Annotated in this window: 59 protein-coding genes and 2 tRNA genes (1 of these 61 running past the window's edge); 59 read left to right on the top strand and 2 right to left on the bottom strand. The window is 35.3% G+C overall.

What is annotated here, in order from left to right; genetic code table 11:
- The 27 genes from metG to AC2UOP_RS05890 all read left to right on the top strand — a co-directional run.
- On the top strand, positions 1–614 hold the end of the coding sequence (metG, locus tag AC2UOP_RS06020) for a methionine--tRNA ligase (RefSeq protein ID WP_484833003.1). It extends 1,324 nt beyond the left edge of the window; 614 of the gene's 1,938 nt are visible here — the last part of the coding sequence; its start codon lies beyond the left edge, outside the window; its stop codon occupies positions 612–614.
- Positions 614–1,384 (top strand): TatD family hydrolase, encoded by a 771-nt coding sequence (locus AC2UOP_RS06015; protein ID WP_484833002.1) that lies wholly within the window; start codon positions 614–616, stop codon positions 1,382–1,384. Before metG ends, AC2UOP_RS06015 begins: the two co-directional genes overlap by 1 nt.
- Positions 1,377–1,910 carry a ribonuclease M5 gene (rnmV, locus tag AC2UOP_RS06010; RefSeq protein ID WP_484833001.1) on the top strand — a complete coding sequence of 178 codons (534 nt, stop codon included), beginning with the start codon at positions 1,377–1,379 and terminating at the stop codon, positions 1,908–1,910. The genes AC2UOP_RS06015 and rnmV overlap by 8 nt, the downstream gene beginning before the upstream one ends.
- On the top strand, positions 1,903–2,763 hold the full coding sequence (gene rsmA / locus AC2UOP_RS06005) for a 16S rRNA (adenine(1518)-N(6)/adenine(1519)-N(6))-dimethyltransferase RsmA (RefSeq protein WP_484833000.1): 861 nt from the start codon (positions 1,903–1,905) through the stop codon (positions 2,761–2,763). Before rnmV ends, rsmA begins: the two co-directional genes overlap by 8 nt.
- On the top strand, positions 2,753–3,097 hold the full coding sequence (locus AC2UOP_RS06000) for an ArsR/SmtB family transcription factor (RefSeq protein WP_019214338.1): 345 nt from the start codon (positions 2,753–2,755) through the stop codon (positions 3,095–3,097). The genes rsmA and AC2UOP_RS06000 overlap by 11 nt, the downstream gene beginning before the upstream one ends.
- A 177-nt stretch (positions 3,098–3,274) precedes the next feature.
- The gene (locus AC2UOP_RS05995) at positions 3,275–4,615 is read left to right on the top strand and encodes a stalk domain-containing protein (protein ID WP_484832999.1); all 1,341 of its coding nucleotides are present in this window, start codon (positions 3,275–3,277) and stop codon (positions 4,613–4,615) included.
- A 375-nt stretch (positions 4,616–4,990) separates the two neighbouring features.
- A complete protein-coding gene (locus AC2UOP_RS05990) occupies positions 4,991–5,701 on the top strand; it encodes an energy-coupling factor ABC transporter permease (protein ID WP_085839461.1) in 711 nt (236 codons plus the stop codon).
- Positions 5,688–5,981, top strand: coding sequence for an energy-coupling factor ABC transporter substrate-binding protein (locus tag AC2UOP_RS05985; RefSeq protein ID WP_484832998.1), 294 nt, complete (start codon positions 5,688–5,690; stop codon positions 5,979–5,981). Before AC2UOP_RS05990 ends, AC2UOP_RS05985 begins: the two co-directional genes overlap by 14 nt.
- A gap of 15 nt (positions 5,982–5,996) precedes the next feature.
- Positions 5,997–6,677, top strand: coding sequence for a CbiQ family ECF transporter T component (locus tag AC2UOP_RS05980; RefSeq protein ID WP_484832997.1), 681 nt, complete (start codon positions 5,997–5,999; stop codon positions 6,675–6,677).
- Positions 6,678–6,681: 4 nt separating this feature from the next.
- The gene (locus AC2UOP_RS05975; protein ID WP_484832996.1) at positions 6,682–7,494 is read left to right on the top strand and encodes an energy-coupling factor ABC transporter ATP-binding protein; all 813 of its coding nucleotides are present in this window, start codon (positions 6,682–6,684) and stop codon (positions 7,492–7,494) included.
- Positions 7,475–8,068, top strand: coding sequence for a precorrin-2 dehydrogenase/sirohydrochlorin ferrochelatase family protein (locus AC2UOP_RS05970; protein WP_484832995.1), 594 nt, complete (start codon positions 7,475–7,477; stop codon positions 8,066–8,068). The genes AC2UOP_RS05975 and AC2UOP_RS05970 overlap by 20 nt, the downstream gene beginning before the upstream one ends.
- Complete coding sequence (gene hemC / locus AC2UOP_RS05965; protein WP_484832994.1) at positions 8,037–8,939, top strand: hydroxymethylbilane synthase; 903 nt, start codon at positions 8,037–8,039, stop codon at positions 8,937–8,939. The genes AC2UOP_RS05970 and hemC overlap by 32 nt, the downstream gene beginning before the upstream one ends.
- Positions 8,932–10,410, top strand: coding sequence for a uroporphyrinogen-III C-methyltransferase (gene cobA / locus AC2UOP_RS05960; protein ID WP_484832993.1), 1,479 nt, complete (start codon positions 8,932–8,934; stop codon positions 10,408–10,410). The genes hemC and cobA overlap by 8 nt, the downstream gene beginning before the upstream one ends.
- Complete coding sequence (gene hemB, locus AC2UOP_RS05955; protein WP_484832992.1) at positions 10,400–11,356, top strand: porphobilinogen synthase; 957 nt, start codon at positions 10,400–10,402, stop codon at positions 11,354–11,356. Before cobA ends, hemB begins: the two co-directional genes overlap by 11 nt.
- A complete protein-coding gene (locus AC2UOP_RS05950; RefSeq protein WP_484832991.1) occupies positions 11,356–11,958 on the top strand; it encodes a ribonuclease H1 domain-containing protein in 603 nt (200 codons plus the stop codon). The genes hemB and AC2UOP_RS05950 overlap by 1 nt, the downstream gene beginning before the upstream one ends.
- Positions 11,959–12,028: 70 nt before the next feature.
- Positions 12,029–12,403, top strand: a complete 375-nt coding sequence (locus AC2UOP_RS05945) for a helix-turn-helix domain-containing protein (protein WP_019214348.1) — start codon at positions 12,029–12,031, stop codon at positions 12,401–12,403.
- On the top strand, positions 12,403–12,945 hold the full coding sequence (locus tag AC2UOP_RS05940) for an ImmA/IrrE family metallo-endopeptidase (protein WP_019214349.1): 543 nt from the start codon (positions 12,403–12,405) through the stop codon (positions 12,943–12,945). The genes AC2UOP_RS05945 and AC2UOP_RS05940 overlap by 1 nt, the downstream gene beginning before the upstream one ends.
- An 11-nt stretch (positions 12,946–12,956) precedes the next feature.
- The gene (locus AC2UOP_RS05935; RefSeq protein ID WP_484832990.1) at positions 12,957–14,054 is read left to right on the top strand and encodes a hypothetical protein; all 1,098 of its coding nucleotides are present in this window, start codon (positions 12,957–12,959) and stop codon (positions 14,052–14,054) included.
- A gap of 54 nt (positions 14,055–14,108) precedes the next feature.
- Positions 14,109–15,245 (top strand): D-serine ammonia-lyase, encoded by a 1,137-nt coding sequence (gene dsdA, locus AC2UOP_RS05930; protein WP_484832989.1) that lies wholly within the window; start codon positions 14,109–14,111, stop codon positions 15,243–15,245.
- 59 nt (positions 15,246–15,304) lie between these two features.
- Positions 15,305–15,643 carry a hypothetical protein gene (locus AC2UOP_RS05925; protein ID WP_484832988.1) on the top strand — a complete coding sequence of 113 codons (339 nt, stop codon included), beginning with the start codon at positions 15,305–15,307 and terminating at the stop codon, positions 15,641–15,643.
- Position 15,644: 1 nt separating this feature from the next.
- Positions 15,645–16,829, top strand: coding sequence for a cation:proton antiporter (locus AC2UOP_RS05920; RefSeq protein ID WP_484832987.1), 1,185 nt, complete (start codon positions 15,645–15,647; stop codon positions 16,827–16,829).
- On the top strand, positions 16,829–17,275 hold the full coding sequence (locus AC2UOP_RS05915; RefSeq protein ID WP_484832986.1) for a GNAT family N-acetyltransferase: 447 nt from the start codon (positions 16,829–16,831) through the stop codon (positions 17,273–17,275). The genes AC2UOP_RS05920 and AC2UOP_RS05915 overlap by 1 nt, the downstream gene beginning before the upstream one ends.
- A gap of 1 nt (position 17,276) precedes the next feature.
- A complete protein-coding gene (locus AC2UOP_RS05910) occupies positions 17,277–18,338 on the top strand; it encodes a BMP family ABC transporter substrate-binding protein (protein ID WP_484832985.1) in 1,062 nt (353 codons plus the stop codon).
- On the top strand, positions 18,331–19,401 hold the full coding sequence (locus AC2UOP_RS05905) for an ATP-binding cassette domain-containing protein (protein WP_484832984.1): 1,071 nt from the start codon (positions 18,331–18,333) through the stop codon (positions 19,399–19,401). The genes AC2UOP_RS05910 and AC2UOP_RS05905 overlap by 8 nt, the downstream gene beginning before the upstream one ends.
- A complete protein-coding gene (locus AC2UOP_RS05900) occupies positions 19,379–20,347 on the top strand; it encodes a hypothetical protein (protein ID WP_484832983.1) in 969 nt (322 codons plus the stop codon). Before AC2UOP_RS05905 ends, AC2UOP_RS05900 begins: the two co-directional genes overlap by 23 nt.
- Positions 20,331–21,197: an ABC transporter permease subunit gene (locus AC2UOP_RS05895; protein ID WP_484832982.1), complete on the top strand. Its 867-nt coding sequence runs from the start codon at positions 20,331–20,333 to the stop codon at positions 21,195–21,197. Before AC2UOP_RS05900 ends, AC2UOP_RS05895 begins: the two co-directional genes overlap by 17 nt.
- Positions 21,194–23,251, top strand: a complete 2,058-nt coding sequence (locus tag AC2UOP_RS05890) for a glucosaminidase domain-containing protein (protein ID WP_484832981.1) — start codon at positions 21,194–21,196, stop codon at positions 23,249–23,251. The genes AC2UOP_RS05895 and AC2UOP_RS05890 overlap by 4 nt, the downstream gene beginning before the upstream one ends.
- A gap of 145 nt (positions 23,252–23,396) precedes the next feature.
- Here AC2UOP_RS05890 and AC2UOP_RS05885 read toward each other — a convergent pair whose 3' ends face one another.
- Positions 23,397–24,239 (bottom strand): C40 family peptidase, encoded by an 843-nt coding sequence (locus tag AC2UOP_RS05885; RefSeq protein ID WP_484832980.1) that lies wholly within the window; start codon positions 24,237–24,239, stop codon positions 23,397–23,399.
- A 141-nt stretch (positions 24,240–24,380) separates the two neighbouring features.
- Between AC2UOP_RS05885 and AC2UOP_RS05880 the strand changes: the two genes are divergently transcribed.
- The 19 genes from AC2UOP_RS05880 to AC2UOP_RS05790 all read left to right on the top strand — a co-directional run bounded on the left by AC2UOP_RS05880 (position 24,381) and on the right by AC2UOP_RS05790 (position 36,930).
- Positions 24,381–25,052, top strand: coding sequence for a DUF969 domain-containing protein (locus AC2UOP_RS05880; RefSeq protein WP_019214362.1), 672 nt, complete (start codon positions 24,381–24,383; stop codon positions 25,050–25,052).
- Positions 25,045–26,043, top strand: a complete 999-nt coding sequence (locus tag AC2UOP_RS05875) for a DUF979 domain-containing protein (protein ID WP_019214363.1) — start codon at positions 25,045–25,047, stop codon at positions 26,041–26,043. The genes AC2UOP_RS05880 and AC2UOP_RS05875 overlap by 8 nt, the downstream gene beginning before the upstream one ends.
- A 41-nt stretch (positions 26,044–26,084) precedes the next feature.
- Entirely contained in the window at positions 26,085–26,726 is a 642-nt protein-coding gene (gene pcp, locus AC2UOP_RS05870) for a pyroglutamyl-peptidase I (RefSeq protein WP_070599363.1), read from the top strand.
- 29 nt (positions 26,727–26,755) lie between these two features.
- Positions 26,756–27,196, top strand: a complete 441-nt coding sequence (locus tag AC2UOP_RS05865) for a GNAT family N-acetyltransferase (protein ID WP_484832979.1) — start codon at positions 26,756–26,758, stop codon at positions 27,194–27,196.
- Between the two features lie 105 nt (positions 27,197–27,301).
- Positions 27,302–27,853 carry a TetR/AcrR family transcriptional regulator gene (locus tag AC2UOP_RS05860; RefSeq protein WP_484832978.1) on the top strand — a complete coding sequence of 184 codons (552 nt, stop codon included), beginning with the start codon at positions 27,302–27,304 and terminating at the stop codon, positions 27,851–27,853.
- 46 nt (positions 27,854–27,899) lie between these two features.
- A complete protein-coding gene (locus AC2UOP_RS05855) occupies positions 27,900–28,580 on the top strand; it encodes a hypothetical protein (protein WP_484832977.1) in 681 nt (226 codons plus the stop codon).
- Entirely contained in the window at positions 28,561–28,992 is a 432-nt protein-coding gene (locus AC2UOP_RS05850) for a DUF2871 domain-containing protein (RefSeq protein WP_484832976.1), read from the top strand. The genes AC2UOP_RS05855 and AC2UOP_RS05850 overlap by 20 nt, the downstream gene beginning before the upstream one ends.
- A gap of 198 nt (positions 28,993–29,190) precedes the next feature.
- Positions 29,191–30,000 (top strand): hypothetical protein, encoded by an 810-nt coding sequence (locus AC2UOP_RS05845; protein ID WP_484832975.1) that lies wholly within the window; start codon positions 29,191–29,193, stop codon positions 29,998–30,000.
- Between the two features lie 137 nt (positions 30,001–30,137).
- Positions 30,138–30,214: transfer RNA gene (locus tag AC2UOP_RS05840), tRNA-Ile, on the top strand.
- 4 nt (positions 30,215–30,218) lie between these two features.
- Positions 30,219–30,294, top strand: a tRNA-Phe gene (locus AC2UOP_RS05835).
- Positions 30,295–30,433: 139 nt separating this feature from the next.
- On the top strand, positions 30,434–30,718 hold the full coding sequence (locus AC2UOP_RS05830; RefSeq protein ID WP_070600263.1) for a hypothetical protein: 285 nt from the start codon (positions 30,434–30,436) through the stop codon (positions 30,716–30,718).
- A 1-nt stretch (position 30,719) separates the two neighbouring features.
- Complete coding sequence (locus tag AC2UOP_RS05825) at positions 30,720–31,328, top strand: DUF4230 domain-containing protein (protein WP_019214371.1); 609 nt, start codon at positions 30,720–30,722, stop codon at positions 31,326–31,328.
- A gap of 13 nt (positions 31,329–31,341) precedes the next feature.
- A complete protein-coding gene (locus AC2UOP_RS05820) occupies positions 31,342–31,833 on the top strand; it encodes a ferritin (RefSeq protein ID WP_019214372.1) in 492 nt (163 codons plus the stop codon).
- 81 nt (positions 31,834–31,914) lie between these two features.
- The gene (locus AC2UOP_RS05815) at positions 31,915–32,460 is read left to right on the top strand and encodes a rubrerythrin family protein (protein WP_484832974.1); all 546 of its coding nucleotides are present in this window, start codon (positions 31,915–31,917) and stop codon (positions 32,458–32,460) included.
- Positions 32,461–32,590: 130 nt separating this feature from the next.
- Entirely contained in the window at positions 32,591–33,859 is a 1,269-nt protein-coding gene (murA, locus tag AC2UOP_RS05810) for a UDP-N-acetylglucosamine 1-carboxyvinyltransferase (protein WP_484832973.1), read from the top strand.
- Between the two features lie 11 nt (positions 33,860–33,870).
- The gene (gene mreB / locus AC2UOP_RS05805) at positions 33,871–34,896 is read left to right on the top strand and encodes a rod shape-determining protein (protein ID WP_019214375.1); all 1,026 of its coding nucleotides are present in this window, start codon (positions 33,871–33,873) and stop codon (positions 34,894–34,896) included.
- Between the two features lie 122 nt (positions 34,897–35,018).
- Positions 35,019–35,357 (top strand): arsenosugar biosynthesis-associated peroxidase-like protein, encoded by a 339-nt coding sequence (locus AC2UOP_RS05800; RefSeq protein ID WP_019214376.1) that lies wholly within the window; start codon positions 35,019–35,021, stop codon positions 35,355–35,357.
- Positions 35,358–36,308 carry an arsenosugar biosynthesis radical SAM (seleno)protein ArsS gene (gene arsS, locus AC2UOP_RS05795; RefSeq protein ID WP_484832972.1) on the top strand — a complete coding sequence of 317 codons (951 nt, stop codon included), beginning with the start codon at positions 35,358–35,360 and terminating at the stop codon, positions 36,306–36,308.
- Positions 36,309–36,510: 202 nt separating this feature from the next.
- Entirely contained in the window at positions 36,511–36,930 is a 420-nt protein-coding gene (locus AC2UOP_RS05790; protein ID WP_019214378.1) for a flavodoxin, read from the top strand.
- 94 nt (positions 36,931–37,024) lie between these two features.
- On the opposite strand, the gene AC2UOP_RS05785 is transcribed toward AC2UOP_RS05790, so the two are convergent.
- On the bottom strand, positions 37,025–37,798 hold the full coding sequence (locus tag AC2UOP_RS05785) for a ZIP family metal transporter (protein WP_484832971.1): 774 nt from the start codon (positions 37,796–37,798) through the stop codon (positions 37,025–37,027).
- Between the two features lie 97 nt (positions 37,799–37,895).
- Between AC2UOP_RS05785 and AC2UOP_RS05780 the strand changes: the two genes are divergently transcribed.
- The 13 genes from AC2UOP_RS05780 to AC2UOP_RS05720 all read left to right on the top strand — a co-directional run bounded on the left by AC2UOP_RS05780 (position 37,896) and on the right by AC2UOP_RS05720 (position 56,955).
- Complete coding sequence (locus AC2UOP_RS05780) at positions 37,896–38,429, top strand: hemerythrin domain-containing protein (RefSeq protein WP_484832970.1); 534 nt, start codon at positions 37,896–37,898, stop codon at positions 38,427–38,429.
- A gap of 193 nt (positions 38,430–38,622) precedes the next feature.
- Positions 38,623–46,380, top strand: coding sequence for a Cna B-type domain-containing protein (locus AC2UOP_RS05775; RefSeq protein ID WP_484832969.1), 7,758 nt, complete (start codon positions 38,623–38,625; stop codon positions 46,378–46,380).
- Positions 46,381–46,389: 9 nt separating this feature from the next.
- Positions 46,390–47,139, top strand: a complete 750-nt coding sequence (locus tag AC2UOP_RS05770; RefSeq protein WP_484832967.1) for a sortase domain-containing protein — start codon at positions 46,390–46,392, stop codon at positions 47,137–47,139.
- A gap of 356 nt (positions 47,140–47,495) precedes the next feature.
- Entirely contained in the window at positions 47,496–48,245 is a 750-nt protein-coding gene (locus tag AC2UOP_RS05765; RefSeq protein WP_484832966.1) for a transglutaminase domain-containing protein, read from the top strand.
- 128 nt (positions 48,246–48,373) lie between these two features.
- Entirely contained in the window at positions 48,374–48,910 is a 537-nt protein-coding gene (locus AC2UOP_RS05760; protein WP_484832965.1) for a TIGR01440 family protein, read from the top strand.
- 216 nt (positions 48,911–49,126) lie between these two features.
- Positions 49,127–50,035, top strand: a complete 909-nt coding sequence (locus tag AC2UOP_RS05755; RefSeq protein ID WP_484832964.1) for an NAD(P)/FAD-dependent oxidoreductase — start codon at positions 49,127–49,129, stop codon at positions 50,033–50,035.
- A 24-nt stretch (positions 50,036–50,059) separates the two neighbouring features.
- Positions 50,060–51,523, top strand: coding sequence for an IMP dehydrogenase (gene guaB / locus AC2UOP_RS05750; RefSeq protein WP_085839553.1), 1,464 nt, complete (start codon positions 50,060–50,062; stop codon positions 51,521–51,523).
- 3 nt (positions 51,524–51,526) lie between these two features.
- Complete coding sequence (gene thyX / locus AC2UOP_RS05745) at positions 51,527–52,240, top strand: FAD-dependent thymidylate synthase (RefSeq protein WP_484832963.1); 714 nt, start codon at positions 51,527–51,529, stop codon at positions 52,238–52,240.
- Positions 52,240–52,845, top strand: a complete 606-nt coding sequence (locus tag AC2UOP_RS05740; RefSeq protein ID WP_070600234.1) for a histidine phosphatase family protein — start codon at positions 52,240–52,242, stop codon at positions 52,843–52,845. Before thyX ends, AC2UOP_RS05740 begins: the two co-directional genes overlap by 1 nt.
- Before the next feature lie 8 nt (positions 52,846–52,853).
- Positions 52,854–54,251, top strand: coding sequence for an MATE family efflux transporter (locus AC2UOP_RS05735; RefSeq protein WP_484832962.1), 1,398 nt, complete (start codon positions 52,854–52,856; stop codon positions 54,249–54,251).
- Entirely contained in the window at positions 54,235–55,224 is a 990-nt protein-coding gene (locus AC2UOP_RS05730) for an LCP family protein (protein WP_085839556.1), read from the top strand. Before AC2UOP_RS05735 ends, AC2UOP_RS05730 begins: the two co-directional genes overlap by 17 nt.
- A 14-nt stretch (positions 55,225–55,238) precedes the next feature.
- Positions 55,239–56,393: an iron-containing alcohol dehydrogenase gene (locus AC2UOP_RS05725; protein ID WP_484832961.1), complete on the top strand. Its 1,155-nt coding sequence runs from the start codon at positions 55,239–55,241 to the stop codon at positions 56,391–56,393.
- A 34-nt stretch (positions 56,394–56,427) separates the two neighbouring features.
- Entirely contained in the window at positions 56,428–56,955 is a 528-nt protein-coding gene (locus AC2UOP_RS05720) for a GNAT family N-acetyltransferase (RefSeq protein ID WP_484832960.1), read from the top strand.
- The last annotated feature ends 716 nt before the right edge of the window (positions 56,956–57,671 follow it).

Genomic DNA, 57,671 nt, shown 5'->3' with positions numbered 1-57,671 from the left:
TATATAATTTACTTGAAGCATTAAGAATATCATCTGTTTTACTAAGCCCATTCATCCCTGATACTGCTAAGAAAATTAGGGAAGCACTTGGCTTAAGTGAAGAAATGAAATATGAAGAGTGCGATGAATTTGACTTAGTTGATAAATACACTGTAAAGAAGATAGATACACTATTCCCAAGACTTGACGTTGATAAAGAAGTAGAGAGACTACTTACAGAGAACGAAAATTTAATTAAATCTAGAGAAGAAAAAGATGGCAAGGCAAAGGTAGAGGATGCTGACGCTAAGCCAGCTATAGAATTTGACGATTTTGCAAAACTTGATCTAAGACTAGGCGAAGTAATTGATTCAAAAGAACATCCTGAAGCTGACAAGCTTTTGATCAACACTATTAAAATAGGTGACGAGACAAGAACTATTGTTAGCGGCATTAAAAAATGGTACAAGCCAGAAGACATCATAGGTAAGAAGGTTGTTGTTGTATGTAACTTAAAGCCTAGAAAGATTAGAGGCGTTGAGTCTCAAGGCATGATACTTGCTTGTGAAAACGGCGATGACCTATCACTAGTTACATCGCTTGAAGATATGCCAAGTGGCTCAGTGATTGCGTAATGATATTCGTTGATTCACACGCTCATCTTGACGACGAGGCCTTTGATGAGGACAGAGACCAGGTCATAGCCGATATCTTAGAAGGCGGAAACTATTTTTTTAATATAGCATCTGACCTTAAAACAAGCTACTCGAGCTATGAACTTGCCAAAAAATACGATCACGTCTACGCAGTTGTAGGCGTGCATCCGCATGAGGCAAAGGATTACACAGCAGAGACACGTGAGGCACTTAAAGAGCTATTGAAAAAAGATAAGGTTATGGCGATAGGCGAGATTGGTCTTGATTATCACTATGATTTTTCGCCAAGAGATGTACAAAGAAAAGTTTTTATTGATCAGATAGATCTAGCTAGAGAGATGGATGTTCCTATCGTTATTCACACTCGTGAAGCGATGGAAGAAACTTATGAAATACTTGAAAAATACGCTCAAGATATGAAAGTTCTTATTCATTGTTATACAGGATCCATAGAGATGGCGAGAAAATTTTTAAAATTAGGCTACAAACTAGCTTTAGGCGGAGCACTAACTTTTAAAAATGCAAAAAACACAGTAGACGTCGCAAGGGAAGTTGATTTGAAAGACCTCCTTATCGAGACGGACTCACCATATATGACGCCGGTACCTTTTAGGGGCAAGAGAAATGACCCGAGAAAAGTAATCTTAGTCGCAGAAAAACTTGCCGAGATCAAAGGCATTAGCACAGAAGAAGTCTTAGAAGCGACAAAGAAGAACGCATTTGAATTTTTTGGAGTAGAAAATGATTAAAGAACTCATAGTTGTCGAGGGCATGGACGACATCGCTCAGATAAAAAATGCTATAGATGCCGATATAGTCGCGACACATGGCTATAAAATAAAGAAGACGCTCTTCGATGAGTTGAGAAAGGCTGTTAAAACTAGGGGAGTAATTGTGTTTACTGACCCTGATTACGCTGGCAAGATGATTAGACGCACTATAAATGAAAATGTTAAGGGCTGTAAAAACGCTTATCTAAAGCAGTCAGATGCGATTAAGAAAGATGATATAGGTGTTGAAAATGCTTCAAAGGAAGCAATCATTGATGCGCTGATGAATGCAAGAGCCTCAACAGAGGAGAGAAAAATTTTATACACAACGAAAGATTTGTATGAGACAGGTCTATTAGGAGCAGACGGTTCAAGCGAGAGACGCGAAAAACTTGCGAGCCTACTAAAAATTTCTAATTCAAACGCAAAAAAAATGCTCGACGCACTAAACTATTATCAAATTTCGAGAGAAGATTTCGAGGAGGCTATGAAAAAAATTGACTGAAAAAGGTTTATATAGCATAGCAAGACTCAAGGAGCTGCAAGAGAGCTTTGGCTTTGAATTTAAAAAAGCGCTTGGACAAAATTTTTTGATTGATGGCAATATAATAAGAAAGATAGCTGAAGAGAGCGGAATTACAAAGGATACTACTGTGATGGAGATAGGTCCTGGCATAGGCACTTTGACCGAAGAGCTAGCGAAGCACGCGAAAAAAGTCATTGCCTTTGAACTTGATGAATCACTTAGAGAAATTCACAAGGAGACACTCGGTCCACATGACAATGCCCATGTAATTTATAAAGATTTTATGGATGCGAGCGAGGACGAGATAAAATCCTTGACAGGCGGAGCGTTCAAAGTGTGCGCCAATCTTCCGTATTATGTGACGACACCCATACTAACATTTTTACTTGAATCAAAGCTAGAAATTGATTCAATCACAGTTATGGTGCAAAAGGAAGTCGCTCAAAGGATAGTCGCCGATGAAAAATCAAAAGACTATGGCAGTATATCAGTTTTTACAAGGGCTTATGGCGATGCGCGCATTGCGTTTAATGTGTCAAAGGACTGCTTTTATCCAAAACCAAAAGTTGATTCAGCAGTATTATATATAAAAAAGAAGAAAAAAGATTTAGCAAATGAAGAGCTATTCTTAAAAATAATTAGAGCTTCTTTTATGAAGAGAAGAAAAACACTTGCGAATGCTTTATTTAATAGCGAAGTGGGTATAGATAAAAAAGATACAGTGGATGCACTTAAGGCCATTGGCAAAGGTGAAAATGCAAGGGCGGAGGAGCTAAGCTTCGATGACTTTGTAAATATAACGAAAGACTTGGAGGGAATATATGGAAAATAAAGAATTAACTCAAGAAGAATTAGACGCGATTAAAAATGATACCATAGATTATAAGATAGTTGAGAGACTTGCAGATATCATGAAAGCGCTTAGCGAGCCTTCAAGAATACAAATCATACATGCGCTAAGCCTAAGTGAGATGTGTGTTACAGACCTTTCATACGCGCTAAACATGACACAGCCACTTGTTAGTCACCACCTAAGAATATTAAGAAACCTTGGCCTAGTTAAATACGAAAGAGATGGCAAGGCGCTGATATACTCACTTGATGACGAGCACGTTTTGATGCTGTATAAGCAAGGCTTGGAGCACGCAAAAGAAAAAGTTCAATAAAGTATATATTATCTGTCACTTAGGTGGCAGATTTTTTTGTGTAGAGGTATAATTTTGTCAATAGTAATATAGATATTTATATAGAACAATGGATGCTAAATTGATACAATGTCTTGAATTATTTATCGGCTTGTTGTACAATTAATTTAATAGAATAAATAAAAGGGAGGACTTATTATGAAGAAGAAAATTTCATTACTATTAGCAATGCTCATGCTAATAATATTCATGCCAAGCACATTTGCTAAGCCTAAGACGGTTGATGCGAATAAAAATACTAAAAAAATTATTCTTGATGGTGAAGAAGTTATGGTTGGCTCATATACTGTAGAGCGTTATAACTACTTGAAACTAAGAGATGTAGCGGCTTTATTAAGTGGAAAGAGCTGTCAATTCAGTGTAGGATATGACAAAGAGAAAGAGCTTGTAATGATATATCTTGACAACAGCTACACTAAATTGGAAGGAGATTTAGTAGCTATAAAAAATGCAAAGGCAAAAGCATTTGTAGAGTCAAAGAAAATCCTTGTTAATGGCGAGGAAAAAGAACTTAAAACAGCTGTTATTAATAGGTATAACTACATTCAGCTTAGGGACCTAGCTTCTTTAATAGGGCTTGGCGTCGACTATGATGCTAAAACTGAAGCCATAATTTTAAATAGTAATGGAGAAATAGAAAATAAGGAAGAAAATAAAGATAGTAAAGAAAATAAAGATAGTAAAGATAATAAAGATAGTAAGATTAGCGATGAAGATGAATTGGCTGGAATTATTAAATATCGTGAAGCTCTTATTAAAGATGATGCTAAGCTTTGTGAAGAGGCTATGCAGCTAGCACTTGGCTGGGATAAGATTGGCGACTATGCTAATTATTTCCATGGATTAAGTAGCAAGGCTTGGAAGCACTCTAAAACGCTTGGCTTTGACTTAGCTTCTGATTATAAAGAAATCAAAAAGAGTATAGAAAATACTGGCTCGCATGAGTGTACAAGATATGAGTTTATATACGATCAAGGAGCTAGTCTTGAATTGTCACTATATAGGGAGCTACCTGTAAATGGAGACGACACTTACGCTGGAACCAATCTTGGCGTAGATGTTGAACTTAGCATGTCTTATACAGAAGATTCATATAAAAAATTAGATGCAAAGGCGAGAAATTATTTTGACAGAGCTCTTTCTATAAGCAATGACTTCATTACATGCGATGAGCAAGCTCTATATAATAGGGCGTTTTATGATAAGGCATATAATTTATCAAGTAATCAATATGGCTTAGATGAAGAAACTTGTAAAAATCAAATTAATGAAGAACTTAAGTTTATTAAACAATTTAATTTTAATGCTAATAATGTAAGTAAAAAGATTTTTAAATTAAAATTGACTGACCTTGACGATACAGAATATCAAGTAATATATAGAGACAATGCTTCCAAAGTTTCTTATGTCGGCGTTTGGTCAGTAAGTGATCACGGTGAGTCTTATCACAGTGTAGCCATTACAAAAGAATTTAATTAGTTTATTAAGGGAGGGCAAGCAGCCCTTCTTTTTTTATGTCTTGAACACTATTATCATTTATAAAATTTCACTTACCTAGATTATTTTATATGTGCTTATTGCCTTGCATTTTGCCCTTCATAGTGATATAATTATATTGATAATGTTTAAGGGAAGTTTAAAAGACGCAGTCGCCGCTGCCGTTGGCGCACACTGAGTAAACACTTATGTCACTGTTATTCGTTTAATAATGGGAAGGCGTTTACAAGGGCTTAAAACGCTAGCCGGAAAACCTTACTCTATCAAGAAATACCTTCGGCAAAGAGAGGTTCTTTTCTAAATCAATTTGATTTTTAAAAGGAGTCTTTGCGTAGGAAATAAAAGGAGGAATAATTTATGAGAAAGAAAAATTTCATTCTCATGGGTCTTTCACTAATTTTATTATCCGCAGATGCTTACGCAATGCACATCATGGAAGGTTACCTTCCTAAAGAATGGTGCTTAATCTGGGGATTAATATCACTACCATTTATTATACTTGGTATTAGAAAAATTGCTAAAGACTCTGATTCAAACGAAAAGAAGGTTTTACTTGCACTTGCAGGTGGATTTATCTTCGTTTTATCTGCTATGAAGATCCCTTCAGTAGTAGGTAGTTGTTCACACCCAACAGGTACTGGTCTAGGTGCTATACTATTTGGACCTCTTCAAACATCTGTTTTAGGTTTAATTGTTTTAATTTTCCAAGCTTTGTTATTAGCTCACGGTGGTTTAACTACTTTAGGTGCTAATACATTCTCTATGGCTATAGCTGGACCTTTTGTAGCTTTTGCCATCTATCACTTATTGAAAAAACAAAATAGAAGTTTGGCGGTTTTCTGTGCAGCAACTATAGGTGACTTATTCACTTATGTTGTTACAGCTACTCAACTTGCTATTGTTTACCACGAAGGTGTTGGCTTTGCCGCAGCTTTAGGAAAGTTCTTATCAATCTTTGCTGTTACTCAAATCCCTATCGCTATAGTTGAAGGTTTATTAACAGTAGTTATAGTTAACCTTATGGTTAGATATAAAGGTGAGGGGGTACTTACAAATGAAAGATTATAAGAAAACCAACTTGATCTTAATTATACTTGCGATTTTACTAGTAGTTTTACCACTAGTTTTTGTTCAAGGTGAATACGGCGGATCTGATGACGCTGCAAGTGAAGAGATAGAAGCATTAAAACCAGGCTATGAGCCATGGTTCGAGTCCCTTTGGGAACCACCATCGGGCGAAGTTGAATCCTTATTATTTGGTCTTCAAGCTGCTATCGGTGCTGGAGCTATTGGCTACATCATTGGCAGCTGGAAGGGCGCTGCAAGTAAGAAGGAAAAAGATAAATAAAGGAGCTAATACAAATTGCTACTCATTGATCAGTTCGCATATACGAACGGTTTAAGGCACGTTAAAGCTGGATATAAATTTTTATTTACATTAATTATGCTAGTTTTAGCGCTTGGCCTTGACAATATTTACGTAAATTTATCCATATTTATATTAATAATAATTCTGGAACTCGCATTTGCAAAGTTTAAAGTGAGAAATGTCATATCATTTATCAAAATTCCTATAATTTTCATATTTTTAGGAACAATATTTTTGATAATTGGTTTTTCTAAAGAAAATCATTTTGTCTATTCCATAAATATCTTTGGCATATACTTTGGAGTGATTGAGGGGCAAGAGATGCTATTTCTAAATGTTTTTTTAAGATCTCTTGCGGCGACCTCTTCGGTCATCTTCTTAAGTGTAACGACACCTATGGTCGATATTATCAGAGTTTTTAAGAGCTTGCACTTGCCAAATGTGTTTATTGAGCTGTTTATGCTGATATACCGCTTCATATTTATAATTATAGAAGAAGCTCAGACAAATATAAACTGTCTTGAGATAAAATTCGGTTTTATCAATACGAAGACATCGTTTAAATCAATCAAAATTTTTGTTGAGAATATGATTTTAGGCATATTAAAGAGAAATGAAGAGATGATAAATGCACTAAATATCAAGCTTTACAATGGAGAATTCCCAGTTAGGTGATTATATGTTAGAAGTTAAAAATTTAGAATATACTTATGAGAGTGGAAAAAAAGTTTTGGATGGGATAAGTCTTTCGACTAAAAACGGTGCCATCACCATGGTAATTGGTGAGAACGGCGCGGGAAAGACTACTTTATTCAAAAACATCCTTGGTCTATTAAAAAGAGACAAAGGGGATATAATTGTCGATGGCGAAGAACTTCGCTATGACAAAAAAAGTCTTTTGAATTACAGAAAAAACGTGACTATGGTCTTTCAAGACCCGGATAATCAAATTTTCTACTCGAATGTTTTTGATGACACTGCTTTTACGCTTAGAAATCTTGGCTATGACGAAGAAACTGTCAAGGAAAGGGTTGACAATGCTTTAAGAAGTGCCAATGCATACGAACTAAAGGAAATGCCTGTTCACTTTTTAAGTTATGGACAAAAAAAGAGGGTTGCCATCGCTTCAGCGATCGCTTTGGGTGCTCGCTACATCCTTATGGACGAGCCAACGGCTGGTCTTGACCCTGTTTCTATAGGCATACTTAAAAAGACTATCGCAGGTATTGCCAAAAACAGTTCACTTTTAATATCTACTCATGATATGGAGTTTTGCTATGAAATGGCAGATTACATTTATGTAGTTAAAGACGCTAAGATTATCAAAGAAGGAAGTAAATATGAAATTTTCAAGGATGAAGATGTCATTAAACGCGCCAATCAAGAGCTTCCTCTATGTGTTAGAGTGGCTAATGCATTGGGAGTTGATTTCTTTGATAATAATGATCAAATGATAGAGGAGTTAAAGGCTTATGCTAAGCATAGCTCTTAATATAAAGGATAGACCTGTTACCATAATTGGTGGCGGGTCTGTCGCTTTAAGAAAGTTTAAAACACTTATAAATGAAGGTGCTAAAGTGAAAGTCGTTGCTAAAGACTTTATTGACGGCTTTATGGACCAAGGCGCTGAATTAATTAAGGACGTTTACAAAAAAGAATACATAGAAGGAGCTTTTTTGCTCTTCATCGCAAGTGATGACGAAGAGCTCAATGCTCGGATTGAGGTGGATGCAAAAGCTTTAGGAGTTTTGTATAATAGATGCGATAAAAGTTCTACTAGTGATTTTATCTCCATTAACATGAAAAAGATTGGCGGGATAGACGTGTCTATATCAACTAGTGGAAGGCTTCCTGATTTAAACAAAACTATCATGGATGATTTAAAAAAGTATGACTCTTATGACGATGAATATTTAGATTTAGCGTTTAAACTTAGATCATACTATATCCATTATCAAAAACAAGATATGATAAAAAAGATAAAAAATTATACTAAGGAAGAAATTTTATCTTACATAAAGGAGTTTGAAGACTTTGAAAATAAGAGTGGGAACGAGAACGAGTAGGCTTGCTTTGAAGCAAGTTGAACTTGTTTTTAATAAACTTAAAGATTTTTATGATATTGATTACGAAGTAGTAGGCATAAATACGCTTGGTGACATCGATAAGAAGACGTCAATCAGTCAGATGGGCGGAAAAGGTGTCTTCGTTAGAGCGATTGAGGATGCTCTTAAAGATGGAAGGATAGATATTGCCGTTCACTCCTTAAAGGACATGACTTCTGAGATTGAAGAAGGCCTTGAAATAATTTATTTTGGGGAGAGAGCTAAAAGAAATGATATTATCGTTCTAAATGAAAAGCATAAGGGCAAGAATGAGCTTAGAAATGGGATGAGAATAGCAACTGGCTCGCTCCGTAGGAAGTTTTTACTCGCTATGGATGAAAAAGATTATAGCATTGCCGAAATACGTGGCAATATTGAGTCAAGGATAGCAAAGCTTGACTCAGAAGGCTTTGACGCGATTATATTATCAAGAGCGGCTATTGATAGACTTGATTTAAATGGTGGACTTGAGGGAAGAATCATAGACCTAGAGGAAGATGAATTTTTGCCATCGCCTTGTCAAGGGGTTATTGCTCTTGAAATAAATAAAAATAACCACGAGCTTAAAGAGATGCTTAAATCGATAAGAGATGAAAAAACTGATTTTGAAGTTTCTATTGAAAGAGCATTTTTAAGCGAATCTGGTGCTTCATGCAACAAACCATTAGGCATACATGTAGTTTCAGATGATAATAAGGTGCATGTAAAGGCTTTTATGGCATCGGATGATTTAAAAAGATATAGATTTATAAATTTTGACACGGATAAAGAAAATTATTTAAAAGATGTAAAAAAATACACAGAGAGTATTAAAGGTGATATAGATGTCTAAGGTATACTTAGTAGGAGCAGGCCCTGGTGATGAGGGCCTAATTACTGTCAAGGGACTGAGACTTATACAAAAGGCTGACTACATAATTTATGACAGGCTCATCAATTATAATTTGTTAAACGAAAAAAAGCCAAGCGCAAAAATATTTTACGTGGGCAAAGAGGGGATGAAGTCCTCTTGGAAGCAAGAAGAAATTAATAATTTGCTTCTTAAATGCGCTCACGAAGAAGGAAAGATTACTCTTAGACTTAAAGGCGGCGATCCGCTTGTTTTTGGACGCGGCTCTGAAGAAGCACTTTTCTTGAAAGAGCATGGAATAGCCTCAGAGATAGTCCCTGGCATCTCTTCATCGATCGGCGGACTTATTTATGGGGGTGTGCCAACAACTCACAGAGAAGTCTCCAGAAGCTTTCATGTATTTACTGGTCACACTATGGATGGACCAGCCGAGCTTGATTGGGAGAACTTAGCTAAGATGGAAGGAACACTAATCTTTCTTATGGCTATGAGCAATATTGAGACTATTGCTAATAAATTAATCGCGGCGGGCAAAAATCCAGATACAAAGGCAGCCTTTATATATAAGGCGACTAGATCCGATCAAAGGCGCTTTATTACTACACTTAAGTACGCTTACGAATGCAAATGCAATAATGATATAAAAAATCCATCGGTCTTTGTTATTGGAGACGTTGTTCAATTTGCTGATGATATAGACTTTTTTGCAGGTAGGCCACTTAAGGACAGAACATTTATTTTACTTAGAAAAAAAGAATTTAATCAAGATTTTAAAGATTTTCTTATAGATAATAAGGCAGAATTTTTAGAGTTAGAGACAATTAAGTACACACCAATACATGATGATGCTTTTGATAAGGCACTAAAAAATATCGAAGCTTATAAATATTTGATATTAACAAGCCGAAACGCAGTAGAATTCTTTTTCGAAAGAGCTCTTGAGCTTGGTATAGATTTTAGAAGATTTTATAATATTAAGATAGCTTCCATTGGTCAAAAAACTATGAAAGACATTGAGGCTTATGGCTTTAAGGCGGATTATGTTTCTGAAAAATACACATCAGATGAAATGATTAAAAATATCACATCAAAATTTGAAAAAGGCGCAAAAGTACTTTATCCTCACTCAGATAAGGCAAAGGGCAATATCAGAGCTGCTCTTAGTGATTATGATGTGGATGCATTTGAAATATATAAAAACAGCGATGAAGCTTATGAAAAGATGTATTTAGAAGATAAGGCATATGATATATTTTTCTTCTCGTCATCAGAGGCCATTAGCTTTAATAAATTTTATCCAGAGCTAATGTCAAAGGCAAGGATATATTCAATAGGACCATATACAACAAAAAGTATAGAGGCATTGGGATATAAAGTATATAAGGAAGCAAAGGTACATGACTCAGAAGGAATGATAGATTTAGTGAAAGAGGAGATAAATAATGAAAAATAGAATGAGAAGACTTAGATTAAATAGCAATATTAGAGAAGTTTTCGCCGAAACAGCATTAAGAAAAGAAGATTTAATATATCCGATTTTTGTAAAAGATGGAGTAAATGAAGTAGAAGAGATAAAAAGTTTAAAAGGACAAAAACAATACACAGTCGATAGACTTGATGAAGTTATCAAAGAGCTAAAGGACTTGGGCATACGCTCTGTAATTTTATTTGGCGTGCCAGATCATAAGGATGCATGCGGTTCAGGCGCTTATGCAAAAGACGGTGTAGTTCAAAGAGCGATTAGAAAAATTAAAGAGATAGATAAAGATTTCCTAGTTATAGGCGATGTTTGCATGTGCGAATACACTGATCATGGTCACTGCGGCATACTTCACGGGGATTATGTTGATAACGACGAAACCGTTTCCTATTTACAAAAAATTGCTGTGTCAATGGCAGAAGCAGGAGTTGATATAGTCGCTCCATCTGATATGATGGATGGACGCGTTGCAAAAATCAGAGAAGCACTTGATGAGGCGGGATATATAAACGTATCAATAATGAGCTATGCATCAAAATTCGCTTCAAATTACTACGGTCCTTTTAGAGACGCGGCTGGCAGCGCACCAAGTTTTGGTGACAGAAAACAATATCAAATGGATTATAGAAATAAAAAAGAAGCTCTTAGAGAAATACTTTTAGATGTAGACGAAGGCGCTGACATGCTTATAGTTAAGCCAGCTATGGCTTATGGCGATATAATTAAACTTGCTAGCGAAGAAACTAATTTACCTATAGTTGCTTACTCAGTTAGTGGTGAGTACGCTATGCTCTACGATGCTGTTAAAAACGGCCTTGTTAAAGAAGATATCATTATGGAGACAATGCTTTCATTCAAAAGAGCTGGAGCGAATTTAATCATAACATACTTTGCTAAATATTTGGCGGAAAGATTATAATGGCGAAGAAATATTATGCGGTTAAAGCTGGTCGAAATACAGGCATCTTCGAGACATGGGATGAGGCAAAAGAAGAGGTACATGGCTTTAAGAACGCAATTTATAAATCATTTAAAAGCATGGAAGAAGCAGAAAATTACATGATGGGCGATGATTTTGAGGCAAATCACGACTTAGATGGCAAATTACTCGCTTATGTCGATGGAAGTTTTAGTAATATTTTAAAAAAATATTCTGCGGCGGCTGTTTTTGTAATGGATGGAGAAATTATTCACAAAGAATCAATGGCCTATGATGATAAAGAGCATTTAGCGATTCGAAATGTGGCTGGCGAGATAAAAGCTTCGATGATGGCTATCAATTATGCGATTGAAAATAATTATAAAGAAATAGATATTTTTTATGATTATGAAGGCATTCGTAGCTGGGCGATGGGCTATTGGAAGACTAATAAAGACGAGACAAAGGCATATAAAAAATTTTTTGATGAAAAAAAAGAAAAAATTTTTATTAATTTTCATAAGGTTGAAGCCCACACAGGCGATAAATTCAACGAGATGGTAGATTCGCTTGCGAAGGAAGCACTTATAAAAATGTCTTGACATTTATATGTCCATAGTATATAATAAAGGTACTTGAATGACAAAATAAAATTATAGGAAAGGTGATTTTATGAATTTTGCAAAAAAATTAAGAAGATTAAGAGCAATGGAAGGTATGACTCAATCTGACCTTGCTGAAAAACTTGGCGTATCACTAAAGACAATATCAAGATACGAAGTAGATGGTATGAGACCACGTAGTAGAGATATTTATAACCAATTGGCTAACTTATTTAGAGTGGATGCATCATATTTATTAGTTGATGATGACGACTACAAAGTTCCAGTAGAAGATAGAAATTATGATATGCTTGTTAATGGTGTGATGGGCCTATTTGCAGGTGGCACTCTTAGCGATGAAGACAAAAAGGCTGTAGTTGAAGCCATCACAGATGCTTATTATAAATCAAAATATCAAGGAACAGATAAAAAAGAGCAAAATTAGTGAGTGAAAAATATTTAGATGATGCACTCGCTTTAATTGAAGAACACGGGACTAACGATCCATACGAAATACTAGAAAACCTTGGCGTCGTGGTCATACCTATACACATAGGTGCGGCCTTTTTAGGCATGTTTAGAATTTTGGATGGCGTTAGTTATGTGATATATAACACTCATGCGGATGAGATTGTGATTAGGGAAGTGCTAGCTCATGAGCTAGGACACTTTCTTTATCATAAAGAATACGCAAGTGAGGCAGAGCTTGCAGATTTTGGATTAACTCAAGAGTCTTCCATCATCGAAGCCCAGGCCAATACTTTTGCGGCGCATCTACTTATTGACGAGGAAGAACTTTTAGACACAATGGAAGAAGGAATGAGCTATATGGAGCTTGCTCAAAGGCTCATGGTTGACGAGAATCTTCTTCTTTATAAACTTAAGTCCATGAAAAAGAGAGGGCTTAAGATTAATTTAAGCGAGGCTCCTAGAAGCCAGTTCTTTCAAAATCTTGCAGAGCAAGCTAAAAAATATGATATCAACTAGTGGAGGATACTATGAAAAAGAAAATATTAAGCGTTGTAGCATTATTTATCCTAGCAAGCTTATTCTTATTTGCGTGCAATGGAAAAGATGCTGCTAAATTTACTATAAAAGAACATTACACAACAGCAGGAACAAACGGTGTATTAACATCTTATGATATAGATGGCAAAGAATATGTCATTTTTGACCAATTTTTAGAATTACTTAATCCAACAACACATAGAATTGGTAATACTTATGAAGTAATTGACGGCATTCCTACGCCAAAAAAGTCAGAAGATGGATATTATAATCTTGATGATGGTATGTTATATAGCTCAGAAAAGCCTATAGAAGCATTTAGACTTGACAGCGAAACTTATAATAAGATGGAAGACGTAAAATTCCCTATATATTATAAGGACAAAACTATCGATCTAGAAAGCGGAGCTAAAAAACTTAATGATACAGTTCTTTATCCACTAGAAAAATTAGCAGAGGCATTTAGCTTTAAGATAGAAAATGGCGAATTTGTTTTTGCAGAAAAGGACGATAATGAATTAGAAGTTCTTAATCAAAAGGATTATGATTGGTATATAGACCAAAAAGAAACTGGTAAATACGCTGATAACAACTGCGGCCCAAGCTGCGCTGTAATGAGTTTGTATTTCCAAAAAGGATATGATAAAGCTGTAACAGCTGAAACTGCTAGAAACACTCGTATCAACGATGGTGGTTGGTGGTTTACTAACGATGTTAGTGACTTTTTAAAAGATTCAGGCGTTAAGCATAGAATGAAATTTTACAAAAATCCAGACAGCTTATTAAAACCACTTAGAGAAGGTAAAATTTGCATAATCTGTATTGATTCATCAACACTTCGTTACAATCCAGATGCAAATTCGCATTTTAACAAGTATTATACAGGTGGCGGCGGTCACTTCATCGTTGTTAACGGATATAAAGTTGTTGACGGAAGACTTTATTATATAGTAAACGATCCTAACTCTTGGGGTATGAAGTATGCTGACGGCTCATACATGGGTAAGGACAGATATTACGACGCCATTGACATAGACAAAACAGTTAGACAATGGTCAAAAGAATATTACGTTGTAGATAATAACTAGAGATAGACGGCTTAGGTCGTCTATTTTTTTGACTAAAAAAGGAGTGAGGTAGAAGTGGATATACTTGATAAACTTAAAAATAGAGAAGAAATATATTGCCCCATAAAAAGAAATAAAGATATAAATCTGCGTTTTAATTTATATGATGCATTTCTTGCGAAAAAAAGATTCGAGCGTTTTGCGCCTCTCTTTATGGAAGCTTTTGACGAGATAGATGGTCCTTGCTATTATAAAAGTGATTTATTAAAATCAAAGCTTGGTGATGAGCTTTATTTAAAACTTGATTCAGAGCTAAAAGTTGCTCACAGCGTCAAGGCAAGAGGCGGCTTCAATGAGGTCATGTGCAAGGTAGAGGACGTTCTTAAGAAAAATAATATGCTAGATAAATTTAATGAGCTAAGCCTTGACGATATAAGAAAAATTATGAGTGAGTATACAATTGAAGTAAGCTCGACTGGAAATTTAGGCTTATCCATAGGGCTTTGCGCTAAGGCTTTTGGATTTAAAGCCAAAGTTCACATGAGCCGCGACGCAAAAGATTGGAAGAAAAAATTACTCAGAGAAGCGGGCGCTGAAGTTATTGAGTATGACAATGATTATACTTACGCGGTCAAGATGGGTAGAGCTAGCGCAGAGAAAAATCCTATGAGCTATTTCGTTGATGATGAGATGAGTGAAAAGCTTTTTTTGGGCTATGCTGCATCAATTTTTGAAACTACTGAAGAGGTAGAAGCGAGTGGAATGATTATAAATAGTGACGAGCCACTTCATGTGTTTTTGCCATGCGGTGTAGGAGGCGCGCCTGGCGGCATTGCTTTTGCCTTGAGAAGCTTTTTTAGAGAAAATGTCCGCATTTATTTTATTGAGCCGACTGAGTACCCATGTATGCTATATAGCTACACAATTGGCGAGGCGGCATCCGTTAATGATATTGGTCTTGGCGGGAAAACCATTGCAGATGGACTTGCGTGCAGCGCGCCATCAAAACTTGTTTTTCCTATGCTAGAATATCTTGTAGATGGATTTTTCACTTTTAATGATGAGAGCATTCTGAGAGCAAAAAAAGCTATAGAAGAGAGTGACAAAAAAATTGTCGAAGCATCAAGCGCATCAGCTTTATTAGCTTATGAAAAATTAGGAAGACCAAAAAATTCTGTGCTTTGGATTACTGGATCAAATGTTGATAAATAGTACTTAAACACTTGAATAAAACGAATATTAGTGATATAATTAAAATTTGGAGGGATATTATGAATTTATTAGTTGTTATTTTAAATGAAATGGATAAGCTTGATGAATTATTACTTGAGCTTTCTAACAAATCAATCACAGGAGGAACTATACTTGACAGTCAAGGTATGGCCTCAACACTAGCTGATTGGCACAAAGAAATCGGCGCTTTCGGAGGACTTAGACAAATACTTAACGGTCAAAGACCATTCAACAAAACTTTACTTATGGTGCTTGACGATGAAAAACTTGTCGTTGCTAAAGAAGTTGTTAAGAGCGTTATGGGCGATATCAATAACGAAAACACAGGAATTATGTTTACTCTTGATGTAAAGAGCGTGGAAGGATTGACTAAATAGTATGAATTTCGAAATTTTATTACATCTTGGAACAATTTTACTAGTAGGCTTTATTGTAGCTAAAATACTAGGTTTATTCAAATTTCCAGAAGTTACTGGCTATTTGATAGCAGGTATACTTATAGGTCCATCGGTTTTGGGACTAATACCAGAAGAAGCAGTTAAGAGCTTCGATATAATCAGTGAAGTTGCTTTAGCTTTCATTGCCTTTTCTATAGGCGCTGAGCTAAAATTTGACGATTTGAAAAAAGTGGGTACAGCAATCTTTGTAATAACAGTGCTAGAAGCATTAGTTGCATTTTTCTTAGTAACAGTAGTTATGCTTTTACTTGGACAATCATTCCCATTCTCACTTGCAATAGGCTCAATCGCATGCGCAACAGCGCCAGCCGCAACACTTATGGTTATCAAGCAATATAAGGCCGAAGGACCACTAGTTAGAACACTTATACCAGTCGTTGCACTTGATGACGGTGTTTGTATCATCGCCTTTGGTGTTGCTTCAACACTTGCTCAAAACATGATACAAGGCGGAGCTTTTTCAATGATGAACATGGTTGGAAAACCTATAATACAAATACTGGCAGCACTTGCACTTGGTGTTGTAGCAGGCATCATCATGGTTAAGTCCATGAGATTCATGAAAAATCAAGGACAAATACAAGTTGCTTTTATAGGCGTTATATTTTTACTTGCAGCTATATCACTACGCTTTGACCTATCAAGCCTTCTTACTATGATGGCTTTTGGTACAACAATCTGTAACACATCAAGAGAAGAAGTTAAAGTATTTAAAGCAATCGAAGTTATCACGCCAGCCATCTTTCTATGCTTCTTCGTACTATCAGGCGCAGACCTTGATTTAGCAAGCTTAACAAAGGTAGGCCTTTTAGGAGGAGCCTATGTTATAGCTAGAGTTATAGGTAAAGCTTTAGGCGCAGGAATTGGCGCAAAGATCGGCAAATTACCAAAAACAGTACAAGGAAACCTTGGTTTTTGTCTTGTTCCACAAGCCGGCGTTGCCATAGGTCTTTCACTTATAGCAAAAAGAATTATACCTGCACCACACGGAGCAGTAATCAGAGACATAATACTTTCAGCTACAGTTATCTATGAACTAGTAGGACCACTATTAACAAAGATGGCACTACTTAGAGCTGGAGAAATCAAAAAGGAGAACTTATAATGAACATAAAAATTAAGTATTTTGAAGAACTAAACACAACCGAGCTATATGAAATACTTAAGCTAAGACAAGCTGTCTTTGTAGTTGAGCAAAACTGCCCATATCACGATATAGACGAGTACGATCCAGTCTCAGTTCATCTTATGATGATAGAGGGAGACGAACTTATTGGATATGCAAGAATAACTGAGAAGGGCACTCGCTACCCAGAAGTTTCTATCGGCCGCTTCTTAGTGAAGAAGGACTTTAGAAAAGATGGCTACGGAGACAAATTATTTACAAGAGCGATTGATTTCATCAAAGACGACATGAAAGAGGATACTATCAAGATACAAGCGCAAACATATATGAAAAATTATTATGTGAAGAAAGGTTTTAAAGAGATATCCGAGCCTTATCTTGAAGATGATATAGAGCACGTGGATATGCTTTATAAAAAAGATTAGTATGTATAAAAAAATATTGGCCATGCTTATGGTTTTATGCCTCGCTTTAACAGGATGTGCTAGAGATGGAAAAATTAGTAAAGATGATAAAAAAGATTTAAGCATACTTTTACTTATCAATGGCACACTTGGCGATAAAAGTTTTTTCGATAGCGCTGAAGCTGGCATGAACTTAATCAAGGAAAAGTATCCGGAAATTACTACTAAAACTATAGAGATGGGTACAGACGAGACAAAGTACAATGCGATAATCGAAGAAAACGTCAGCTCAAAGTCTTATGACATCATTGTAGTGGGCACTTGGCAGCTTAAGGATAAGGTGCAAAAAATTTCTGAAAAATATCCAGAGCAAAATTTTATACTTTTTGATGACAATGCCAACGACGGCGAGAAAAAGTATGATAATATCTACTCGATTCTTTATAAGCAAAATGAAGGCGGCTTCTTAGCTGGAGCACTTGCAGGACTTGTAGAGAATGGCGAGGGATATGACTTTGCTAAAAAAAGCAAAAATATCGGCCTAATTGGCGGCATGGATAATAAGATAGTTAAGGACTTTTTACTTGGCTTTGAAGATGGGGCGAAATACATCGACAATGACATCAAAGTCCTTACAAGCTACGTTGGTAATTTTACTGATGCGATTAAGGCGAAAGATTTGGCTAATATATTATACAAGGAGAAAGATGTTGACATTATTTTCAATGCCGCATCCATAGCTGGTCTTGGCATAATTGATTCGGCGGCTGAGACAGAGCACTACGTCATAGGCGTTGACTCAGATCAAGCAGCTTTACTTGGCGAAGAAAAAGCAAAATACATCTTGACATCAATATTAAAAAGAGTTGATACATCATTATTAAGAGCAATTGACAAGTATAAAGCGGGTGAAAAAATATTCGGCAAAACAGAATTTTTAGGCATAAAAGATGACGCCATCGGCATAGCTGACAATGATTTTTATAAAAACACCGTCAGCGAGGCAGATAGAGCTAAGATAAATGAGATTATTGAAGAGTTAAAAGCTGATAAAATTACTATCAGGAGCGAATTTAATGCTTAAGATAAAAGATTTGAGCTTTGCTTATGGCGAAAATAAAATTTTTAATAATTTTAGCCTAGAGATTAATGAAAGACTTGCCTTTCTTGTGGGTAAGAACGGCGCAGGCAAAACTACTCTTCTAAAGCTCATTCATGGCGATTTAAAAAATTACACTGGCGAGATAATTTCTGACGATGCTTTCGTGGTGAGTCAAAGCTTTATGCTCTTCGATGAACTTAATGGCTATGACAATATCGCCATCGCCGTAGGCCTAGCGGAAAAAGAAGTAAAAAATTTAGTGAAGACATCGCCTTTTTATATAAATGGTCTTGAGCGCAAATTAAAATTTATGACGACTATAGAAAAACAAACGCTTGAGCTAATTGCGATGAGCCTAAGCGAAAAAAAGCTGATACTTCTTGATGAGGTGAGTGCGGCTCTTGATTATATGACGAGTAAAAAACTAATTGATTACATCAAGTTATCGAATAAGAGCTTTTTAATGGTTTCGCATGATGAGGATTTTATTCAAAATTTTGATGCGAGAGAAATTTTCTTAGATAAGCAAAAAAATATACTTGATCAAAAAAATGAGGTTCTAGAAAATAATCCAAACAAAAAAATTATTGGCATATATATAAAAGATGATGCTAAAATAAACGAAGTACTTAAAAAATTCAAGCAATTTGCTTACGTTCCAAAGGATGTTAGAATGGCGCTCCTTATGGACGAAGCAGCATATAAGAACATCTTTATATATGATATATTAAAAAATATTAAGACTGATTATATAAAAAAAGCCGAGGATTTTATTGCAAAATACAAATTAAAGTTTAAGGCAAATGATATCACCAATACTCTCTCTGGAGGCAATTTACAAAAACTTGTCTTCTTTAGAGAGCTTGAGCGTGATGAGGACGTATACATTTTATATAATTACAAAAAGGGCATGGACTTCGAAGCGAAGGCCCTTGCTCAAGAGGCGATAATTAAGAGACGAGACGAGGGCAAAGGGATTTACATCATTTCGGACGATTACGAAGAATTAAAGGAGGATATAGTTGATGAAATCAAGATCATTTAAGAGATATTTCATTTTGCTATATCCTTTTTTGATGCTTCTAACACTTTTTTTGGTGGCAATAGTCTCTCATATATCAATAAGCGAAATATTTATAGCGGCTGCAAAGCCATTCACTTCGCCTTTTTACAGAATAAGTTTTATCAAAGAATTTCTTATAGTCGGACTTTTGTCTCTTGCGATGAACCTTTCCTTGTCAATGGGCGAGATGAATTTTTCGCTTGAAGGCATTTTTCACATGGGTGTATTTTTATCAGCACTAGCTGCGATTTATTTAGGAAAAGCTTTTGCGGCTATAATTTTTCTGCCACTAATTTTATTTTTAATTTGGCAAGTGCCTAAAAAAGTTTCAAGAGGCGATGCGAATAAACTTATAATCTCATCACTTATATTTAACTATCTAATTTTGGGCCTTGTAAATTATTTGGTCTATACATTTTTCTCAGACGAAAATATTTCTTCAGCTGTTACTAAAAAATTTGATTTTAATCTTGATTTAAGATTAGGCATTCTTATAGCTGTAGCTGCTCTTGCGATTTTTATATTTTTTGCAATTAAATTCTCTCTAATAAATAAATTAAAAATAATTAAGGGCGCGCCAAGCATTTTAATCTCAACTGGAACTGATATAAATAAAGAAAAGAGGGCAATTGACATAGGTTTAGCGTTTCTTACATCTGTGGCAGCATTTTTATATTTATTTTTAAACTACGAGCGCTTTTCGCTTCAAGGCTTTACAGGCCATGGTTTTGACGCGATAACTGTGTCTTTAATTGCTCGCGGCGACTTTAAAAAACTTGCCTATCCAGCAATTTTAATTACATACATAAGACTTTTAAGCCTTGTCATGCAGACCGAATTTTCATTTGTTTCGTCTGTGATGTACTTAATGCAAGGCGTTCTCATCTTTATATCGATATTGGAGGCGCGCGATGACAGAAATTCTTAGAGCATTTATACGCATATTTTTATTGTGCCTAGCCATCAATGCGATGCGAAACATTGGTCTTTGCCTTTTACACGCGGACGGCCTTGTCAATATCTCGGCAATAACAGCGCTTATAGTCTTTAGCGAAACGCAGTCCTTTGCCGTGAGCGTTTTTGCCGGGGCACTCGTAACGCTTGCGATAAATACAAGTTTTATTTATTTAACAAAAAAGAAAGGCGCTTCAGATATTGTTTATGGCATAGCGATGAACCTTATTCTTCGCGGCGTATCTGGACTTATGCTTTATCTATACGCAGGAGATCTCGCCATGTCAAGCTCTGTAAAGATTGATTTTAGCGTAAATATTTTTGGCGTAGACATATTTATAGTTTTGGGATTATTACTAAGCCTTATCTATTATATATATTTATATAAAACAAAATCAGGGCTTGAGCTAAGAGCTGTGGGTCTTGACGAAAAAAAGGCTTTATTTAGAAAAATAGATATTGGAAGGGCAAATTTTACTGCCAATCTCTTTGCTTCAGTTTTTGCGGCACTCGTGGGAAGCTTTTTATCGCTATCATATTTTTCATACTTTACAGAAAATATTTCTCAAAATATGGGCTACGTATGCTTGGCGCTTGAAGGTTTCTCCACTATACATCCAGTATTAACGCCAATCGCAAGCCTTGTATACGCTGTATTTAATTATCTCGCGGGCTCTTTACAAAGTTTAGGTTTTATCAATTACAAGCTTTTAGATTTAATTCCATATTTCGTGATACTTATGCTTTTATACTTTTTAAAGGGCAAGGGCAAATTGCAAGGCAAGAATTTTTATGATATAATAAAAAAAGAGGTGAAAGAATGAAAAAGCTAATTAGAAATTTATTTATACTATCGATACTGCTTTTAGGCTTTATGAATACAAGCTCAAAAGCGGCATCACTTAATTTAATTATAGACGGAAATAACGTGACAAAAAGCGCGAGCCCCATTGTCAAGGACAGAAGGACCTTAGTTCCACTACGTTTCATCGGGGAAGCTTTAGGCAAGGAAGTTCAGTGGAACAACGACGAAAAGAGCGTTACAGTTAGTGATAGTAGCAATAGTTTTAAGCTATATATCGATTCAAAGATTATTGATAATAGTGATGGCTCGCTTAAGTTTACTGACGCCAGTCCTTGCATTGTTAATCGCAAAACTTATTTACCATTAAGAGCCATAGCTGAGCTTATGAACATAGCTGTCGGCTACGATAAAGCTACAAGCACTGTTACTATTGATTCTAATAATTTTGATACAGTTTCGCCAAGTACTACAATAGTTGGCCTTGTGCCAAATCAAACAATATCTACTAAGATGAATTTTAATTTTATTACAAGTAAAAATTTTGCAAAGGCAAAGCTATTGTTATTAAATGACAAAAACGAAGGCTATATACAAGACGTAAAGACAAGTGCAGCTGAAGCACTTGAGTTTATACCAAGCCTTAAGGACGAGGGAAGCAAAAAATTAGTTCTTGCTCTTTATGATGAAAAGGGCAAAGTAATTGACGCGGCAGGAGCAAAAATCAATTTAAATATTTTGCCAAGAGTAACTTACTCAGGTGTTGAAAACGGCGGCTTTGTTCAAGATGAATTAAAGATTACACCAGATATAAACTTTATCGCATCAAAGATGAAGGCGACTGTAACTAATCTAACTACAGGCAAGACTGAAACAAAGGACAATCTTGATCCAGAGGGGGAATTTTTATTCAAGCCAAGTTATCTAGACGCCGGCAGCTACTCTATCATGTTATCTGCCTTCGATGAACTAGGCAATGAACACTTTGGCGAGACAAAAACATTCACCATGAGCATAAATCCATACTTAAATATAACAGGCGTACCTAAAGATGGCATCATCGCAGGACAAGTAACGCTTAATGCGCAAAGAAATTTTGACGTAATGAGAACTGATTATGTTTTAAAAGACCCAGTGACAGGTGCTGAAGAAGTGATTGAATCAAAATCCTATGGCGCTTGCAAGTTTTTCCCAAATATTAAAAATGCAGGTCAAAAGGAAGTTTTTGTAAGATGCATTGACGCGAGCGGAAAGACTATGGAGAGTGAACACAAACTTGTGATGATTAAGGGCGATTCAAAGCTTTTATTACAAGGTGTTGCTCCAGGCAGCATAATTCATAAGTATATAGACTTAAATGCTGTGGCAAATGTTGGTGTGAACAGCGTTAACTACTACATCAAAAATCTTAGAACAGGAAAATCTAAGACCATAGCAGAAAATGTGACTTATGGTGAAAAATATAGATACAATGTTAGCGCAGAAGATGAGGGCGAGAACGAAATTTATGCTACAGGTAATCAAATTGACGCCTTTATCAAGGGCGAGAGCATAAAATTTAGGATATACACAGGAAAAATTTATACAAAGCAGCCACTCATGGCAAAAGATAAATTCCTTGACTATACTAAAAAAGTGGCTAGACGCGAATTTTTAAGAACTGACCTAAGCGGTGCAATCACTACAGCGCAAGCTATACTTGAGTCAGGTTGGGGTCAATCAGTACCAGTTGATAAATACACAGGAAAATTCTCAAACAATCTATTCGGTATAAAAGGATCATCTTCAAACGGTTCTGTAACCATCACTACATCGGAAGTTTATAACAATGTCAAGGTGACTATTGATGACAAGTTTAGAGCTTATAAATCTGCGGACGAGTCCTTCACTGATCACACAGAATTATTCTTCGCAAAGAAATGGTACACACCATTTAGAAAAGTTATGTTCAACGATCAAAGAGGCGTATACGCAATCAAGAGATGCGGTTATGCAACTGACCCTAAATATCCAGCAAAGCTTAAGGCCATCATCGATAAATATAATTTAAAAGAGCTAGATAAAGTTAATTTATAAAATATAGAGCAGGGCATAAGCCTTGCTCTTTTTTGCTGCAGCATAAGGGATCCAGCACTCCTGACCATCTGGTTCGTAGCCAGACACTTTATATAAGTTATTGACATAAAAAATCCTCCGGATTACACCAGAGGATTTATTTTATTTATTCAGTAATTCTATAAGCTTTATAGCCTTTTGTTCTTAGCTTTGTTATTCTTACACCAGTTGTTTCAATTGATTCAGCGACCATACCATTACCAATATAGAGCATCATGTGCTGACCAGCATTATTAAGAATATCTCCCTTTTGTAATTGATCCATAGGTATTTCGACAAAAGACTCTGGATACCAATCAAGTGTCCACGAATAAAGTCCATCAGCTGGCACATCAAAGCCCGCTACTTGTATAGCTGACGACACAAGACCTGAGCAGTCGACAGCCGAATACGGTGCTCCTAAAACTGAGTATACATAATCAATCATAGTCTCAACCTTTTCAGCCCTTGGTGGACTTTGATAAACAAATTCATTTGCGCTATCTATGATTATAGTTTTGCTTGGCACATCATAGCCGATTGAAAAATTCGCAGCACAAGCAATATCTCTAAGGCTCATGTAATTATAGTTATTAATATTATATGATTTAACTATCAAAGACGTATAGCTTGGTCTCATACCTAAGTATTTAAATTTTGGGCTAACTTTAATTTTTTTGGCACCAAGTTTAGCAAGCTCGCTGCCATTCTCTTGATAAGTGCCTTCTCTTACCACAACAGGAGTGCCTTCATCAATCTCAACTGCAAAACCCTTTTGAGTACCCATCATAAGTTTAGCCACGTCCCTTAATTTGAAATAGTTATATCCCTTGATATTGTAGCAGCTAACGCTTTGAACATTGCCATCAACACTTATATTTACATCTTTAACAGTGGATATGTTACGCGCACTAGCCTTGCTTGTTAGTAAAAATATGCCTATAAGCAAAATAAAAATCTTTTTTCTCATAATAACCTCCTATAACTATTTTCTTATTACTATTATATATGTAAATAGTTTTTATAGCAAGTGCGAAATTTGTAAAAAAATAATTAAATTTAGTGTATTAATAGTTTAAATATGGTATAATTTAAAAAAGGAGGTATATATATGAATTACTTAGTTTTAATAGGCGTACTGCTAATAGTTGTCGGCTTTGCACTAAAGCTTGATGTTGTAGCAGTTGTTTTGATATCTGGCCTAGTAACTGGCTTGGTATCAGGTATGTCATTAGTAGAAGTTTTAGACTTGATTGGAAAGGGCTTTGTAACAAACAGATACATGTCACTATTCTTCTTAAGTCTACCGCTAATCGCTATTATGGAAAGGTACGGACTTAAAGACAGAGCGGCTGATGCCATTAGGAAGATTAAATCAGCAAGCGCAGGTGGCGTTGTTGGCTTATACATCTTAATTAGATGGGTGGCAGCTATATTATCTTTAAGATTAGGTGGACACATTCAATTCGTTAGACCACTTATACTACCTATGGCTGAAGGTGCTGCAGCAAAAACTGTTAATCTTTCAGAAAAGAAATTAGAAGAGCTTAAGGGACTTGCAGGTGCCGCAGAAAACTACGGAAACTTCTTCGGACAAAACATATTCCCAGTTGCGAGCGGTGTTTTATTAATACAAGGTACACTAGCAGGAGCTGGCTACCAAGTAACAAACGCAGAAATCGCTCAAGGCTCAATACTAGCCGGCGTTGCAATGGTGATTTTATCACTAGTTCAATGCTACCTATTTGAAAGAAGTTTAAGAAAGGAGCTAAAGAATGTTTAAATTTATATATGCTAATTCAGCTATAATTGATGAAGTCATCTACATTTTATGTGGTATCGTCTGCATTATGACTGGAATTAGAGGATTAAAGAATAAAAAAGCTCCTATCGGTACATTTCTTTTCTGGACAATTTTAGGTATACTTTTTGGAGCAGGTAAGTTTATTATCGATAGCAATGAACATGGCGGAGCCATCATAGGCGGCTGCTTAATGCTATTAGGCGCACTAACACTTACAAAACAAGTGCAAATAGGCGAGTTCAAGGCACAAGATGAAGAACAAAAAGTAGCTTATGGTAAGAAAGTTGGAAACAAGATATTTATTCCAGCACTTGCAATAGGAGCCATCGCCATGATTATGGCGCAATTCAAGAGCTTTAAATTAGCTGTTGACGTAAAAGATGGCGCAGATGTATTCTTCGGATTCACATCAGCTCAAACACTTGGCATTTCATCAGTACTTGCCATCATCATCGCACTTATCATAACAAAAGCAAAATACTCTGAAACAAAGGAAGATACAAGTAAGATGCTTATGCAAATAGGCAGTTCATCATTACTTCCTCAACTACTTGGAGCACTAGGAACAGTATTCGCAGCAGCAGGCGTTGGCGAAATCATTGGCTCAGGCGTTTCAGCTGTAGTTCCAGCTGAAGCAAAAGTTTTAGGCGTAATCGCTTATTGCGTTGGTATGGTAGTCTTTACTATGATTATGGGTAATGCCTTCGCGGCGTTTACAGTTATTACACTAGGCGTTGGCGTTCCATTTGTTATTGCCAATGGCGGTAATCCTGCCATCATAGGTGCACTTGGTATGACTTGCGGCTACTGTGGTACACTACTAACACCGATGGCTGCAAACTTCAATATAGTTCCAGGAGCAATACTTGAAACAAAAGATAAATACACTATAATAAAGGCACAAGCACCAGTTGCTATACCTTTAATCGTAGTACACATTATATTAATGTTATTAATAGGATTTAGATAAAATTTAGAAAAAAGAGAAAGAACTTGAAAGGAGACGATATTTTGAAGATATTAGTAACAGGCTTTGACCCCTTTGGCGGAGAAAAGATCAACCCAGCGATTGAATCGGTAAAGAAACTTCCTGATACAATTGCCGGAGCTGAAATAATTAAGTTAGAGATACCTACTGTAATAGGTAAATCAGTAGATAAAATTAGAGAGAAGATTGAAGAAGTGCATCCAGATGTTGTTTTATCAATTGGACAAGCAGGCGGCAGACCTGACATCACTGTTGAAAGAGTCGGCATCAACTGCGACGACTGCAGAATAAAGGACAACGAAGGCAATCAACCTATAGATGAAAAAGTTGCTGAAGATGGACCAGCGGCATATTTTTCGACACTTCCAATCAAGGCCATGGTGAAAAATATACAAGATGGCGGAGTGCCAGCGAGCGTTTCAAACACAGCAGGCACCTTTATCTGCAACCACGTACTATACGGCGTAGCACATATACAAGCTACTAAGCACAATGAAATGAGAACAGGCTTTATACACATTCCATTCCTACCAGAACAAGTTGTAGATAAGAAGAACATGCCATCGATGGCGCTTGATACTATTGTCAAAGGCTTGACACTAGCTATAGAAGCGATTGTAAATAATAAGGATGACATAAAAATAACAGGCGGAAAAACTCATTAAATATAAAATTTTATTATAAGGAGAAACTTATGATAATTAGAAAAATCGAAGAAAAAGATATTCAAAAACTAGCTAAGCTTTTGAAGTCAGTCTATAACGAAGCGCCTTGGAACGACGAGTGGACAGAAGAGAGTGCTGAAGAAGCAATAAAGTGCCTTTTAGCCTTTCCAAACTTTTTTGGCCTTATCGCTTGTGATGGTGGTGATGCGCTCGGAGCTATCTTGGGAAATATTAGACCATATTCAAAGCAAAGGACTTATTATATAGATGAACTCTTTGTTTCAAACGCCCATAGAAGACAAGGCATAGCAAAAAAATTATATGAGGGAGCAAGGGATGAATTAAAAAATATTGGTGTGAGCGGTTCTTTCTTCACCACACTAAAAAATTCTGAGGCATATAAATTTTATATAAAGGAAGGCGCTTTTGATTTAGATGATTCAGCAGTTTTCTATCATCCATTTAATTAAAGACAAAGACTAGATGAACTCTAGTCTTTTTTTAACGCAAAACTATTGACAAAAAAATTAATCAATGCTATAATAATATTGAACATGGTTCAGTTAGGAGGACGTATGAACAATTCTCATACAACAAAGGATGCTATCTTAGCAAAAATTAGAGAAATAGTCGCAAGAGACGGTCTTAATGCACTTAGCATTAGAGGTCTTGCAAAAGAGCTTGATTCATCAGTTGGAATTATTTATTATTATTTTCCTTCTAAGGATGAGCTTATCGTTGAAGCAATAAAAAGTGTTTGGGAAGATATATTTCAGGCAGATGATAGAGAAGTATTATCTTTTTCAGAGTTTTTGAAAAGTCTTTTTGATCATATAGATTCAGGAGTTAAAAAGTATCCAAACTTTTTCACTCTTCATACTCTTATGCTTCAAACAAATGATAAGTCAAAGGCAAAGTCATCAATGCAATTATATATCGCTAGACTTAAGTCAAGGCTCTTAGAAGTTTTGTACATGGATAAATCTCTTAAAGAAGATGCATTCTCAGATGATTTCAAAGCTGAGGGATTTATAAATTTAATTGTTTTAAATATAATGAGTCTTATACTTGATAAGAATTTCGATAAAGAGTTTTTTATAAAAGCAGTTGAAAAATTGATATATTAGTAGCCCTTGAAATATCGGCAAGGCACTTATAAAAGGAGTGGTGTAAATGCGAGCAATTTTTGAAAGTCTTTTCGATGCTATTTATTTAATCACAGTTATTAGTATCGGAACAATCATGTTGAGAGAGGCAAAGGGCAGAAAAGAGTATCATCTCTTTGGGCTTATGGCATTAGTACTAGGCTTTGGAGACGCTTTTCACCTGATACCGAGGATGATAGCTTTATTAACAACAGGTGAAGAGAATTATGTGGCGCTTCTTGGCCTTGGTAAGCTCATCACATCCATCACCATGACAGTTTTTTACGTAATTCTTTATTATGTTTGGCGTCTTCGCTACAAAATTAGTGACAGACGCGAATTAACTATGACAATATATGGCTTAGCTTTGCTTAGAGTGCTTCTTTGCCTTTGCCCGATAAATGATTTTTTATCGCTTAATCCACCATTGTCCTGGGCAATATATAGAAATTTGCCATTTTTATTGATAGGAATTATAATTATGTTGATTTTTTATAAATCACAAAAAGAGCATAGGGACAAAAATTTTAAATATATGTGGTTTACTATATTTTTAAGTTTTGCTTTTTATGCACCAGTTGTTTTATACTCACAAAAGTATCCAAATATTGGTTTACTTATGATACCAAAGACTTGCGCTTATGTATGGACAGTTTTGATTGGGTATTTTGACATGAAAGGAGAAAGGTATGAAAAAGAAAGAAATTAGCAAGAGAAAATTAATTGACACAGCATTTATTTATGCCATTGCTGGATTATTGGCTGGAGTTTTTCACAGAGAATTTACAAAGTACATGGCGTTTACAGGAGTTACAAGACTTGGAAAGGTTCACACACATCTTTTTGCTTTAGGAATGATAATATTTTTAATCGTTACAGCATTTGCTTTAATCACAGATCTTACTAAGAGTGAATATTTTAAACGTTTCTATGATTATTATAATTTTGGACTTATTATAACAGCTTCAATGCTATTTGCAAGAGGAGTATATGAAGTTTTAGCCATAAGCAATAATTTAGTAGACGCAATTATATCTTGGACAGCTGGAGCAGGACACGTGTCAATCACTATAGGGATCGCATTTTTATTCTTATCGCTAAAACAAGTAATAAAAGATTAATTTATAATAACAAAACTCATAATTTTATTTTGCAATAAATTAATTAAAATTCATAAATACAGAATATACTTTATTCTACCCCTCATTTCTTTTTTTGAGCCTCGTCAAATGATGAGGCTTTCCTTTTGATTAAATTTGTGTTACATGATGAAATTATCATCTAAATGGTGGTATAATTATATCAAAGGAAGTGAGAACATGAATAAAAAACAATTTATGATACTTATAATATGTGTACTGCTTATTGCTTTAGCTGTAGTTTCTTTCGTATATATAAGACAGACAAACTTGCTTATAGAAAAAGAAAGGCGCATTAGATATCTTGAAGATCAATTAAGAGAAACAGAGAGAGAAAAAAATGAGCTAGAAGAAGCTAAAAGAAAAGACGAAAAAGACGATGAAGAGAGTAAAAAATATTCTGATTTATATGTGGCTATGGCAGAAAAATTAGGCATTAGTCTTAAGAATGATACGAAAAAAGCTATGGTAGTCCCTTTGGGCAGCGCTTATGACGAAGAGACTTTAAAAGAAGTTTTGTCAAAGCTAAAACTATGGAGCTCAGAGTACTACGATGTCAATGACATAAATAAGTTATTAGTTCTTGCCAAGGACGAAGAGGCTAATAATACTTATCTTATGGCTAAAGAGTTTTATATAGTGATTCCAAAGTACAGAGCAGCAAAAGTTTCGCTCAAAGAGCTAGAACTTATGGAAACAGGAAAACTTTCACCAGTTAAAAATGATTTTTTAGATGGAAAATCCTTTACTGGTCCTGTTCTTATCTGTCAAAATATTTCAGATATAGCGCCAAATGGAGAAATTAGCATTACTGGCGAAGACAGAGAACTTAAGTTTAGTCCCTTTGTAAGCTTAAAGGACGGCGAACTAATACTTCCCGATGAAGTCTACAACGTATATGGAGCGCTTGATATGAAAAAATACGATAAAAATAATTATGATAAAGATTTATTTAATGAGATCAGTTCTTATTTTTATAGTTACGATTAAGAATAATTATTTTTATGAAATATAATATTTAAAGTTTATAGGCGGCTAGAAAAGGTCGTCTATAAACTTTTTTATCTCAATAAAATTTAAAAAATTCTTGACATTTTCTTTTCATTATTGTATAATATTCGTTGTTGGGACCTTTAGCTCAGTTGGTTAGAGCGTCCGGCTCATAACCGGCAGGTCCGGGGTTCGAGTCCCTGAAGGTCCACCAATTTGCCCAGATAGCTCAGTCGGTAGAGCAGTAGACTGAAAATCTACGTGTGGCTGGTTCGATCCCGGCTCTGGGCACCAAGCTTAAGTTTTTACTTAAGCTTATTTTTTTGTCTAAATTTTCCATAGCTATTATAATAAGAAAATAAATGTTTATTTTAAATCTTTAGTGGGTATATTTATAACAGACGATACTTAGTGTAAAGAAAGGATGAATATTATGAATGACGTTCTTCTTATTAATAGGATAGATGTGCAGAAAGAATTCGACAAGAAAAAGAAGATCTTTTTTATTGTCGATTACAAGAGTGAAGATTATTCAGAATATAATATAGTCAAGCTATTATCTAGTTTAGAGAACATTAAATCTGAAGATATAGTCTTTAGATACAACGGTTTTCAAATACAAACTGAGATAAGGAACATACCAGCCATATTAAAGGCACTTATGGATGAAAAAGTTCCTGTATATAGCGTTTTTGAAATGTATACACCGGTGGTTTAGTATGACAAGGATGAATCAAAGGCAGAGAAGACTGCGTTTTTATAGAATTTTAGTATTTTTACTTATAGCTTTGATTGCGGTATATTTTTTCTTTTTTAGAAAGAAATTTATAGGTCTAAATAAAGAAGAAAGAGTTGACAATCTAAAGGCTTCCATCGAAGACATAGGAGACTTAGTAACGGTCGAGTACAATTATACAGACATATTAACATACAAAGACAGTTTAACTCTTATGGACATGAAGATACCTTTCACTGATAAAAGCTACATCATAAAGTACAATGGCTACATCAAAGCAGGCGTTGACCTTAGCAAAGCTGTTGTTAAGGACATAAAAGAGACAAGCGTTGAGCTTGATGTGCCAGTTGCAACAATCACAGACAGCGTTTTAGATGAAAAATCCATGGTCATACTTGATCAAAAGAACAATATATTTAATCCTTTAGACTTGGGTGATTACCAAGACACACTTAAAAAAGAATTGAACGCTCGAGAGCTAAAGGCTAAGAAAGATGGTTTACTTGAGAGAGCACAAGATAATGCTGATAAAATCTTAAGAAAATTGCTTCAAGGCCTTGGTTTTAAAGATATAAAAATTAATTACATTTAGGAGGTATTTTGATATGAAAATTAGTAAGAAAGTTGTAGATGCTCTAGTAGAACAATACAATTTTGAATTGGAAAGTGGCTATATTTACTTAGCTATGGTACATGATTTAAAGGACAAAGCTTGGGATGGCTTCTCTCACTTCATGGATAAACAAGCTGTAGAAGAGTACGAGCATGCTACAAAATTTAAAAACTTCATTGAAGAAATTGGTGAAAGAGTTGAATTAAAAGCTATTCCTGAACCAAAAAAGGAATACAAATCAGTTCTTGAAATCTTTAAAACAGCTTACGCTCATGAACAAGAAGTTACAAAGAGAATCGAAAACATCTATGACTTAGCACTTAAAGAAAAGAACTATGTAGTTGTTGAATTCTTAAACTGGTTCTTAAAAGAACAAGCTGAAGAAGAAGACAACATGAGAACTATAGTTGAAGTATTAGAAAACTTAAAAGATGGCTACACAGGCTTATATCTATATGATAAGGAACTAGGTAGAAGAGAATAATTATAAGTATTTGAGGGTGCTTAAGTGCACCCTTTAAATATATATAGCAATGCTATAAAATTAATTTTAGGGGGAAAAATTATGAGAGCAATGACACAAACAAACCTTCAATCAGCATTTGGAGGAGAATCACAAGCGCACATGCGTTATCTTTATTGGGCATGTGCAGCAGAAAAAGAAGGCTATAAGAACGTAGCTAGACTTTTTGAAGCAACAGCAGAAGCAGAAAGAGTTCACGCTCATCTACATTTTAGAGCAATGAAAGATCTTTCAGGAGACTTCTCAGTAACATCAGGCGCAGGATTTGGTGACCACGGTACATCCAAAAACCTAGAAGCAGCCGCAGGTGGAGAACATTTTGAACATACAGAAATGTATCCAAGCTACATATTAGTCGCTGAAGAGCAAGGCGAAAAAGCCGCTGTATCAGCAATGAAATTCGCGATCGAAGCAGAAAAAGTTCATGAAAAACTATTCTTAAAAGCAAAAGAAGCAGTTGACGCAGGAAAAGACCTAGATGTAGAAAAGATTTATCTATGTCCAGTATGCGGATTCATCTCATTAACAGGCGAAGAAGAAAAGTGCCCAATCTGTAGTGCACCAGCATCAAAATTCGTTGAATATTAATAAAAAAATTAAAAAAATATTTAAAAAGTTCCTATACCATAAGCGTATAGGAATTTTTTTATAAAAATAGTAGAAATATTTGTTCATATGTGATAAAATAGTACTGATTAAATTAGAAAGAGGTATTTAATTGGCAAAATTACTTATAAAAGAATCGAGCCCTTTATTAGGAAAAGTTAGAGTCAGCGGCGCGAAAAATGCTGCACTACCAATACTTGCTGCGACTATACTTAGCACTGAAGACATCATCTTAGAAGATTTACCTAAGCTAAAAGATGTTGAGGTCATGTGTGAAGTACTTGAGTCACTTGGGGCAACGGTTGAGAAATTAGATGAACATAGAGTAAAAATAAATTCAAATACTATAAATAAATACGAAGTTGATTATCAATTGATGCATAAGATGAGAGCATCATTCATAGTTATGGGCGCTCTTATCGGCAGGATGGGTAAGGCAAGGTCATCAATGCCGGGCGGATGCGCTATCGGAGCAAGACCAGTTGATTTGCACTTAAAAGGTTTTAGATCACTTGGCGTAAACGTTGACGTTGAAGAAGCTGATGAGTACACAGATATATTTGCTCATGCAGATAATTTAGCTGGTAACAAGATTTATCTTGACTTTCCATCGGTTGGCGCAACACAAAACATTATCTTAGCGGCAGTTCTTGCTCAAGGCGAGACAGTTATCGATAACGCGGCTATGGAGCCAGAAATCGTTGACATGGTAAACTTTTTAAACAAGATGGGCGCAAAGATATATGGCGCAGGCACTTCAACTATCCGTATAAGAGGCGTTGAAAAACTTTTAGGAGCGACTCATCAAATCATGCCAGACAGGATAGAGGCAGGCACCTTTATGGTCGCTGCAGCTGCAACACATGGTGATATTATACTAAATAACGTTATCGTTAGTCACATGAGACCGGTTATAGCTAAGCTTCGTGAAGCAGGCTGCGAAATATATGAAGAGGCTGACTCATTAAGAATCATAGCGACTAAAAAACTTAAGCCAATCAAGGTAAAAACGCTACCATATCCAGGATTTCCAACAGATATGCAAGCTCAATTCATGGCGCTTGAAACACTTATCGAAGGAAAATCAGAAGTAATCGAAACTGTTTTTGAAAACAGATTTATGCATGTCGACGAGCTTAGAAAGCTAGGTGCAGACATCGAAGTAGAGGATAGGACGGCAACGATTAGAGGCGTAGAAAAGCTTCACGCGGCAGAAGTTAAGGCGACAGACCTTAGAGCAGGAGCTGCACTTGTCATAGCAGCATTATGTGCTGAGGGCGAGACAACACTTTCGGATATATATCATATCGACAGAGGATATGAAGATTTTGAAGAGAAATTTAGATCATTAGGCGCAAAAGTCTATAGAGTAGAGGAATAAGGAGGATACGCATGGGATTAAGATCTGATGTAGGCATAGACTTAGGTACAGCGAGTGTACTTGTTTATGTAAAAGGCAAAGGTATAGTACTTAAAGAACCGTCTGTCGTAGCGATAGACCAATATACAAATAAATTCTTAGCAGTTGGCGAAGAAGCAAGAAAGATGCTTGGTAGAACACCAGGCAACATCGTTGCGATTAGACCACTTAGAGAAGGAGTTATCTCAGACTACAGCGTTACACAAAGAATGCTTAAGTATTTTATACAAAAGGCACTTGGCAGAATGCTTTTCAAGCCAAGACTTATTGTTTGCGTTCCAAGCGGCTGTACAGAAGTTGAGAAGAGAGCAGTTATTGAGGCTGCGAACGAAGCAGGCGCAATAAAAACTTATCTTATCGAAGAACCAATCGCGGCAGCTATCGGCGCTGGACTAGATATCACTCAGCCTAATGGCAATATGATTATAGATATAGGCGGAGGAACAACAGACATCGCAGTTATTTCACTTGGAGGCATCGTTGTAAGTAAGTCAATCAAAGTAGCTGGTGACAATTGTGACGAAGCAATAACTAAGTTTATTAGAAAGAAATTCAAGATGATGATAGGCGAAAGATCATCCGAGGAGCTAAAAGTAACTATAGGATGTGCTTATCCACTTGAAGAAGAACAATACATGGAAGTAAAGGGCAGAAATCTTATGAGCGGTCTACCAATGAACGTGGTAGTATCTTCATCAGATATGCTTGAAGCACTTAAAGAGCCAGTTCAAGAGATTATCGAAGCAGTTCACACAGTACTTGAAAGAACACCGCCTGAACTAGCAGCCGACATCTCTGGTAGAGGCATTATACTTACAGGTGGAGGAGCCTTACTAAAAGGCCTTGATACACTTGTTACAGAAAAAACAGGCATACCATGTAGAGTCGCTGAAGACCCTGTTGAATGCGTTGCCATCGGTACAGGAAAGTCACTTGATTGGGTAGAGATACTTGAAAAATCAAACAATAAGAGCGGAGCAAGCGTAAGATTTAGATAAATTTTTCTATAATTACAGCATAAACTATAAAAAATATTTATAATAGAGCGGTTATGATATATCCGCTCTTTTTTTGGGTAAATAGCTTCAAAGACCATAATAATATTTAAGGAGGAATAAAAATGAGTCAATATTTTGAAAGAAAAGATTTACAAGAATTTGGTAGAGGCGCTTTAGGTGAAATAAATAAGGAGCTATGGGATAATTTCATGGCTTATTACGGAAGCGTTTACCAAGATGGCAAGCTAAGCGGAAGAGAAAAATCACTTATCGCACTAGCAGTTGCACACGCAATTCATTGTCCATACTGCATAGAAGCTTACACAACAGCTTGTTTGGACCAAGGATACACTAAAGAAGAAATGATGGAAGCAGTTCACGTAGCTAGCTCTATAACTGGCGGAGCAGTACTTGCTTACTCAACTCAAATGAAAAAACTTGCTGATGATATGGAGATGTAATTGTCTTATCTAAAGAGTTTACAAGAAGCGGTTCAGCCATTTGCAAAGACTGTAGGCTATGATATACTTGCGAAGAACCCGAAGACACTTCAGTTAAATATAACGAGGAAGTGCAATTTGGCGTGCAAGCATTGTCACGTTGAGTGCTCACCTGCAAGAGATGAGGATATGCAGATGCGTACAGCCGAAAGAGCTATGGAGCTTCTTAGGGAGTGGGACTTTACTACGCTTGATATAACAGGCGGAGCGCCAGAGATGAGCGGGGTTTATAAATATCTTATCGATACAGCCTCATCCATGGGCAAAAAAATTATGACTAGATCAAATTTAACTATTTTTAATGATGATGAGTATAAAGATATACCAGAATTTTTAAAAGAGAGAAAAGTAGAGATAGTTGCTTCACTTCCGTTCTATGAAGAAGTAAAGACAGATAAGGTAAGAGGCATAGGTGTTTTTCACGACTCAATCGATGTACTTCAAAGGCTTTGCACACTTGGTTATGGAAGAGATGAGGAGCTTCAGCTAAATCTTGTATATAACCCCAGCGGTGCGATGATACCATCAAGTCAAGAAGAACTCGAGGCAATATACAGAACAAAGCTTAAGGACGAGTACGATATAGACTTTAATAATTTATTCAGCATGACCAATTCACCTATAGGTCGCTTTGGCGAGTGGCTAGAGAGGTCAAACAACATGCAAAGGTATTTAACAAGGCTTTGTACAGCTTTTAATCCAGCTACAGTTGATGAGCTTATGTGCCTTGACACGCTATCGGTTGATTACGACGGCACTCTTTACGATTGCGATTTTAATTTAGCGCTCGGCATGAGCATAGCTGGTCCGCACAAAACAATCTTCGATATAGAAAAAAATGATATAATTGGACGAAAAATCAGAACTATGAACCACTGCTACACATGTACAGCCGGTAGCGGCTCATCATGAGGCGGAGCATTGGAGTAGTTACTCACACGGGACTTCCTGTCATTGACGGGAAGTTTTTTAATAATTATATTTACTCAAATAAAAATATGCTCATAAATATAGTTTACACTTTATAAAAATATTTATAAAATACTCTTGCTTTTTATAAAAATATATTGTATAATGGATTCAGTTAGCAATGACTAACAAAAGGAGGTTTTTTATGAAAGCAAGCGTAATATACTGGTCAGGCACAGGTAACACAGAAGCCATGGCAAATGAAATTGCTGCAAAGCTAAAAGAGCTTGGAGCAGATACAAAGCTTGTATCAGTAGAAGAAGCAAGCCTTGATGATGCGAAAGAGGCAGAACTTCTAGCACTTGGATGCCCAGCTATGGGAGCAGAAGAACTTGAAGAGGACTATTTCAGACCGTACTTTGATAGCATTAAAGACATAATCAAAGACAAAAAGGTTGCCATCTTCGGTTCATACGAGTGGAACAGTGGAGAGTGGATGGATCTTTGGAAAAACGAATGCGCTGATAGCGGCATATCAGTTGTAGACGCACTTATCGCATACGACCATCCAGATGCAGAAGCACTAGCAAAGTGTAGAGAGCTAGCAGAAAAATTAATGAATTAATTATCAAGGAGTGCTAAGCCCCCTTGGCGCCCCTTGTACATATATAAAAAACTGCCCACCAAGGCAGTTTTAATATTTAATGAGTTTTAAAATATTATCCTAATAAAATATCAAGAACCATCATTATAACAAAACCAAAGATGACACCATAAGTCGCTTCCCTCTCATATCCCTTCGAGTGCGTTTCAGGAATTATTTCATCACAGATAACGAAAAGCATAGCGCCTGCAGCCGAAGCAAGCACAACCGGTAGAACAGGCTTAAAAATATTAACAAGTCCAAAGCCAAGCACAGCGCCCACAGGCTCAACCAGTCCAGTTAGAGCTGCCACGATGAAAGCGTATCTCACAGAGTACTTTTCACGCATAAGACTTAAGGCAACAGCTAAACCCTCAGGCATATTTTGAATGCCGATACCAAGAGCAAGTGCAAGACCATCGCCAATGTTTTCAGTACCAAAGCCAACGCCAGTAGCCATACCTTCAGGGAAATTGTGAATAGTGATAGCTATGATAAATAGCCAGATTTGGCTAAGAGATGACGATACACCCTCACGCCTTTTGTCAATAAGATGCTCATGCGGAGAAAACTTATCAATCATATCAATGATAAAAGCCCCCAAAACAATTCCAGCCGAAGTGATCATAACCGCCTTGAAGTCACCGCCGCCATACTCAATCGATGGCATAACAAGCGAGAAGCAAGTCGCCGACAGCATTATACCAGCTGCAAAGCCTAGCATAACGTCAAGAAGCTTTTGCGAAACATTTTTCGTAAAAAACACAGGGACAGCGCCTAAAGCAGTCATTAGACCCGGAAAAACGAGTCCGATAGCTATGATGGTCTCCCTAGTAAAATATTTATCCATTACATATCTCCTTTTCAATAATTATAAAAAGATTATATTATATAGGCATTTAAAAGTCAAGAAAAGGGTATAATGTAAAAGTGAAGGAGTTGATCAAATGTATTATATAGATACACTTATGAGAGAGCACGAGTACATAATTAAGCTCACAGACCATATATTAGCCGTTTCAAAAGAAATTTTACATGGTAATGTCAATGCAAGTGCCATAAAAACCATAACAGATGTGATTAAAAATTATGCCGATGGGTATCATCATAAAAAGGAAGAGGATTTAGTTTTTAGAGCCATGCTTGACAATCTTGGCGAGCTAGCAGAAAAACTTGTTACAAGCGGCATGTTAGTTGAGCATGACCTAGCTCGTTACGAACGAATGATGATAGAATTAAATTTAGAAAATTATGAAAAAGATCACACGGACGAGGCACGCCTTGAATTAATCGGTCATCTCATGAGTTATCGCTCACTTTTAATTCGTCATGCAGATAAAGAAAATAAAGTCGTTTATCCATTCGCCATGAAAAATCTTCCAGAAGAAATTCAAAGAGAATTAGATGAAAAAACAAAAGACTTTGAGGAAGAAAATAAAGAACAAAGAGACAAGTACCTAGAAATAATAAATAATTTCTAAATATGACGAAATTGTTAAAATTTTAATACATTAAATCAAAGACGCTACTTAATGAGCACATAGCTCCAAAGTAGCGTTTTCTTTTTACTGATATCACCATAAAGCGTCTTGCAATTTATTTTTAATAGTGATATAATGTCTACTATTATAATAGGGATATTATAAAATCTAAAAAAGGAAGGAGGGGAGAAAAATGAACAGAAAAATAAGAGTAATGATACTCACAATGGTTCTAACTGTTCTTATGTTTGGAGGCACACGTTTGATGGCGCAAGATTTAAACAATAAACCTAGTGAGACACTTCAAACAACTCCCAAAGATGAAGGAAATTTAGAATCAAATAACGAAGGTGAAAAAGGGGCATCTTTAGTTGAAGAAGGTAAAAATACTGATATAGATAGTAATGAAGCAGAAGCTAAAGAAGTTACAGAAAAAACTGAAACTACAGAAGCAGAAGCTAATAAAAATGCAAATACTGAAGTAAATGAAACTAAATCAAAAGAAGATGCACCTAAGGCAAAGCAAGAGGAAAAAACCGAAGCTAATCCAGTTGCTAAGCTAGCTGCTAAAGAAGCTGAAAAAACAGCAGTAGGCAATGGACCTGAAGATGGCGCAAAATTACAAGCAGCACCAGCAAAGGCACCAGAAGCACAAGGCGCACCAGCAAAGGCACCAGAAACAACACCAGCAGAGGGCGAAGACAAAAAAGATAAACAAGAAGTTAATCCAGATAAGGACAAAGATTTAAGTGAATTAAAAGCTAAAATCAAAGCTGCAAAAGAAGCCAAAGACGATAAAACAGAAGCTGAGCTTCAAAAACAATACAATGAAAAGTATTTGGAAAAAGTTGAAGCTGCTGGAGCTGAAAAAACTAATCCTAATATCCAAGAGCGTTTAACCAAAGATGAAGATATAAAAAAATATAACATCATCAAGGCTAAACAAGAAGAACTTAAGCAAAAAAAGGAAGCTCTTGAGAAAAAGATTGCTGAAGGCAAAGCTTCTAAAGAGGATATTGAAGCTTTCAAAAATTCTATAGAAGAATATAATAAGCTTTTAGGAGGTTTCAAACCACCAAGGGCATTGACTCCAGAAGAAGAAGGCGCAGCCAAAGCAATTGGTAAAGAGCCTTATTATCCAGGATTTGATGAAGACGGCTATAAAAAGGCTCTTGAAAAAGCAGAACAAGATTTAGCAAATAACCCAAATGATGAGTCTAAAAAAGCCGACTTAGAAAAAATAAAAAATGGAAAAAAGGCATGGGATGATTATCAAAAGGCTAGAAAAGCATTAGAAGATAAGATTTATGCTAAAGAACCAAGTAGTGATGCGGAGGTTCAAAAGCTATTAGCAGAATTTAAAGAAACTATTGGCCCGCTTAGAAAAGCAATAACAGAAGGGGATCTTAAATTAAAGTTTGCCAAAGAAGACGGCAAACCAGAAGTTTGGATATTTCCATTAGATCACTATGGAATAGTAGATAAAAGATTTGGCTATGATGAAAAAGATCCAAAAGACTGGCAAAGTAAAGACACTTACTATATTGCAGATAACACGGATGTTAATCTAATAGTTCAAATTAACAGAAACGATGCTGATAAAAATCAAGAATTTAAATTTACTATAACTCCAGATCAAATTGGGAACTATGAACCAAATGCCAAAATAGATTTTAAAGAGGATATTGCATATATCAATGGAAAACCAATAAAATTGGTGGATAATAAAGATGGATCATATTCATTTACAGTTAAAGCTGGCGAAACTAACTTTGGTATTGCTCAATTAACCTTAAAGGTCAATGGATTTACTGCACCATTCCACAATGGATTTGAACTGAAAATGGAAAACAAAGTTGGCGATGAGGTTGTTGAGTCTAAGACCAAAAAATTCTTAATCACCAAAAAAGGTTATGAAGACAATGCCGATCTTAATGGACCAGGACTTAAAAAGCCTGGAAATAATGATTTAACTGAAGATGAGAAAAAAGAAGTTCCAACTATTAGCGCAGGTCCAACTGAAAATGGTATTGTTGTAGAAAATACTGAAGAATTAGTAAAGTTCTTTACAGAATTAGAAAAAGCCAATGGATATATTAACAAAGATATATTAGTCAACTCAGCAAATGGAAAATCTTTACCACTATCATCAGTTGACATTACAATAACTTTGCCAAAATACAATAAGAGATTTGCCGAATATATTTACAAGTCCGGACTTAAATATGAAAAGCTAGAAGGAGAAGGACAAGAAGGCAAATATAGGCTAAAATTAAAGGTAAAAGAAATTGGTGGCAAATTTGAAAAAGCTGAAAATGCTTCAAAGGCTGAACTAAAAAATATTATCCTGGTAAATGAAAAAGGCGAAAAAGTTTATATTGATGAAAACTCAAATATTATTAAAATTGCTGAAAGAGAAGTTCTTAAAGGAAAAATAAATGTTGATAAAAAAGAAACTGATTATAAAATATATAAAGATAAAGACGATGTAGTATTAGAGATAGGCGGAAAAACTCTTACGAGCAAAAATAATACTTGGAAAGATTCAAACACAACTTATAAACTTGAGGGCGACAAATTAATTTCATACACAGATGTTAAAGATGTATATGAAGGTAATGTTTCCAATGACATAGATGGCGCTGGAAATAAAGAAGCCAACAGAGAAGTAACGCCGACATTTAAGGGAACACAAGTTATAGTTACAAAGGATGGAAAAGAATCTCATGGTGGAACTATTATTGAAAATGGTATCTTTAAAGTAATTAAAGATAGTGATGGCAAGCCTTTAGAGATAAAATACATTGGTCAAATAGCAAAAGATGGTACTATTCCAGAAGGCTTTATTAAAGAGAAAATAGCTTTAATAGATAAATTTGGTTTATTGATGGATACTGAAGTTAAAAAAGAAGGAGGCCAATACAAATTTACTAAAAAAGTAAATGGAGCTAAAGAAGAAAGAGAAACTGGCCAAACTTATGATGGTTTAACAATATCATTAAGTATTAAGGATCAAGTTTTTGTCGATAAGAAAAATATGCTTAAAGATAATAATAATAATAATAGAGAAGCTATTGTTGGAAAATATTATTATGATGGTAAAAAATTTATGCCAGCTGACCCTAAAGCAATTGTAGATGATAAAGTTTATATAGGCTACAATGAATCTACTGCTAAAAGGTCTACAGAATTTTTAAATACTGAAGATGGTAAAGTTTTAGATTCAGTAAGTGAAAAGTCAAAGAGAATTTATGGTAGCCACAATCCTGAAGATTATTTCACTATTGATGACAAAACTTATTATAGGGAAAACATTGGCACTGATAAAGAGCTAAAATACAGATATATATTAGCAAGTGTAAAGAACAGTGCAGATGTTATATCTGAAGAAAAATCCTATAAAATAGTTCAAATAATTAATGGCAATGAAGTAATTACAAAGGAAACTGACATTTTTGATGCAGTTAATAATGCTAAATTCCAATTGAAATTCCCAGGATTCTTTGCAAGTGATAATCAAATCTACCATATAAAAACTGATATTCAAGCCAATTATTTAGCACCAAAAGAAAACAATCCAAACGAATTTGATGAAAAATCTATATTCAATGCTAAAGATTTAAATAAAGAAGGATATTATTCATTTAATAAATACTTTAAATTTAAATCTAATGAAAAAGGACTTGGATTCTTCTTTAAAAATAAACCTGAAGAATTTAAAAGCTTGCCAGATTATAATCTATTTAATATCATTTACCGCGATAGTAATGATAGGCAAAGAGATGAATTTATCAAAGCTTTAGTTGATTTAAGAGATGATTACAATAAGGCACAACAAAATAATACTGAAGAAACTGAAACAACTGAAGATGAAAAAACTAAAAACACTAAAAAACAAATTGAATTCTTAGAAAAGCTAGAAGCAAGTCTGGGCAAATTATACAAAAAAACTGTTAAATTTGCTAAAGATGGAGATAAATTAGTCGTTAAAGATTCAGAAGATAAAATAGTTGATATCAAGCGCTCTTTATTATGGGAAGTTGGATTTAATAATACAGATGGTAGCTTATTCCCAACTGATGCTGACACTCAAATTACCATTGATGATTATAATATGGATAATCGTTTAGTATATGATGAGATTATTATCAACAATACTAGGAAAGAATGGGAAAAAGCAGCGAAGAAAGATGATACAAAACAATATTTCTTCTTAGACCAATTATCTAAAATTATCCTAGGAGTTAATCCTAAATCAGGATCAGAGCCTAAGGGTGAATACGATAAAGTAGAAGACGTCTACATGGTTGGCAAAGATTTTGTAATCACAAAAGAAGATATTGAGAATGCTATTAATAATAATCAAACAGAAATTGTAAAGACTTTTAAATATACTGAGAATAATGAAGAAAAAGAATATAAATTCACTTACAAGATCACAGTAGATGATGAAAAAGGTCAAATCAGAATTAAAGTTTTAAATGCATTCTATAATCCAAAATTTAGAGATGACAATTTCAAATCACCAGTGCAAAAGGCCTATGACGGCACAGTTGATAAATTAACTAAAGCGGTTGAAAATATTAATTTTAAAAATGACGATGAAAGCCTTAAATCAGATGAAGATCTTAAAAAAGAATTTGCTAAATTAATAGAAAATGTATTTCCAAAAGAATCTGCTTGCTATAAAACTCTTAGTGAAAAATTCTCTGAGCTATTAAAAGCTAAAGAAGATGAAAAGCAAAAATTCTTAGAAGATATCGTTAAGGAAATTAAAGAAGCCAAAGATAAGGATACTAAATTAAATAATGATGGTTCATATAAGTATGATGACATGAAATACAATGGCATTAGATTTATAATGGAGCCTAATATCCAAATAGGTGGACCATTTGATGTATCTAAAATCAAACAGATTGGTATTACATCAGTTATAGTTCCAGAAGTGGATATTCCATTCACAGATGAATTTGGAAGGGCTTTAACTAATAAGGCTGTGGCAGATCAAAATGGCGAAAAACCTCAAATACTTGTAAAAGTTAAAGACAAAGATGGAAAAGATATAGCTGAAAAGGATATTGAAGGCAAAATAATAAAAACTGCTGATAAAAAATTCCAATTCTTCTATAAAGATAAAGATGGTATTCCATTCTATATCTACTCAGCAAAATTAGGTAAAGAATTAAAATTCATCGACCTAGCTATTAAGGGCAAAGATGAAAATGGTAATGAAATTTACAAGGCCCTATTAGATAGAAATGGCGACCAAATTAACAAGTATTTTGCTAAAATTGGCAAAAAAGGCTCTGAAGCTAGAATTAATATGGAAGAAATCGATAAACAAATCAAAGCAGGAAAATTAAAAGCTGAAGTTAAGGCTATACTAGATGAGATTATCAATTCTCCAATAGATCTTTATTCATACTATGTTAATAAAGATGGAGCTAATAGAGAATTCTATGAAAACAAAGCTAGCTATGAATTATTCAAAGCTGGTCAAGGTCCAAGAATCTTTGGTTATGAAGACAACTGGAAATACAGAATATGTCCTGAAGGAATTTTAGGTCATTGTCTTGAAAAATCAGGAGCCGACAAAAAAGAAGAAAAGCAAAAAGGCAATGCCTTAGCTGGAGTGGGTGGTAATGCTGGTGATAAAATATCACTTGATTACTCAACTCCTAAAGCAGGTCCTGATGATGAAAATCCTAAATTTGATAAAACTAGCCCAGATGATAAGAAGCACATCACTATAAAAGAAGATGAAGATATTACTGTTGATTTCACAATTAAAACAAGTGTTGACAAAATTAAACAAGCAGAACAAGAAGCTAAAAATATTTTAATTGAAGATGCTAAAAAGAAAGAAGAAGCTGATAAGAAATTAGCAGCAGATATTAAAAATGGATATTATAAAGATGGTTTCTTTGTCTATAAAAATTCATTTATAATCGATGTTTTACCAGATATCTTTAAAATCATTGAAGCTAAAGATGGTAAAAAGGGAACAAAAATTGATTTAGAATTAAACCAAAAGGCTTTAATGGCAAATGGTGCCAATGCTAAATTTAAAGACGATAAAGAATTTAAAAAATTCAAAGAAGGAATAAAATATCTTTATGTAGAAGATGTTTATGATTATTTATCACAAATAAAAGATCCTAAACAAAAAGAAGCATTTAAAAAACAAATTAAAGAAAAAGGCATCGAAGAAGGCCAAAGGGCAATAATTGTTAAATTACCAGAATTCCAAGCACCTCACGGATCATCGGATTCACAATTTACTGTGACTATTAAAAACCTATTAGTAGATAAGAAAAAATATCAAGAGGCTGAGAAAAATAATAATCAAGGCCAAATTTATACAAACCACGCTTTATTTAGTGGCGAAGGCACTATTCTTTATGATAAAGAAGATACTAATATAACAGATGGTCATGAAGGTAATGTGAATAAGTATCTAAGAATTTATGATAAAGATGGCAAGATTATAAATGTAGGCACTGATAAAGAATGGTTTAAAGGTAATGTAGAGCTTAAATTTGGCGATATATTTGATTATAAAATCAAAGTCAGAGAGACAACTAATATTGTTGATACTGGTATTGGAAACACTTTAAACAAAACAGTTTGGGAAATGGATGATAATCTACCAACTAATGAATTTGGTTTAAAACCAGTTATAAGAGACTTTGTTAAAGTGCCAGATAATCTAGAAGTTATTTACTATATAGGTGAAAAACATTATAAAGAGTCTGACATCAAAAAGCAAAATCTAAAATTATCAGATGTAAGTAGAATAAAAGTCCAAGTCAAAGATGGCAAAACATTTAAAATCAATGAAGATGTATCGTTTGAAATTCCAATGAAAATTTTAGATATGGATGCTAAAATTGAAAATGGAAAAATAAAATACATTGGAACTGATGGCAAAGAAATTGTAAGAGATGCTGAAGAGTTTTTCAATTTAGCTGGATTTAAAGAAAAGGATACAGATTTATTAGCTAAAAACTCTGTTGAAAAATCTAATACAGTTAAAGTTTATTTGGAAAAGCAAAAGTTTGTTAAAATCTTTAAAGAATTCTTTGATAGAGAAGGCAAGAGAATAACTGAAGGTTTACCTGATGAGCTTGAATTTATCATTACAGATGAAAATGGCAAGTCAGAGACAATTATTCTTAAAAAAGAAAATAACTTTGAAGGAAAATCAGGATATCTTCCTTGGTACAAGAAGACTGTAACATTTGATAAAGATGGTAAGGCTAAAGTATCAGAAGAAGAAATAAAATATAATTTTACTGTTAAAGAAAAAGACAGTAAGGGATATATTTTTGAAGTTGAAAAAGTTGAAGAAGATGAATACAAGATTGCTATAGTTTTTAAAGCTAAAAACACTGAAAAACCTGAATATCCTGGAGATCATCCAAAGGACAATCCAAAGGATGTAACTGTTACTATCAGAGTTAACAAAGTATGGCAAGTTCTTAACAATGGAGCAACTCCAAGCATTAAGGTTCAATTATATGCTAACGGAGAGCCTACTGATAAGTTCTTAACTTTAGGTGATGGCAACTGGAGTGCTGTATTTAAAGATCTTCCAGCTAAGGACAAAGATGGTAAGGACATTGTCTACACTGTAGTTGAAGTTGGTGAAACTAATCACGTTACTGAGATTGGCGAAAGAAAATTCGAAGTAAGCTACAGTATAGGCGAAGATGGCAGCATCACTATTACCAACAAAGAAATACCACCTGAAGAACCTAAGGATGAAAAACCAAAGGATAAGAAAGAGCCTAAGAAGCATAAGCCTAATGACGAAGAAGAAAGAGATCGTACTCCTAAGAAAAACAGAATACCAAAGACTGGCGTTAATGAAGATTTAGGCGCTATATACTTTGCCTTCGTATTATTACTCGGCTTAGTATTTATCAAAAAGAGATATCTTGTTAAATAAGGAGATTTTATGAAAAGATCAAAGATATTAATTAATATACTGATTATAATAACAAGTTTATTTTTAATATACAAGGTCTACTCATACATTGACTTAAAAAGGCAAGAGAAAGAGTCCGTGGATATTTATAAAGAGATTGAAGAAAAAGTTTCTAAAAAGGATAATAAAGATGAGGATCATGCTAATGGCGAGGCTGATGAAGCTAAAGAAGAGGCAAAGAAGGTCGACTTTGATGCGCTAGAAGCCATTAACAAAGATATCGTTTGCTGGCTAGAATCAGACGAGGGAAGTATTGACTACCCTGTCGTTAAGGGCAAGGACAATTACTACTATCTTTATCGAGCTGCCAATGGCAAGAGGAATCTAGTCGGATCCATCTTTATGGATTATAGAAATGAATCTATTGATGACCCCATGGTCATGATATATGGACACATGATTAAAAATGGAACGATGTTTGCATCGCTTCATAAGTTTAAAGATAATCCAAGTGAGACAGGCTTTACAATTTACACGAGAGAGCAAGATTTTAGAACCACTTGCACTCTTGCAGCCAGAATCTCAGGAGAAACTTATATCAATCCGAAAGATTACAAGACTTTTAAACAAAGAAAAAAATTCTACAATTTTCTCAAGAAGCACGCAGTTTATGATACTAACTACGAGCTAAAAGAGGACGACAAGATAATTAATTTTGTTACTTGCACTTATGAGGCCAACAATCAAAGGCTCATAGTATTAAGTATTGTGGATAAATAAGAGGTACCCCTATGTAGCGATGCATAGGGGCATTTTTATGTCTTGCTTATAGTTTTGTTTTAGTTTCATAATCTAGATAAATTTGCTCTTAACTAATACTATGTATATAGTTTTGTGAAAATTATTTTTTGTGCATAAAAATATTTTAAGAGCGAAACTATTCAAAAAAACCTAAAAAACAATGGCTAAGTATAAAATTTTAAAATATTTTCGACTTCCGCACGATTTCACTTTACAAAAACAAAGCTTTGTGCTATAATATAGTTGTAGATAAGATAGGACTAGTAAAATCAGCATAGTATTTACTAATCACAGTATTTACTATGTGAAAGCATCATAGAAATCGGGGTGATGATATGCTACTGATTGAAACTTTATTTATAGTACAAATTTTTATATTCGTATTCTTTCCAAGTGTTATTGAACAAGATAAATTAGTGGAAGGAATCAATAACTGCGACAGTGAGATAAAGTTTGAGAATGTAGTTATAGAAAACGACTCTGAATGGGACGCTGCTTTACAAGAAGTTTATGACATAATTAGAACAAGGAGCGACTGCAAATTTGAAGCTATTGACTTTGAGAAAATTTCGTCGAGCTACAGCAAGTCGAGGAAGACGCTCACCATTAAGCCTAAGTTTAAGCAAGATCTTAGCACATTAAATGCTAAGAAAGCTAAAACTGATGGCTATGCAAAGGAATTAAAAAATGTTGTTGATTCTTGGCCAAAGAATCTTAGTGATGTACAAAAACTTGAAAAGATCAACGACTATATACTAGGTAAGTCAGATTACTACTATGAAGTGCTTAACAGCGCTCAAGGTGATAATATGACTACAAAGAATGGTTTTTATTACTATTCTTGGCAAGCCATCATGGATGAAGGCAAAGGAGTATGCGAAGCGTACTCGAATCTTTTCAACCGTATGTGCGAGCTATGCGGCATCGAATCTCAAACTGTTTCGAATGCTGATCACGCTTGGAACAAAGCAAAGATCAATGGCGAGTGGAAATACTTCGATGTTACCTGGAATGACACTACAAATAAGAAGAGAAAATATTTTAACCTAAGCTATCAAGCAATGGCAGCTGATGGTCAACACTAATACAATAAGATTATTTAATTATCCGCATCAAACGATGCGGATTTTTTATGCCGATTGACAATAAAATTTATTTGATATAAAATATATTATAGAAATAAAATTATAGATAATAATAAGGAGTGATATACATGGGAGAATATAAAGAGACGCTTAAAATGGTGCTTGATGAATTTCAAGCCGAGGCGAATTTAAAGGAAGGCGAGATACTTGTAGTTGGCTGCTCGACTAGTGAGGTTGTTGGCGGACGCATAGGCAAGGCATCGTCGATGGATGTCGCTAAAGAATTTATAGATATTTTTATGGATTTTGCAAAAGAACATAAGATTTATCTTGCTTTTCAATGCTGTGAGCACTTAAACAGAGCCATCGTCACTACAAGAGAGTGCATGGAAAAATATTTTCTTGAAGAGGTAAGTGTTGTGCCTAAGATGCATGCAGGCGGATCTATGGCGACTATCGCTTATAAAAAATTAGCTGATCCTGTTGTGGTTGAAGCTATTCAAGCACACGCGGGTCTTGACATCGGAGACACTTTTATTGGTATGCACATAAAACCGGTTGCTGTTCCAGTTAGAGTCAGCGTGAAAGAGATTGGAGACGCGCACTTAACTCTTGTTAGAAGAAGACCAAAACTTATAGGCGGCGAAAGAGCACAATATAAATAAATGACGAGGAGCGTTGTGCTCCTCTATTTTATATGATAAATTAATAAAATTTATTTAGATAATATTTTTATAGTTTATTTACATAGAAAAATATTTTCTCAAGGTCATTATCACAGTTAAAATTATTAAAATAATCATGCTCATTGCTTTACAAATAGCTAAATTTGTGATAAAATAATAGGAGAATAGTTTTAATTATTATCAAAGGAGGATAAAATGTACGATATAATTGTAGTGGGCGCCGGCCCTGCAGGTGTTTCTGCTGCTCTATATGCAAAGAGCCGCGGCTTCAATGTGCTTTTGTTAGAGAAGGACGAAGTTGGAGGCCTTATTAAAAGTGTTTCACATGTAACTCATTATGTGGGTTTATCTGAGGGCGAATCAGGTGAAACTTTCAGGGAAAAGTTAGAAAATCAAATCGCAGAAGCTGATATTGAGCTAAAATATGAAGAGGTCATCGAACTTGACTTAAAATATGAGTTAAAAAAGGTAAAAACTAGACAAAACTCATACAATGCAAAGGCAGTAATCATCGCTATGGGCTCTACTCCAAAGGATTTAGGCCTTGAGAATGAAAAAGAAATTGGAGTTGAACACTCAGCTTTAGGTCTTGATGATGAGATTGAAGACAGAATCATCTTCGTTGCGGGCGGTTCGGACGGAGCTGCTAAGGAAGCTTTATATCTATCAAAGCTTGCCAAGAAGGTTTATTTAATCGAAGAAAAGGATGAGCTTGGCATGATTGACGAGTTCAAGGAAAAGATTGAAAATTCTGACAATATCGAGGCGATGACATCATCTAAGATTGTTAGCGCAAGCGGAACAAGAGATAAGATAACTGAAGTTTGTGTATATGACTCAACTGAGAAGGAAGAAAAGATTTTTGAGAATGGCGAGGACGAATTCCTTATATTTGCCTATATTGGTCAAGCGCCAAACACTGAGCTAGTTAAGGACAGCCTTGAAATGTCAGGAGCATATATAAAGACCGATGGAGTTAAGACATCAATCCCAGGTGTATTCGCTTGTGGAGATATTATTGACAAAAAGATTAGACAGATAGCAACTGCTGTAGCTGAGGGCTGCACTTGCGCTATCGAAGCACAAAAATATTTAGGATATTAAAAAATACAAAGAAGGGGTGTAAAGATGGAGTTTATTGGAAATGCATTAACATTTGACGATATACTGCTAGTACCAAATTTTTCGGAAATTTTGCCAAAAGAAACTAATACTGAAACTAGATTAACTAAAAAAATTAAGCTAAATATACCGATGATGAGTGCTGGCATGGATACTGTAACTGAATCAAAGATGGCTATCGCGATGGCGAGAGAAGGCGGTATTGGTATAATTCATAAGAATATGTCAATTGAGGACCAAGCTATCGAAGTTGACAGAGTTAAGAGAAGTGAACACGGTGTAATCACTGATCCGTTCTATCTATCTGCTGAACATAAGATTGCTGACGCTGAAGCTATTATGAAAAAGTACAAAATTTCTGGTGTGCCTATAACTGATGAAGACGGCAAACTTGTTGGTATCATCACTAACAGAGACATGAGATTTGAAACTAACATGGAAAAGAAAATTGCTGAGGTTATGACTAAGGATAATCTTGTAACTGGCAGAGAAGGTGTTTCCATGGATGAAGCTTTGGACGTTATGAAGGTTCATAAGATTGAAAAGCTTCCAATTGTTGACGAAAACTTCCATCTAAGAGGACTTATAACTATTAAGGATATAGAAAAGTCTATCGAATTCCCTAATTCTGCTAAAGATGATCAAGGAAGACTTCTTTGCGGAGCAGCTGTTGGTATAACTGAGGACATGCTTGTAAGAGTTAAGGCTCTATATGATGCAAAAGTTGACGTTATCGTTCTAGATACTGCTCACGGTCATTCAAAGGGAGTACTTGACGCTGTTAGAAGCATTAAAAAGGAATTCCCTGATTTACAAGTGATAGCAGGTAACGTAGCAACTTACGAAGGTACTAAGGCTCTTATGGATGCTGGTGCTGACTGCGTTAAAGTTGGTATAGGACCTGGATCTATCTGTACAACAAGAGTTGTAACAGGTATTGGCGTTCCTCAAGTAAGCGCTATCATGGAAGCATATAGAGCATCTCAAGAAACTGGCATACCTATAATTGCTGACGGTGGTATAAAATATTCTGGAGACGTTACTAAGGCGATAGCTGCTGGTGCTGACGTTGTTATGATGGGTTCATTATTCGCAGGTACTGACGAATCACCAGGAGAAGAAGTTATTTTCGAAGGCAGAAGATATAAAGAATACAGAGGCATGGGCTCACTAGCAGCGATGAAGGCTGGTTCATCTGACAGATATTTCCAATCAAAGGCTAAGAAGTATGTACCAGAAGGTGTTGAAGGAAGAGTTCATTATAAAGGAAAAGTTGGCGAAGTTATTTATCAATTACTTGGCGGATTAAAATCAGGTATGGGCTACCTTGGATGCAAGGACATTCCTACACTTAAGACAAATTCAAGATACGTTCAAATTACAAGCGCATCACTAATTGAAAACCATCCACATGATATCACTATAACTAAGGAAACTCCTAACTATTCACCAAAGAATAACAGGGACTAAGCCATGGATAAAATGAAAAAAGTTTTAGACAAAGGTTATGTAAGGCTTGTAAACCATTTAGGTAGCGACCTTACTGTAGTTAATGCGGCAAGAGTTTCTTATCAAAAAGAATCTTTTGAATTGGATCAAAATGACGAGAAATTAATTAGCTTTTTAGCTAAACATGATCACACATCGCCATTTAGACACGCTATGCTACAATTTGAAGTGTATGCACCGCTTATGGTAGCTAGACAATGGTGGAAATACATTGTTGGTTCATCTCACATGGAAGGCATTGGCGATACTATGAACGGCTGGAATGAATCTTCTAGACGCTATGTTACTGAAGAGCCAGTATTTTATGTGCCAAATGAAAATGAATGGAGAAGCATGCCTGACAATAAAAAGCAAGGCAGCGGCGAACCAGTTGCTACTGAATTAGGCAAAGAATATACAAAAGATTTACTTGAACTTATTGAAAAAGGTCAAGGATTATATGAAAAAGCTATGGAAGATGGCATTTGCTCTGAACAAGCAAGACTTTTCTTGCCAGCTTATAGTTTATATGTAAGATGGTACTGGACAGCGTCACTTCAATCAGTTGCTCACTTTATTAAGCAAAGGATGGATGGACACGCTCAAAAAGAAATCAGAGATTACGCAAAAGTTGTATATGACTTAAGCTTAGAGGATTTCCCAGTAGCAATGAAGGCTCTTATCGAGCACATGAATTAATGAAAATATATTTTACAAGACACGGTTTAACAGAATACAATAAGGAGAGGAGAATTCAAGGCTTACTTGATTCTCCTCTTACACTTGAAGGCAAAGAGAAAGCGAAGGAACTTGGTGCTAGATTAAAGGATGAAGGTATTGAAATCATATACTCATCAGATCAAAAGAGAGCTATGGATAGCGCTAAAATCATTAACGAGGCATTAAAGCTAGACATCATTCCAGATAGAAAACTTAGAGAGGTGTCTATGCTTAGCCACGAGGGCATGACTTGGGCAGAAAGTGTTGCAACTGATCCAGATAGAGAAGATTTAATCATGCAAAGGCCAGACCTTTTTAACGAAGGCGGCATATATCCATACAGAGATGCACTTGAAGACGCCATTGCTTTTATTTTTGAGCTCATAAAAACTAATTATGAGAAAGTTCTTGTTATGACTCACGGAAGCAAGCTAAGAGTGATAACAACTGTCTTAGAAGGACTTGATTTAAAAGATACTAACAAGGTAGAGCTTATTAAAGGCTTGAGCCTTAAGATATATGATTATAATGAAGGAAAATTTAAGCTCCTTCATGATGATGAAGATTATGACAACTTTGTATAGGAGGCAAAATGACAGAAGATAGATATAACAATCCCTTAGTAAGAAAACCAATTTATCAATTATTAATAAAATATGCTGTGCCATCGATATTAGCATTTTTAGTTAGTGCTCTATACAATATTGTCGATCAAATTTTTATAGGCAACATTGTAGGTCACTTAGGTAACGCAGCTACAACAGTTAGCTTCCCCATATCTACAATATCCACAGCGATAGCTTTACTTTTAGGCATAGGAACAGCATCAAACTACAGTATATACAAGGGTAGAGGCGATGATGAAAGAGCCGAAAGGACAGTTGCAACAGGAATTACAGGATTGCTTTTCTTTGCTGGGCTTGAACTCGCTTTAGTTATGACGTTCATAAATCCGCTTTTAAAGTTATTTGGAGCGAGTGAGAACATATTTCAATACGCTTATGATTACACATCGATCACATCCATGGCAATAGTATTTATAGTGTTTTCAATAGCTCTCTCCCATATAATAAGAGCTGATGGATCACCAAAATACGCTATGATGCTGAATGTAGTAGGAGCAATACTTAACATTGTTTTAGACTACATATTCATGGTCAACTTAAATATGGGCATCAAAGGCGCTGCATGGGCGACATTCATAGGACAAGCGGTGAGCTTTTTATTAGCACTATACTATATATTCTTCTTGAAAGATAATCCAATCCGTAAAAAAGATTTCAAGATACATAAAGAAGAATTGGCTGCCATACTTAAACTTGGCTCAGCAGCCTGCATTAATCAATTGGCAATGGTTGTTGTGCAGATAGTTATGAATAATGTCATGACTCATTACGGAGCGATGAGTAAGTATGGACCAGATATACCGCTAGCTGCAGTCGGCATCGCGTCAAAGCTCTACATCGTGCTTATAGGCTTTAACATAGGTCTTGCTCAAGGCGGACAGCCAATCATCGGATACAATTATGGCGCCAAAATTTATAGACGTGTTAAGGACACATATCTAACAACAATTAAGATTTCAGTCATCTATAGTACAATATTTTTCTTGATTGTTGAGATATGGCCACAAATTTTTGTAAATATCTTTGGTAAAGGCAATGATCTTTATATGGAATTTACTACTATATTACTACGTATAACACTGATAATGACAGCCTTAAACGGTCTTCAACCAATTACAGCAAACTTTTACACATCCATCGGCAAGGCGCGTTTAGGAATATTTGTCTCATTAACAAGACAAGTATTATTCTATCTACCACTGATTATAGTTTTGCCACAATTCTTTGGCATATTAGGAGCGCTTTACGCAACACCAATCGCAGACTTCATAGCTTTTGTGCTAGCAATGTATTTTGTTGTTAGAGAGTTCAAAGCCATGAGCAAGGCGGGAGATGAGGTAATTTTAGATGCAGAAATTCATTAAGTATTTTAAAATAATATTAATATCGCTACTAGTTTTAATTTTATTCTTTGGGCTTTATTATTACAATAAGCTTTCTAAAAAGGATAATAAATTAGTTATAGTCGATGAAACAAAGATAAATCAAAAGACAGAGGAAAAGCTTGAGGGCGAACTAGTCTTTGCCTTTTTTGGTATAGACGGGGAGAATGGTCTTGGATATATCAAGAAAAAACTTGCGAAGCTTGAAGGCAAAACTGGCGAAGATAGGTATTTTACTACAGGTAACCCATCTGACACCATGATGCTTGTTAAGATTGATAAAAAAACTGGTAAAGTTAATGTAGTTAGCGTACCGAGAGATACGAGAGTTAAGATAGTGGGCCACGAAGGTATGAGAAAGATTAATGCATCATTTGCAAAAGATGGTCCTTATGCAGCCATTGACACACTTAGAGAATTTTCTAACGTTGATGTAACAAATTATATCGCAGTTGACTACAAAGGCGTTAAGGCCATAGTCGATATTATCGGCGGAATCGAGATAGATGTGCCATTTGATATGGACTACGATGACCCGACAGACTCGCCTCCTCTACACATTCACTTAAAGAAAGGCAAGCAAAAACTAGATGGCAAGGGAGCTATGGAGTTTCTTAGATTTAGAAAATCAAATCATGGCCAAGGCGATAAATTCTTAGGAGACGTCGGAAGAGTCACTCATCAACAGTATTTCATCAAAGAACTTATGAAACAAACACTTAGCGCAAATAACGTGACAAAGCTTCCACGTATGATACAAGCAGGACTTGAACACGTATTAACAAACATTAGCATAGATGAAATGCTTGAGCTAGCAAAAGTATTTACATCATATTCACAAGATAAGCTTACGATTGAGACAATACCAGGCACAGATAAATACGAGGGCGGCGCTTCTTATTTCATCGCAGATGAGGAAGAGACTGCTAAACTATTCACAAAGATATTTAAATAAGGGGAGGAAGAAAGATGGACGCATTTTATTTTTATAATCCAGTAAAAATTCATTTTGGAGAAGGATCAATTAGAGCACTAAAGGACGAGATGAAGCCATATAAGAAGGTTTTACTTACTTATGGTAAAGGCAGCATCAAGAAAAATGGCATTTACGATAAAGTTATGGAAGCACTTGAAGGCAAAGAAGTTTATGAACTTTCAGAAATAATGCCAAACCCAAGAGTTGAGAAAGTTTATGAAGGCATCAAAATTGTTAAGGAACATGATATTGATTTCATCCTAGCAGTTGGAGGCGGCTCAACTATAGACTGCTCTAAGGCAATAGCTGCTGGCGCAAAAACTGACGAAGATTTTTGGAAGAAATATTTTATCAACAAAGACGAAGTTTTAGACGCAACACCATTAGGAAGTGTATTGACAATGGCTGGAACAGGCAGTGAAATGGATAACGGCGGCGTTATCACTAACTGGGAAGAACAATTGAAGCTAAGCTTCGGAGGTGATCCATGCTATCCAAAATTCTCAATCCTTGACCCAACATACACATACTCATTACCAAAGCATCACTTAATCAGCGGTACAGTAGATATGTTCAGCCATGTTATGGAAGAATATTTCTCAATGCCAGACGAAGAGAATACTACAGACGAAATAAGCGAAGCACTTATGAGAACCATAATTGAAAATATTTATATAGCCTTAGATGACCCAAGAAATTATAGAGCAAGAGCAAATCTTATGTGGGCATCAACACTTGCAATCAACGGACTTACATCACTTGGCAAACGTTCAGACTGGTTAAGCCACAGACTTGAACATACAGTATCAGCCTTCTATGACGTTTCGCATGGCATGGGACTTGCAGTAATGCATCCAAATTATTTAAAATACGTATACAAAGGACATGAAAAGAAATTTAGAAGATGGGCAGAAAACGTTTGGAAGATGGATACATCAAAGATGACAGACGACGAAGCCGCAATCAAGTCCATAGAAAGATTACAAGAGTTCTTCAAATCCATCGGCGCGCCAACAACACTTAAAGAATTAGGAGTGCAAAGAGATAAAATTGAAGACATGGCAAAGAAGACGGGCGTTTACAAGACAAGCTATTCAGATTTAAAATTACAAGACGTAATTAATATTTACGAACAAGCATACGAATAAAATTTATTTATATATATAAGGAAGAAAGTTTTTAATGAAAGACATACAGACAGAAAGACTAATCTTAAGAGACGCAAGCGTAAGCGATGCAGAAGATATGTTTGAATACGCAAAGCTTGAAGAAGTGACAAAACATCTTTCTTGGAAGCCGCATCAAACAGTCAAAGACTCAGAAAAAATCCTTGATGCACTAAGCAAAGAAGCAAGGGAAAAAGACTCCTACGTATTAAAAGCCATAGTCCTAAAAGAAAATAATAAAATGATAGGAACCATAGACGCGAGAATCTTTGGCGAGGGACAAAAAGACTCCGAGTTCGGTTACTGCCTAAATCCAAAGTATTGGAACAAAGGCTACATGAGCGAAGCACTTAAAGCATTCATGGAAGCACTTCACAAAGAATGCAGCATTGAAAATATATTCGGCTCATTTGAAAGAGAAAATATAGCTTCAAAGAGAGTAATGCAAAAGAATGAAATGTATTATTACGAAACAGTGAAGAGGAACTTTAAAAACAAGGGAGAAGTGGAGCTAATACGCTATAAAGAGTTAAGGATTTCTTAACTATATAATATATTAATGGCAGTGGATATATGTCCACTGCTTTTTTATGTGTAAAGGCATATGGCATATGACGAGTAAATAATTTAATATTTAATGTAAAAATAATTTAAAATTAAAAACTAAAAACTAATTTCTTAGATAGAATGAGATGATTGGGCGAAGTGGACCGACGAGGCAAGCGCAGTGTATAATTAAATACTCGAGCATTGCCGAGGAAGGATCCGTAAGATCAACCAAAATTGTCTTCGCTTCACTCGACACTTTTGTGATCTCTGGAATAAATCATACATAGCCAATCGAACATCGCTAACGCTTGTTCTCTTGGTGTATGAAATTAACAATCTCAAGGGCGCTAGTGCGAAGCACCAAGGTTCTCGGGCCCCATTCAAAGCGAAGCTTTGTAAATGGGTGAGGTTCTTCTTTTATTAAGAAATATACAACAGATAGTATTAGGCGAAGCATCTACATACAATTTTAAAATTTTTTTAAAAAATTTTAAAAAAAAGCAAAAAAAGACTTGACAAACATAACAAATAAATGGTAGAATGGATAAGTCATCTGGAAAGACTCCAGAAGGCAAGCAAAACTGAATAAAAGTGAAAAGAACGATTTAAACCAATCAATTTTTTTATTGATAAATAATTTCGAATTTAAGAGCCAAGGTTAACTTGGGATTAAATAAACCATTTAATCGAGAGTTTGATCCTGGCTCAGGA

The organism is Fenollaria sp. (assembly GCF_057222035.1).
This window is presented reverse-complemented; position numbering and strand designations above follow the sequence as displayed.

Bases quoted from the DNA above. Each gene is read 5' to 3' on its own strand.
- AC2UOP_RS06015 (WP_484833002.1), top strand. From the start codon at position 614: ATGATATTCGTTGATTCACACGCTCATCTTGACGACGAGGCCTTTGAT.
- rnmV (WP_484833001.1), top strand. From the start codon at position 1,377: ATGATTAAAGAACTCATAGTTGTCGAGGGCATGGACGACATCGCTCAG.
- AC2UOP_RS06000 (WP_019214338.1), top strand. From the start codon at position 2,753: ATGGAAAATAAAGAATTAACTCAAGAAGAATTAGACGCGATTAAAAAT.
- AC2UOP_RS05995 (WP_484832999.1), top strand. From the start codon at position 3,275: ATGAAGAAGAAAATTTCATTACTATTAGCAATGCTCATGCTAATAATA.
- AC2UOP_RS05990 (WP_085839461.1), top strand. From the start codon at position 4,991: ATGAGAAAGAAAAATTTCATTCTCATGGGTCTTTCACTAATTTTATTA.
- AC2UOP_RS05985 (WP_484832998.1), top strand. From the start codon at position 5,688: ATGAAAGATTATAAGAAAACCAACTTGATCTTAATTATACTTGCGATT.
- AC2UOP_RS05975 (WP_484832996.1), top strand. From the start codon at position 6,682: ATGTTAGAAGTTAAAAATTTAGAATATACTTATGAGAGTGGAAAAAAA.
- AC2UOP_RS05970 (WP_484832995.1), top strand. From the start codon at position 7,475: ATGCTAAGCATAGCTCTTAATATAAAGGATAGACCTGTTACCATAATT.
- cobA (WP_484832993.1), top strand. From the start codon at position 8,932: ATGTCTAAGGTATACTTAGTAGGAGCAGGCCCTGGTGATGAGGGCCTA.
- hemB (WP_484832992.1), top strand. From the start codon at position 10,400: ATGAAAAATAGAATGAGAAGACTTAGATTAAATAGCAATATTAGAGAA.
- AC2UOP_RS05950 (WP_484832991.1), top strand. From the start codon at position 11,356: ATGGCGAAGAAATATTATGCGGTTAAAGCTGGTCGAAATACAGGCATC.
- AC2UOP_RS05945 (WP_019214348.1), top strand. From the start codon at position 12,029: ATGAATTTTGCAAAAAAATTAAGAAGATTAAGAGCAATGGAAGGTATG.
- AC2UOP_RS05935 (WP_484832990.1), top strand. From the start codon at position 12,957: ATGAAAAAGAAAATATTAAGCGTTGTAGCATTATTTATCCTAGCAAGC.
- AC2UOP_RS05925 (WP_484832988.1), top strand. From the start codon at position 15,305: ATGAATTTATTAGTTGTTATTTTAAATGAAATGGATAAGCTTGATGAA.
- AC2UOP_RS05920 (WP_484832987.1), top strand. From the start codon at position 15,645: ATGAATTTCGAAATTTTATTACATCTTGGAACAATTTTACTAGTAGGC.
- AC2UOP_RS05915 (WP_484832986.1), top strand. From the start codon at position 16,829: ATGAACATAAAAATTAAGTATTTTGAAGAACTAAACACAACCGAGCTA.
- AC2UOP_RS05910 (WP_484832985.1), top strand. From the start codon at position 17,277: ATGTATAAAAAAATATTGGCCATGCTTATGGTTTTATGCCTCGCTTTA.
- AC2UOP_RS05905 (WP_484832984.1), top strand. From the start codon at position 18,331: ATGCTTAAGATAAAAGATTTGAGCTTTGCTTATGGCGAAAATAAAATT.
- AC2UOP_RS05895 (WP_484832982.1), top strand. From the start codon at position 20,331: ATGACAGAAATTCTTAGAGCATTTATACGCATATTTTTATTGTGCCTA.
- AC2UOP_RS05890 (WP_484832981.1), top strand. From the start codon at position 21,194: ATGAAAAAGCTAATTAGAAATTTATTTATACTATCGATACTGCTTTTA.
- AC2UOP_RS05885 (WP_484832980.1), bottom strand. From the start codon at position 24,239: ATGAGAAAAAAGATTTTTATTTTGCTTATAGGCATATTTTTACTAACA.
- AC2UOP_RS05880 (WP_019214362.1), top strand. From the start codon at position 24,381: ATGAATTACTTAGTTTTAATAGGCGTACTGCTAATAGTTGTCGGCTTT.
- AC2UOP_RS05875 (WP_019214363.1), top strand. From the start codon at position 25,045: ATGTTTAAATTTATATATGCTAATTCAGCTATAATTGATGAAGTCATC.
- AC2UOP_RS05865 (WP_484832979.1), top strand. From the start codon at position 26,756: ATGATAATTAGAAAAATCGAAGAAAAAGATATTCAAAAACTAGCTAAG.
- AC2UOP_RS05860 (WP_484832978.1), top strand. From the start codon at position 27,302: ATGAACAATTCTCATACAACAAAGGATGCTATCTTAGCAAAAATTAGA.
- AC2UOP_RS05855 (WP_484832977.1), top strand. From the start codon at position 27,900: ATGCGAGCAATTTTTGAAAGTCTTTTCGATGCTATTTATTTAATCACA.
- AC2UOP_RS05850 (WP_484832976.1), top strand. From the start codon at position 28,561: ATGAAAAAGAAAGAAATTAGCAAGAGAAAATTAATTGACACAGCATTT.
- AC2UOP_RS05845 (WP_484832975.1), top strand. From the start codon at position 29,191: ATGAATAAAAAACAATTTATGATACTTATAATATGTGTACTGCTTATT.
- AC2UOP_RS05830 (WP_070600263.1), top strand. From the start codon at position 30,434: ATGAATGACGTTCTTCTTATTAATAGGATAGATGTGCAGAAAGAATTC.
- AC2UOP_RS05825 (WP_019214371.1), top strand. From the start codon at position 30,720: ATGACAAGGATGAATCAAAGGCAGAGAAGACTGCGTTTTTATAGAATT.
- AC2UOP_RS05820 (WP_019214372.1), top strand. From the start codon at position 31,342: ATGAAAATTAGTAAGAAAGTTGTAGATGCTCTAGTAGAACAATACAAT.
- AC2UOP_RS05815 (WP_484832974.1), top strand. From the start codon at position 31,915: ATGAGAGCAATGACACAAACAAACCTTCAATCAGCATTTGGAGGAGAA.
- mreB (WP_019214375.1), top strand. From the start codon at position 33,871: ATGGGATTAAGATCTGATGTAGGCATAGACTTAGGTACAGCGAGTGTA.
- AC2UOP_RS05800 (WP_019214376.1), top strand. From the start codon at position 35,019: ATGAGTCAATATTTTGAAAGAAAAGATTTACAAGAATTTGGTAGAGGC.
- AC2UOP_RS05790 (WP_019214378.1), top strand. From the start codon at position 36,511: ATGAAAGCAAGCGTAATATACTGGTCAGGCACAGGTAACACAGAAGCC.
- AC2UOP_RS05785 (WP_484832971.1), bottom strand. From the start codon at position 37,798: ATGGATAAATATTTTACTAGGGAGACCATCATAGCTATCGGACTCGTT.
- AC2UOP_RS05780 (WP_484832970.1), top strand. From the start codon at position 37,896: ATGTATTATATAGATACACTTATGAGAGAGCACGAGTACATAATTAAG.
- AC2UOP_RS05775 (WP_484832969.1), top strand. From the start codon at position 38,623: ATGAACAGAAAAATAAGAGTAATGATACTCACAATGGTTCTAACTGTT.
- AC2UOP_RS05770 (WP_484832967.1), top strand. From the start codon at position 46,390: ATGAAAAGATCAAAGATATTAATTAATATACTGATTATAATAACAAGT.
- AC2UOP_RS05765 (WP_484832966.1), top strand. From the start codon at position 47,496: ATGCTACTGATTGAAACTTTATTTATAGTACAAATTTTTATATTCGTA.
- AC2UOP_RS05760 (WP_484832965.1), top strand. From the start codon at position 48,374: ATGGGAGAATATAAAGAGACGCTTAAAATGGTGCTTGATGAATTTCAA.
- AC2UOP_RS05755 (WP_484832964.1), top strand. From the start codon at position 49,127: ATGTACGATATAATTGTAGTGGGCGCCGGCCCTGCAGGTGTTTCTGCT.
- guaB (WP_085839553.1), top strand. From the start codon at position 50,060: ATGGAGTTTATTGGAAATGCATTAACATTTGACGATATACTGCTAGTA.
- thyX (WP_484832963.1), top strand. From the start codon at position 51,527: ATGGATAAAATGAAAAAAGTTTTAGACAAAGGTTATGTAAGGCTTGTA.
- AC2UOP_RS05740 (WP_070600234.1), top strand. From the start codon at position 52,240: ATGAAAATATATTTTACAAGACACGGTTTAACAGAATACAATAAGGAG.
- AC2UOP_RS05735 (WP_484832962.1), top strand. From the start codon at position 52,854: ATGACAGAAGATAGATATAACAATCCCTTAGTAAGAAAACCAATTTAT.
- AC2UOP_RS05730 (WP_085839556.1), top strand. From the start codon at position 54,235: ATGCAGAAATTCATTAAGTATTTTAAAATAATATTAATATCGCTACTA.
- AC2UOP_RS05725 (WP_484832961.1), top strand. From the start codon at position 55,239: ATGGACGCATTTTATTTTTATAATCCAGTAAAAATTCATTTTGGAGAA.
- AC2UOP_RS05720 (WP_484832960.1), top strand. From the start codon at position 56,428: ATGAAAGACATACAGACAGAAAGACTAATCTTAAGAGACGCAAGCGTA.